Source organism: Streptococcus australis (assembly GCF_047463015.1).
In the GTDB taxonomy this organism is placed as follows: Bacteria; Bacillota; Bacilli; order Lactobacillales; family Streptococcaceae; genus Streptococcus; species Streptococcus australis_F.
In genome coordinates this window covers 1-57,671 of sequence record NZ_JASHER010000002.1, presented here as the reverse complement: position 1 = coordinate 57,671, position 57,671 = coordinate 1, and the positions used below count along the sequence as shown (strand labels likewise).

Below are 57,671 nucleotides of genomic sequence, written 5' to 3'. Positions count from 1 at the left end.
ATCGAAACCATGTTATTTGATTGTTCTGGTCTTGGTAATAGTTATGAATATATTCAAGGTCCTGTTTATATACCACCTATGACAAATAGTTATATCGTTACAAATATCCGCAATATAGCAGAAGAGTGCGACCTAGATGACTATAATTCCGCATTTGATCTTGCAAAAAAAGAAATCAAAAGCTTGAAGAAAAAAATGTTTCTTACAGAAAGTGACTTTAACTTTATTAAAAATAACCTTCTGACAGAAGATCTTTTCGTAATAGAGGAATATCTTAAAAAATACAGTGAATTTGCCCCTTAATTCTAAAACAGATATCTGGCATTCACAATCAACAGCCGTTAATTGCGATTAACCTTGAAATGCAAATAAGGATTAAGAGAAGGGTTCTTTGCGCTCATTCTTTTGTGAAATGAGGTGAAACATAATGGAAATTAAATCTTACAAAAAGAAAAATGCGACACTGCCTATAAGTTTAGGGTCTATGTCGGCAAAGAAAATGAAAAAGACAAGTGAGATTCTCGCAGAGCTTAGTGCGATGAACCCTACTACTACTTATATCTTTGAAAATGAATTTGGAAAACCAATACCGGGAACACTACCACGTAAATGGCTACAACAAATTGTCAAAGATTCGGATATGCGTCCGATTAGGATCCATGGATTCCGCCACACACATGCCAGTCTATGTTTCGAAGCTGGTATGACGCTCAAACAGGTCCAGTACAGACTTGGGCACTCGGACCTAAAGACAACCATGGACATCTATACTCACATCACTAGAGAGGCTAAGGATGACATTGGTGAGAAATTCGCAAACTATATTGATTTTTAAATAAATAACATAAAAACAGACCCTTTGGACAAAAAAGGGTCTGTTTTTGGGTCTGCCAGTTTCAAAAAGGTTCAAAAAGGAATAGGAAGTATAAAACAAAAAACGTTGTATTTACAACGTTTTAGAAAGTTTTAGAAAACTTTAGAAAGTATATATGGAGCCGGTGGGAGTCGAACCCACGTCCAAACATCTGCTAACATATTTGTCTACAACCATAGGTTATGTATTGGTTTAACAGCTCCTCGACACATAACTCAAGCCTAGGAACTGCGAGTCTATCAATCTCTTATCAAACTGCTAGACAAAGTTTGATCGTATCTCGCTAAAATCAAGACCTGTCATCAGACACGAGCAATCCGAATCGGGTCACGCCTGCTGGTTTTTAGGCAGCTAGAGCGTAAGAAGTGTTATTTTTTGCAGTTATATTTAACTGAGCGTTTACGTCGCCACACGAGTCGCAAAATATGCCTCATAATGCCTGTCGAATCCGTAACGACCCCAAAATGATATACTCAAGTGTATCATTTTTTGTATAAAATGGCAAAAGAAAAAGAGGGATCTCTTCCCTCTTTCACTTTTATTGCAAGTTTAGTTTGAATTTTGTTACATAATGTACCGTGAAATACATCGCTACAATTTTCACCACTTCATAGATATAGGCAGGAATAAAGTTAACAACTAAGATATCACTAAGAGTATCAGAAGACATAGTTGCAGTTCTTGAAAGTTCTGAAATAGATATAGAAGGGAACAATCTTCCAATGATACTTAGTACAACCCAAAGGATAAATCCAAAGACGAAGGCCATCACGATACGACTGTTAATGAAGAGCTGACCCAGTGAGATGGCACAGTAGAGCATTAAAATACCTGAAATAGTCGCTAACACTTGAAATAGCAAGCTTTGCCAAATAAGAGATGACCCAATATGTTCGAACAATGGACCAAGTAAATCAAAAATATTCTGTTGTTGAGCGAGGCCAATCACTCCTAAGAAAATAAGCAAAGAAAGAATCAAGCTAATAAAACAGAAGATACTCCAAATCAAAGCAGATGTTACTTTTACAAGTAAAACAGTATGAGATCCAGTTGGCAAGGTCCAGGTCAAATAACCTTCACGACCAAAAATATTGTTGTAAAAACGACGAATAATAATGATATAGTTGGTCAAGGTCAAGCCAATGTAGCCCGCAAAAATGACCAAAACAACAATACTCCCAATAGTTAAGGCTGTGTTTTCTGTGAAAGTTGATGCCCCAGTTATAACACTAGAAGCTAATAAACCAGCAAAAATGGAGAGAATAGCAAGCACACCCGAAATAATGAGATACCACTTATAGGTTGCTTTTAATTCATATTTCATTAATTTCCCAAACATAAGAACCTCCTAATACATTCTAAATTGTTCACGGAAGATCTCATCAATCGATTTACCGTATTGGTTGCGAAGAACAGTTGTGTTTTCATGCAACAGAATACGACCTTGATTGATAAAGAGCGCTTCATCCAAGACTTGTTCAACGTCCGCAATCAAGTGGGTTGAAATCAATACAGATGAGTTTGGACGACGATTTTGAATGATGGTTCTAAGAATGTAATCACGCGCAGCAGGGTCCACCCCACCAATAGGTTCATCAAGAATGTACAAATCCGCTTCACGGCTCATGACCAAAATTAATTGAACTTTTTCTTTATTCCCTTTAGAGAGTTGTTTCAATTTTTGCTCTGGATGTAAATGTAAATCATTTAGCAATTGATAAGCACGTTGCGGATTGAAATCATTATAGAAGTCTTGGAAGAAACGGATTGTTTCTGAAATCTTCATATTTTCATCCAAATAAGTTGTATCTGGCAAATAAGAAACGACTTGTTTGGTTTTTGCAGACGGTACTTGGCCATGGATGTAGACATTACCTGAAGTAGGTTGCAAGAGCCCATTCACTAATTTAATAATGGTGGTTTTCCCACTTCCGTTTGGTCCTAACAAACCAATGATACGACCCGGTTGAATATTGACACTCACATCATATAAGGCAATATGTTTACCATACACTTTTTGAACATGGTCTAGGTAGACCAAAGGGTACTGATTCATAATCTTCTCCTTAATTTAATAATGATTCTATTATAACCTTACTAAGAAGTGATTGCAAGATATAATCAGAAAAGAAAATCGAATGTTCGTACTATTTGATAACCAAATCATCTGTCCAAAAAAAGGAGAAACATCCGTTCCTCCTTTAAAGCAATCTTATTTGATTCCTAAAGCAATCCGCGCATAGCGGCTCATCTTTTCAACCGTCCAAGCTGGGTACCAGACCAATTTTACATCGACCTTAGTCACTTCTTCCATTCCTGTTAAGGCATCATAAATCTGATCCGTCAGCAAGTCTGCCAATGGACAACCCATGGTGGTTAGGGTCATATCGATTTCTGTTTCACCAGTTTCACCATCAAACCGAATTTCGTAGACCAAACCAAGATTGACAATATCAATACCTAATTCCGGATCGATGACTTGCTCTAGGTTTTCAAGAATACGGTTTTTAATTTGTTCGATTTCTTCTGTCGTATAACTCATTCTTTACTCCTTCTTCGTTGGGTTCATCCCTATGAAGAATTTCTTTTTTTACGGAAACCCAAATATTAAGAAAACTCTATAAAAGACTGCCCGAACCTTCCTCGCTCCCGAATCTCTCGGCTCGGGTTAAAAAAGTCCCCCGGACCTGGGTCGCTTTTTTATTTCTAGGCGACCGTTAAAAAGACCCCCCGGACCTGGCCACTCTCTTGTTTTTGGGTGACCGTAAAAAATGTCCACTGGACATTCCTCGCTTCCGAGTTTCTCGGCTCGGGTTAAAAAGGTCCCCCGGACCTTTTTAATCCTCTATAAAATCACGCAATGGTTTGCTTCTGCTTGGGTGGCGCAGTTTGCGGAGGGCTTTGGCTTCGATCTGACGGATCCGTTCACGGGTCACGTTAAAGACTTTCCCAACATCTTCCAAGGTCCGCATTTTACCATCATCCAAACCAAAACGTAAACGAAGGACATTTTCTTCCCGGTCGGTAAGAGTATCAAGGACTTCATCCAATTGTTCGCGTAGTACCACACGAGTGGTGTAATCTACTGGATTTTCAATCACTTCGTCTTCGATAAAATCTCCCAAATGGCTATCGTCCTCTTCCCCAATTGGTGTTTCAAGAGAAACAGGTTCTTGGGCAATCTTCAAGATTTCGCGCACCTTATCAGGTGTCATATCCATGCGTTCCGCAATTTGTTCTGGTGTAGGATCTTGTCCCAATTCTTGCAAGAGGTTGCGTTGTTCACGAACCAACTTGTTAATAGTTTCTACCATGTGGACAGGAATACGAATGGTACGAGCCTGGTCTGCAATGGCACGGGTGATAGCCTGACGAATCCACCAAGTCGCATAAGTAGAGAACTTGAATCCTTTGGTATAGTCAAACTTATCAACGGCCTTCATCAAGCCCATGTTTCCTTCTTGGATCAAATCCAAGAATTGCATCCCACGACCAACATAGCGCTTCGCAATAGAAACAACCAAACGAAGGTTGGCTTCTGCCAAACGTTGCTTAGCTTCCAAATCTCCTTGTTCCACCAAAATGGCCAATTCTTGTTCTTCTTCATTGGTCAAAAGAGGAACGACCCCAATTTCCTTCAAGTACATCCGTACTGGGTCATTGACCTTAGCAGAGTTGCTTCCAAGCAATTCCTCATCCGTCAACTCTGGTTCTTCTTCTTCGTTGTTCAGGACACGCGCACTTGGATTTCCTTCTTTATCCGTGATTGAAATCCCAGCATCTTGAATCCGTTGCAACAAATCATCAATTCCATCGGCATCCAAAGCAAAAGGAATGACCAATTGATCATTGATTTCATCATCTGTTGCAGTACCACTTTTCTTATGACTACGAATAAACTCTGCAATTTGGACATCTAAAGTTGTGATATCTTTTTGTTCTTTCGCCATTCCTACTCCATTCTTCTTTTTTGAGCGATTAGTCGCTCGAGTTCCAATAAAGCCTGATCCGCATCTCCACTGTGAGAGGCTTCTCGGACTTTTTTCCCTATTTGTTGACTTTCTTTACGGAGAAGCTCACGATTTCTCGTTTCTTCCACTTCTTCCAGCTCATTCTCCGCTATTTCATCCGGTAAATTTTCTTCTAACATCAGATACCAGGCTCGTTGGACTTCCTCTGTCTGCTCGGACAAATCCTGCGATGTCACTTCTCCATTTTGGCAAAGAAGTTGGTACAAGGTTTGCAAGGCAGGGGTATCAAATGAAAAATCTGTCCGAAGACGATATTCATTCAAAACATAAGGAAAAGCGTTCATCCGATGGAGAAGATGATTCTCAGCCCGAACCAGGCGAGGCAACTGCTTCTGTACAACAGTTGGACTAGCAACTGGAGCTTGTGTCTGGATTGGACCTTGATCTTGACGCTGACTACGCATCTGAAGACGACTAGCATTAACCGTTTGTTCCACCTGCAAATAATCAAAATCAACCAAGAGGTCGGCTAATTTATAAATGTAGGTGTTTTGTGCCGTTACAGATGGCGTCTGAGCAATTAAAGGAGCCATTTTCTCAACAAATTCAATCTGCGCCTGCAAATTTTCAATATTGTCTGGCTTCCAATAATCCATGAGAAATTCTACGCGGCTAAGACGTGTTTTTTCCAATAAGTCTGCTAAAGCTTGCGGTGAATTCTTTTTGAGATACTCATCAGGGTCCATCTGGTCAGGAATCTGGACAACCTCTACTTCCTGTTTTTCCAGAACCTCTAAAGCTTTTGCTGTCGCTAGCCTTCCCGCTTTATCTCCATCATAGGCCAAGATAACCTTTTTGGTAAATTTGCTGAGATGGGCTACATGTTCACGGGTCAGTGCTGTCCCCATGGAAGCAACCGCATTCTCAATCCCAGCCCGGTAGGCTGCAATGACATCCATGAATCCTTCCATCAGGTAAAGTTCATGGTTCTTCTTAGCGACCTGCTTGGCCTTATCCAAATGGTACAACTCATAACTCTTGTTAAAAAGGAGCGTACTACGGCTGTTCTTATATTTCCCCTGAGGCTTGGTCCCTTCGGCTTGGTCACGCCAAAGTCGACCAGAAAAAGCAATGACTCGGCCAGTATCGTCCGATAAGGGAAACATAATACGATCTTGAAAAGCATCATACATAGTTCCCATATCACTAATATGAAACAGTCCCGACTCGGCCATAATGTTTTCTGAAAACTTTCCGGAAACACTCTGATACAGATAATTCCCTTCTGCTGGTGCTAGGCCTATTTGAAAATGCCGAAGCATCTCATCATCAAGCCCTCGATCATAAAGGTATTGCCGAGCCTCTTCACCCATCTTTGTCGTCATCAGGATGGCATGATAGAACTTGGCAGCCTCTTGATGGATTTCATAGAAGGGCTGTTTCTCATCTGCTTGTTGGGGCCTAGACTGACTTGGAGGAAGAGTCTGGACACGAATGCCCACCTGATCTCCGACAATTTGAACAGCTTCCATGAAGGAGACACCACGATAGTCTTCGATAAACTTAAAAACATCGCCTGATTTGCCACAACCAAAACAATGATAGAACTGTTTATCCTCGACGACATTAAAAGAAGGCGTCTTTTCACCATGAAAAGGGCAGAGACCTAAAAAGTTTCGTCCTGCCTTTGTCAATTGAACAACTTCTCCGATTACATCTACAATATTCACACTGTTTTTTATTTCTGAAATCAGTTGTTTGTCAACCATAAACAGTGCCTCCATTTTACCATAGAATATCATTAACTATTTTAAACTAATTTTTGTCAATTGTAAATCATCCGCATTGATTTTCACCCGATTTTTCCACATTTTTCCTGAGTTTTGAAAGCCTCCATTTTTCTTAAATCAACTTTTTAAAAAAATTTGAGCATATTTATTGAATACGAAAAAAATTTTAGTTATACTATGCTCTGTAAAATTTATTATGAAAGGACATATTTAGGATATGTTAAAAGATTTGAAAGCTTTTCTCCTTCGTGGGAATATTGTTGACCTTGCTGTCGCAGTCGTTATCGGAGCTGCATTTGGAGCTATCGTAACATCATTTGTTAACGATATCATCACTCCACTTATTTTGAACCCAGCTATGAAAGCTGCTGGTGTTGAAAAGATTGCACAATTGTCATGGAACGGTGTTGCTTACGGTAGCTTCTTGAGCGCTGTTATCAACTTCCTTGTTGTTGGTACTGTTCTTTTCTTCGTAGTAAAAGCTGCTGAGAAAGCTCAAAACCTTGGTAAAAAAGAGGAAGCTGCTGAAGAAGAAGCTGCTCCTACTCAAGAAGAGTTGCTTGCTGAAATCCGCGACTTGCTTGCAAACAAATAATCAGATAAAAAGATCCGATCTTCTAGCTAGAAGGTCGGGTTTTTTATCTTCAATTTTTCTAGAGAAACAAAAAACAGACCGAAGTCTGTTCTTGTATTCAATTAGAATTTTTTACGTTTACGAGCTGCTTCTGATTTACGTTTACGTTTTACAGAAGGTTTTTCATAGAATTCACGTTTGCGTGTTTCTTGAAGAGTACCAGCTTTAGTAACCGCGCGTTTGAAACGACGAAGAGCATCGTCAAGAGATTCATTCTTACGTACTACTGTTTTTGACATGTTTTTCACTCCCTTCAAGTTCAAGATCTATTCTATTCTACACGGAATTCTGTAGATTGTCAAGAAAAAGTTAAAGGAATTCATCTCTCACCATCATCTTAGCTTCAAAACTGTGCTAGAATTTCAGATTTTGGAAAATCCTTTCATTCATAACGATCATAAAGCTTTGACACTACTTGTTCGAATGCTTCTACTTCCTCCCAATAATTCGTTGGGAGATTGCTAATTTTACTTAGATCATTCTCGTCAAAATGATAGACCAGATGACGCAAAATTTGAGTTTCTATCCAGCGCAAATCTCTTAGTTGCTCGATACTAACTGACTCCAATCCTACTAGATACTGACAAAGAGCAGCAAGTGACTCCGAATGAAACACTTTCTTCTCATGCAAATAATATAGAAAACTAAAATGATCAGCTCTTCGATTGTCTTCTATTAAATTCCTTTCTTTCATCCCTACTCCTTTATAAAAACTGCTACTCAACAAAAGATAAAAACACTTTCCGTAATGTCTACGAAAAGTGTTCTGGTCTTACATATAAAGGAAGCTAAAGAGGGCAATGGCAACAATTGCAGCCAAGATTGGTGCTACAACTGGTACCCAAGCGTACCACCATTTTGAATCTCCCTTGTGTTCACCTAAGACAGATTTTGGAAGGAAGGCGTGAACCAAACGTGGACCAAGGTCACGTGCAGGGTTCAAACCAGGTCCTGTAGGACCACCAAGTGATGTCACCAAAGCCATAACGAGGAATCCAAGTGCCAAGTGAGCAACTCCTAGACCAGGAGCATGTGCTTGTGACAAAGCCAATTTTGCAGCTGTTGAAGAAGCATCGAAAATCCCTCCCTGCTCAGTCGCAGCTCTTTGAGCTAGAGAAGCAACCTCAGCACCGAAGAAGTGTTTTGTCAAGGCAAGTGCACCAAAGAAAAGGACGAATGATCCTGCAAACTCATTGACGAAACCATTGATGGTTGCTGCTTTACGTGATTCAGGAGTTCCTTTATCCAAGCTAGAAATCGTTGAGAAAGTTCCCAAGATATTGTTTGGATTTTCAGTTTGAAGGTAATATGGACGGTGAGTCGCAACGACAACCAATTGTCCAAACATGGCTCCAAGAACTTGAGCAACGATGTAGTATAAAACATTTTCCCAAGGGAAGAGGCCACTAACTGCAAGTCCAATCGTAAAAGCAGGGTTGATATGGTTTCCTGATACATTACCAAACATCAAGGCTGGCATCATAACACCTATTCCATAGCCAATTGCAATCACGAGCCATCCACTTTGATGCCCTTTGGTACCCTTCAATTCAACGTTTGCAACGGCACCATTTCCTAAAATAATCAATAAAGCTGTTGCAATAAATTCGGTCGCAACTTTAACCCAAAAATCAAATTGCATTTTTGAATAATCTCCTTATAAAAAAATAATAATAATTTATTCTATCAGAATATCGAACACTTGTAAATAAACCGAACATTATTTTTAAAAAATATATCTTAATCCCTTGATTCATCCTTTTTAATTCTTGTATTATCCTCCACTTTCTATTTAACTCCGAATTATGATACAATAGGATTAGTTACACATCACAAAGGAGATACCATGTCTGAAATCTATGACATTACCATTATCGGCGGTGGCCCTGTAGGGCTCTTTGCTGCCTTCTATGGCCATCTGCGTCAAGTAAAAGTGAAATTAATCGATTCCCTCCCTCAACTAGGTGGTCAACCTGCTATTCTCTATCCTGAAAAGACAATTTTGGATGTCCCTGGTTTTACCAACCTAACAGGGGAAGAATTGTCCAAACGGTTGATCGATCAATTAAACACATTCGAAACTGAAATTTGTTTGAATGAAACTGTTTTGGATATTCATAAAAACGAGGATCACTTCCTAATTGAAACCAATAAAGACCAACATTTCAGTCGTGCTGTCATTATTGCTATGGGCGGTGGTGCCTTCAAACCACGTCCATTAGAAGTGGATGGGGCTGAAGAATTTGAGAACGTCCACTACCATGTTTCGAATATTCAACAATATGCTGGCAAACAAGTTGCTATTCTAGGTGGAGGAGATTCAGCAGTCGATTGGGCCCTGGCCTTTGAAAAAATCGCCCCGACAACTCTGGTCCATCGTCGTGATAATTTCCGAGCTCTCGAACATAGCGTTGAGGAATTAAAGGCTTCTTCTGTCTCTATTCAAACTCCTTATGTTCCTAGTCGCTTAATCGGAGAAAATGGCCGTGCCAGCCACCTGGAAATCACCAAGGTCAAATCAGATGAAACCCAATTACTCCCTATCGATGAACTCTTTGTCAACTACGGCTTCAAATCGTCAGTCGGCAAATTAAAAGAATGGGGCTTGGATCTCCAACGTCATAAAATCCTCGTGAATCGCAAACAGGAGACCAGTCGTGAAGGAATCTATGCTTGTGGCGATTGTTGCTTCTATGATGGGAAAATTGATTTAATTGCAACTGGATTGGGCGAAGCTCCTACAGCAGTGAATAACGCCATTAATTACATTTATCCAGATAAGAAAGTTCAACCAGTCCACTCGACTAGCTTATAAGAAAAATCCTTTGAATCTTTTGATTCAAAGGATTTTTTTCTGCTTACAAATTATCCAATTCTTCTGCAATCTTATTGATTTTCCGCAAGCGATGATTGACGCCACTTTTGGTCAAGGGCGTTTTCAAGGTATCCGCAATTTGCTGGATGGAATAGTCGGGATTCTGAATTCGAACATAAGCAACTTCCTGAAGCTCGACAGGAAGACCACCTAATCCAATAGTATCCATGATTTTGACGATATTGTTGATGGTCTTCATACTAGCTGTGACCGTACGCGCGATATTGGCCATTTCAGCATTATTGGCTCGATTGAGATCATTGCGCGCTTCTCGCATGACCTTGACAGACTCAAATTCTTCCAAAGCCTGCTTGGCTTCTACCAAGATGAGGAAATCAATAATATCCTCTGCCCTCTGCAAATAGGTGACGACTCCTTTTTTGCGTTCGATGGTCTTGGCATCTAACAAAAAGTGTTGCATCAGGTTGGCCAAGTCCTGAGCATGATCAGAATAAACAGAGCTAATTTCTAATTGATAGCGACCAGACTCCGGATCCTTGATGGTCCCACTTGCTAAGAAAGCACCTCTCAGATAAGCTCGACTTGCTTCATCTTCTTCTAAAATTCTTGGGTCAATCCCTGTCTCAATACCAAAGAAAGAATCTGCTAAGTGCAGGTCTGCAAGAATCTCTTCGACTTTTTCATCAATAGAAACAGTATAGACGCGATTCTTTTTTAAATTGGTTTTTTGGTGGTGACGAATGTCCGATTTGACCTGATAAAATTCTACAATCAATTCGTAGATATGGCGGGCAATCTTAGCATTCTCCGTGGTCAGAGACAAACTTAAGCCCCCCATACTTAGACCCAAACTACCTGACATCTTAATTAGAGCAGATAACTCACTTTTCTCAAAGCGGTGAAGGGTCAAGAGCTCTTCTTTTACTTTAATGGTAAAACTCATTTAATCACCTGTACAATTTGCATCAGTTCATCCACAACAGCTTCTCCATCATGGAAGGCGCCGCCGTTTTCCAAGCGAAGGAAATTGCTTGAAATAACTCGGGGAACCTGCGATTTTAGACCTGCGAAATCATGTTCTACTTGAACCAGGTATTCATCAAAGCGATTCGTGTCCATATATTCTTGAGGGACTTTTTCAATGTTGACTAAAACAGTATCAATAAACGGCTTCTTCAAGTGTTTATGAAGGACGGAAACATGGTCACTATCGGTAAAGTGTTCTGTCTCCCCACGTTGGGTCATGATATTGCAGACATAAGCGACCTCTGCTTTTGTCTCAAGCAAGGCATGTCCAATTTCTTCAATCACTAGATTGGGAAGAATCGATGTAAAGAGAGAACCTGGTCCTAAAATCACCATATCACTTTCTAAAATCGCATCTACTACTTTTCGACTCGCTTTCGGCGTCTCATCATTATAGGTATTGGTGACATAGACATAATCAATCATGCCCTCATGATGGGCGATTTCACTCTCCCCAGCGACCTCTGACCCATCCATAAATACGGCATGAAGGGTCAACGGTGTATCGCTGGAAGGATAGATTTTTCCTGTCGTATGGAAAAATTTCGTAAGCAATTGCATGGCATTATAGGTCGAGCCCTGCATTTCAGAAATCCCAGCAATAATCAAATTCCCTAGAGGATGACCAGCTAGTGGCCCATCGTCTTCCGCAAAACGATATTGAAAGACTTTTTCATAAAAACGAGGCATGTCAGACATGGCTACTAGAACATTTCGCAAGTCGCCTGGCGGTGTCAATTGATGAATATTTTTTCGAAGTTCTCCAGAGCTACCACCATCATCCGCCACTGTCACAATAGCCGTAATTTCAACATCCTTTTTCCGTAGGCTATTCAAGATGACAGAAATCCCTGTACCGCCTCCGATGACGGTCATTTTTGGTTTTCTCATGAACGATTCACCGTTTCTTTCCGTCGGTCTTTGTCGCGATGACTCATATTAACTGTCCAATCTTTAGCTAAATCACGTCCGAGCCGTACCGCAAAGGCGACTGAACGGTGTTGACCTCCTGTACATCCCATAGCAATAGTCAAGACAGACTTCCCTTCTCGTTTGTATGCCGGCAAGATGGGAGCAATCAACTCGTAAAGATGACGATAAAACTCCTCTGATTCTTTGTGATCCATGACATAGTTATAGACATCATCATCTAGCCCTGTTTGATTCCGTAGCTCTGGTTGGTAGTAAGGATTAGGTAGGAAACGAACATCAAAGACCAAGTCCGCATCTAAAGGCAGACCATACTTAAAGCCAAAGGACATGACTTCAATCCGAAACTCAGGCTGGCTATCTTGTCTGGAAAATTGTTCAGCAATCACTTTACGAAGATTACGGGGAGTTAATTCCGTCGTATCAATGACATTTTGACTCATGTTTTTAAGCGGAGCCAAAAGTTCACGTTCTAGAGTAATCCCATCCAAGACGCGCCCATCAGCAGCCAATGGATGACTACGACGGGTTTCTTTGTAGCGAGCAACCAATTCACTATCGGTCGCATCCAAAAAGAGAATTTTAAAATCAATTCCTTCGTGATTCTCTAATTCGTCCAAAATGGAGCGAATTTCTGCAAAGAAAGACCGACTACGCATATCCACGACGAGAGCCAACTTGTTATTGTCCATCGAGAGTTGAATCAGCTCTATAAATTTTGGCAAGAGAGCTGGAGGCATATTATCAATGGTGAAATAGCCCATATCTTCAAAGGACTGAATGGCTACGGTCTTCCCTGCTCCACTCATTCCTGTTACAATGACCAGTTGAATTGTTTTTTCTGTATCTGTCATCCTAATCACCTTTTCCTTACAAAAAAGGAGGAGGGCATCATCTTTCCAGTTGGTCAGTCGATGGCTCTCACTCCAACATTCCTTTTACCCGAATGCATTCCTTCTATTGAGACTATACTTCTGCAATCACTTCGATTTCGATTTTGACATCGCGTGGCAAGCGAGCCACTTCTACTGCAGAACGTGCTGGAAATTCACTTGAAAATGCTGTCTTATAAACCTCATTAAAAGGTACAAAATCATTCATATCACTTAAGAAACAGGTTGTTTTCACCACGTGATCAAAGTCCGTTCCAGCTTCTTCAAGGATAGCAGCAATATTTTTCAAGACTTGTTGGGTTTGTTCTTGAATGGTTTCACCAACAATTTCACCTGTTTCTGGTGAAAGGGGAACTTGCCCACTTGCAAATAAGAGATTGCCCACTATTTTTCCTTGAACATAAGGACCAATTGCTGCTGGTGCTTTATCTGTGTGAATTGTTTTTGCCATTTTCTTCTCCTCATTCCTAATTTTCACTGGAGGCTGCTAGCTTTTCCCGTTCTAAGCGTAACTTACGATTGGGATTCAACTTATTAAAGAGTTCTTCCAATTTTTCTGCATTCCAAACGTCTGCAGCAGAGACAAAATTTCCGTCTTTATCACGAAAGGATATAGGTTTATCTCCCATCTTCTTCTCCTCTTTATCTCTAACTAGTCAACAAATTCAAATTCGAATTTACCGATTCGAACGATATCGCCGTCTTTAGCACCACGTGCTCGAAGAGCTTCATCGACACCCATTCCACGCAATTGACGCGCAAATTTCATGACAGACTCATCCCGATCAAAATTGGTCATATTGAAGAGTTTTTCTAACTTATCACCAGACAAGATCCAAGAAGCATCATCATCTCGATTGATTTCGAAGGCTGGTTGATCCTCATCAAAGCCATAGTAGACTTCTTCTTGCGCCATATCTTCTTCTGAATACAAGAGGAATTCTGGTGTTTTATCTAACAAGTCTGCTGTTGCTTCCAACAAATTGTCCAAGCCTTGATGGGCCAAACTAGAGATTGGGAAGATTTGTGGCAATTCATCAAATTCGTCGTAATTGGCAGCCAATTTTTTCTTGAACTCTTTCAAGTTTTCTTGGCTCTCTGGCATATCCATTTTATTAGCGACAATAATCTGTGGTCGCTCCATCAAGCGAAGATTATAGGTTTCAAGCTCCTTGTTGATTTGAACGTAATCTTCATAAGGATCGCGTCCTTCACTCGCTGACATATCGATGACATGCAAGATAACACGGGTACGCTCGATGTGGCGAAGGAATTGGGTACCCAGACCGACACCTTGGCTAGCCCCTTCGATCAATCCAGGAAGGTCTGCAACTGCAAAGGACTCACCTGATGGTGTCCGAACCATGCCCAAATTCGGAACAATGGTTGTAAAATGATAAGCTCCAATTTTTGGCTTAGCAGAAGTAATCACACTGAGAAGAGTTGATTTCCCTACTGATGGGAAGCCAACCAAACCAACGTCTGCTAAGACCTTGAGTTCTAATTCGAGTTCGCGTTCCTGACCTGGTTCCCCATTTTCTGAAATCTCAGGCGCTGGATTCTTAGGAGTTGCAAAACGGATATTTCCGCGTCCTCCACGTCCGCCATGGGCTACAATATACTCTTGCCCATTTTCAACCAAGTCGGTAATGACCTTACCAGTCTCCGCATCTCGGACAGTTGTCCCTTGTGGTACTCGCACATAGAGGTCTTCTGCTCCCCGTCCGTGCATCCCTTTGGTCATCCCCTTCTCACCATTTTGAGCTTTAAAATGCCGGTTATAGCGGAAGTCCATCAGCGTGCGCAAGCCTTCGTCTACAACGAAGATGACATTGCCTCCGCGTCCTCCATCACCTCCCCAAGGTCCGCCATTGGGAACATACTTTTCACGACGAAAGGCCACCATGCCATCACCGCCATTTCCAGCCTTGACCTTGATTTTGGCTGTATCTAAAAACATACTCATAATTTAACGTTTTCCTTTTATTACCAAGTGCTGCTTGGAATCCTCTTAGTAGGATAGTGCACCAAATGCTGCAGCAAAAATTGCTCCAACCGTTACAATTAACATAATCACAATGACTAGCATAGTCAATTTTTCAAAAAATGTTTTTTTGCGTTTTCCGTTATCTCCAAAAGCCACGTTTTTTACCTCTATTACAATAAATTCATTAGCCCTATTTTACCACGAAAAAGGGCATTTTTCAAACATCCACCTCTAGACGTAAGGGTAGCTTTGGATAAAATAAATTTTTCAACCTCCACACTGGTTCAAATCCATTTTTTATCCATCAAATAAAAAAGACTGGAAAATTCCAGCCTTTTAAAAGCGAGTATTATTTTGTTAACTTCTTAGACCGTAACACAGTAAAGCCAACTGCACATCCCAAAATACCAACCAGGATAATCACAGGCGTCATCTTTTCACCTGTACTTGGAAGAACTTTTTTCTTACCAGGTTTTGGTGCTTCTTCTTCTTTAACAGAAGTTGATGATGAGTTTGATGATCTTGGATCTGGTTGTGATTTGGATGGCTCTGGATCTGGACTTGGTTTTGGATCCGGTTGCGGTTTAGATGGCTCTGGATCTGGACTTGGTTTTGGATCTGGTTGCGGTCTAGATGGCTCTGGATCTGGACTTGGTTTTGGATCCGGTTGCGGTTTAGATGGTTCCGGATCTGGTGTCGGTGGCGTTTGTTCTTTCTCACCCAATCCTTCTCCAGAACCTGTTTCCAATCTCACTTCTCGTGTTAAGCTACGTGGCTCTGGGAAATTGGTTGCTGTCCATGTCAAGCTGTTATGAACGAGATCGCCAACTTTTGTACCAGGAGCTACTTTAGTAGAGTATTCGATGTACATTGGCCAATTGTAGTTATTACCAAAGTCAATAGTAAATCCTGTGATCTGACCAGCTTCATTCTTGTCGAAGACAGCTTTTTTACTGAAATTGTCTAAAACTGGCAGACTTAAAATATGGGCTTCATTTCTAATGCCACCTTCTACTGGACTAAAGCGAACCGCACGGAAACTACCTTCTACCAGTGTCAAACCATCTCCAAATTGATCCTTAATGACCATGCCACGAAGGATATCTTGACGAGCATTTAAGATAATCCGCCATTTTACAATCGTTGGATCCTTTTGATCTTGGTAGCCATATTTCATTTCATAGTCACCAGCTTGACCATCCGTTTTTTCGTAGTTTAACGAAAAATCTGTATTACCAATTTTAAAGGTCAGTGGGGATGTTTTTGTAACAACCTCTGGATCCACTTTCACATCAAAACGCAAAGCTACGCGTTTATTGAGTGGGTGGGAAGCAAAGTAATCGTTAAATGTGACCGTTACTGTCTTGTTTGCTGTATTGACAACAGCTTTCCCGACTGTCTGACCATTTGTTTGACCTTCTTCCACCACATCAAATTCGAGAGCTGTATAGAAGGTTAATTCTTTCGGCAAAGCCAAGGTCAGGGTGTCACCTGCTTGAATGGCTTGTGTATCTGGAAAGGCTACATTGATGGTAGCAGACAATTTCTCGTTTGTTAAGACTGTGGTTCCACTGGTTACTGCTTGGTTATCCTTGGTCAGACTAGCTGTTTGCGTATAAGACAGGACTTCTGACGCTTGAATGGTTTGAACAAAAGCATTTGAAAAGAGGACTGTAGCAACAAGGGCTAGGGACCACATGATTCGACGTAAATATTTCATATTGACCTCCTCAACTCTCGCTTGGAGAGTTCACTTCTTTATTTAATCTTTAAGACCAATTTCATCTTTGACTACAGCAGCAATTGTATCCACATAGTAATCCACTTCTTCATCAGTCGGAGCTTCTGCCATGACACGAAGAAGAGGTTCGGTACCACTTGGACGCACTAAGATGCGACCATTTCCAGCCATTTCAGCTTCCATCTTTTCAATAATCGCACGAATAGCAGGCACTTCCATAGCCTTGTCTTTCATGCTGTTTTCAACACGAATATTGACCAATTTTTGAGGATAGATGGTAACTTCTGATGCAAGGTCTGATAATGTACGACCAGTTTCTTGCATAATCTTGGTCAATTGAACGGCACTCATCTGACCATCTCCAGTGGTATTGTAGTCCATGACAATCACATGACCAGACTGTTCACCACCTAGATTGTAACCAGACTTCCGCATCTCTTCAACTACATAGCGGTCTCCGACAGCAGTCACAACCTTGTTAATCCCCTTGGCATCCAAAGCCTTATGGAAGCCTAAATTAGACATGACGGTCGTTACGATGGTGTTATCTTTTAAGAGGCCCTTCTCAGAAAGGTAGGTCCCAATGATGTACATGATCTTATCACCATCAACTAGGTCCCCATTTTCATCAACTGCAATCAAACGGTCACTATCACCATCAAAAGCCAAACCAATAGCCGCACCAGATTCTCGGACAGCCTCTTGCAAAGCCTCAGGATGGGTCGAGCCTACTTGGTCATTGATATTGAGACCATTTGGGCTTTCTCCAATAACTGTCAAACGTGCTCCTAGGTCAGCAAAGACTTGACGGGCGCTTGTAGATGCAGAACCATTCGCAGCATCTAGAGCCACGTGCATTCCTTCAAGCTGGGTTCCAGTTGAAACTAAGTATTCTTGATACTTACGAAGTCCTTCAGGATAGTCCATCACAGTTCCAAGACCTTCTGCACTAGGACGAGGAAGAGTATCAGACTCCGCATCCAATAAAGCTTCAATCTCTAATTCACGGTCATCATCCAGTTTATAGCCATCATTCCCGAAGAATTTAATCCCGTTGTCTAAAGCTGGGTTGTGGCTGGCAGAAATCATGACCCCAGCACTTGCCCCTTCAGAACGAACCAAATAAGCTACACCTGGTGTCGCAATCACACCGAGTTTGTATACTTTAATCCCTACAGATAAGAGACCCGCAACAAGCGCACTTTCCAACATTTCACCAGAAATACGAGTGTCTCGTCCTACGAAAACAAGTGGCGTTTCTTTTTCATGTTGACTGAGGACATACCCTCCGTATCGACCGAGCTTAAAGGCCAACTCTGGTGTCAATTCGACGTTTGCTTCTCCACGGACTCCGTCCGTTCCAAAATATTTACCCATTATGATAATCCTTTCGATGAATCTTTATTAATTGCTATTATTTGATGAGGAACTGGATGACGACGAGCTAGAACCTGTCTGTTTCAACTCAACCTTCATGTATAGTTCTGATGGAGAGATGATGACTGGTAAATCATTTCCCTCGCTATCGACTGCCTTCAAGGAGACGGTTGCCGTGTAGGTATTGTTCAAAAGATCTCCTTCAGGGAAGATGGCTTCCACATGATCAATTTTGGCTAAAGTATCCTGGTCGCTAGTGACAGAGACTTTATCTTCAGAAAAAGTAACATGTGAGAGACTCCAACCTGGGGCAATTTGTTTGTCTGGTATCGTGACGGAAACATCAAACTTTTTCGTCTTTTTCTTACCAATTTTTGCAGTGACCTTTTGTGGCTCGATGGTAGCAGTCAAACCGGAAGGTAAGTTTTCCACCTTTAAGGCGATTTCATGCTGACCCTCTTTCAAATTGCTCAGATCGGCTACCACTTTAAATTTACGAGTACTAGCCTGCATTTCTGATGCTAAGGCGACACGATTGGACCCTTTCAGAAAGACGGTCACTTCTGAGCTAATCCCACTGACAAAATATTTACTATCGTTGTATTTTACATCAATCGGAATATTGGTAAGAGTATTGGTATAAGTTTCAGAGCTCACTTGGCGTGCACTAGTGTTATTCTGGAAATTAACAGAGGTGGCAATGATGAATAAGAGACTTGAGAAAAAGACGGATGTCACAATGTAGGCAATTTTTCTTTTTGGAATCATTTAATACGTCCTCCAAAAATTCTTGATTTCAAATCTTTTTTCCCTTGATCTTCTGGAATAATGAAGGAACGCAACTCTTGTTCGAATTCTTCAATACTGAGGTCGTGTCTAAAGCTCCCATTTCTCGTAATGGAGATACCACCCGTTTCTTCCGAAACAACAAAGGTGAAGGCATCACTTACCTCAGACAAGCCGATTGCAGCCCGGTGTCGCGTACCGAACTCTTTTGAAATTCCCGTGCTTTCTGTTAAGGGGAGATAAGCACAAGATACAGCAATTTTATCATTGGTGACAATCACTGCCCCATCGTGAAGCGGGGTGTTGGGGATGAAAATATTAATCAGCAGTTCACCCGAAACATCTGCATCGAGGGGAATCCCCGTAGAAATATATTCTTGAAGGGTTCTACTCCCTTGAATCGCAACCAAGGCACCAATCTTCCGAGGACTCATATACTCAACGGCTTTTACATAAGATTGAACCAATTTTTCTTCTGGACTAATCTGGTTGGTTGAGAAAAATTCAGTTGCTCGACCTAATCGTTCTAATCCCGTCCGAATTTCTGGAGAGAAAATCACTACCGCAGCAATGACCCCGTAGGTGATGATTTGGTTAATCAACCAAGAAATGGTCGTCAGACCAATCATATTGGCAACTAACTCAAATAAGAAAAAGGCCAAGACACCACGGACTAAAATCATAATTTTAGTGCCGACAATGGCTTTTATAAAATAATACAATAACCAGGCTACCAGGGCAATGTCAATAAGGTTGATAATCACACTCCAGGGAGTGGGAAATAAACTGGCCCAATACTGGGGATTTGACAATTGTTGGATGTTCACAATCTCATACCTACCACTTCTCTTCTAGGCTTTTCGCACAGCTAACCATTGTGGATGCTTACTAGCAAAAGTAAGGATTCTAGCAAAGGATAGCGCGTTCAAACTACTCTACATCATTATATCATGTTTCAACAGATTTTTCTGTAACCTTCTATTGGTTTTTGTGATAAAATATGAATTATGAAGATTAAGACTAGTATGGGGCTTATTGCCGGAAAAATGAGTAGTCACCTCTTGCGCATGCTTGGACGTGGCTCTACCCTTCCTGGAAAAATCGCCCTTCAAATTGATAAAGACATTTTACAACACCTGGCCCAGAACTACGAAATTGTGGTTGTCACTGGTACGAATGGGAAAACACTGACAACAGCTCTCACTGTTGGAATTCTTCAGGAGGCTTTCGGACCTATCGTGACCAATCCTAGTGGAGCCAATATGATTTCAGGGATTACGACTACTTTCTTGAACGCAAAGGGTTCTTCTGGTCGTCCAATCGCTGTTCTTGAAATCGATGAAGCCAGCCTGTCTCGAATTTGTGACTACATCACTCCGACCTTGTTTGTAATCACCAATATTTTCCGGGATCAAATGGACCGCTATGGGGAAATTTACACAACTTATCGGATGATTTTGGATGGGATTAAAAAAGCGCCACAGGCGACTGTTCTGATGAATGGGGATAGTCCTCTTTTCCATACCCTTCCCCTACCAAATACCGTTCAATATTTTGGCTTTGATACAGAAAAAACTGCTCCCAAGTTGGCCCATTACAATACGGAAGGAATTGTCTGTCCAGAATGTCATGGCATTTTGACCTACCAGTTGAATACCTATGCGAATCTAGGGGATTACCTCTGTGAAAACTGTGGCTTCCACCGTCCTCCTTTGACAGTCGCTGTCGATGAATTGACCGAGTTAACCAATACTTCTTCTCACTTCAAGATTAACGGCACAAATTACCACATCAATATCGGGGGCCTCTATAATATTTATAATGCCCTTGCTGCAGTTGCTGTTGCCCATTATTTTGAAGTAAGTCCAGACGTCATTAAGCGTGGTTTCGACAAGAGTAAGGCTGTCTTTGGTCGTCAAGAAACTTTTAAGATTGGGGACAAGGAATGTACCTTGGTCCTGATCAAAAATCCAGTCGGTGCGACGCAGGCTATTGAAATGATCAAGCTAGCACCTTATCCATTCAGCTTGTCCGTACTTCTCAATGCCAACTATGCTGACGGGATAGACACCAGCTGGATCTGGGATGCAGACTTTGAACAAATCACTCAAATGGACATTCCAGAGATCAATGCTGGAGGGGTGCGCCACTCTGAAATTGCTCGGCGACTTCGGGTTACAGGCTATCCTGCTGAAAAGATCACAGAAATAGCTGAATTAAAAGAGGTCTTCCAACGCATCCAGCAACAGGAAACCCCTCACGCCTATATTTTAGCCACCTATACGGCCATGCTAGAATTCCGTGAACTTCTAGCTCAAGAACACCTGATTGGAAAGGAGATGAATTAATGACCTACACTTCACTACAATCCCCTGATCAGGAAACCTACCAATACGAATTGAGAATTGCCCATCTTTATGGGAATCTGATGAATACATATGGCGACAATGGAAATATCCTCATGCTCAAGTACGTTGCGGAGAAGCTTGGTGCTCATGTCACTGTGGATATCGTTTCTCTCAAAGACCGCTTTGATCCAGAAGTCTACGATATTGCCTTTTTCGGTGGAGGTCAAGACTACGAACAGACCATTGTATCAGAAGATCTACCAGATAAAAAAGAAGACCTCGAGCGCTTTATTCATGACGATGGTGTAGTCCTTGCTATCTGTGGTGGCTTTCAGCTTCTAGGTCAGTACTACATTGAAGCTTCTGGTAAACGCATTGAAGGCCTTGGAATTATGGGGCATTACACTCTCAACCAAGAAAACAACCGCTATATTGGCGACATCAAGATCCATAACGAAGAGTTCAATGAAACCTACTATGGTTTTGAAAACCACCAGGGTCGGACCTTCTTGGCAGAGGATGAAAAACCGCTGGGCAAGGTCGTCTATGGAAATGGGAACAACAAGGAAGATGGATGCGAAGGCGTTCATTACAAGAACGTCTTTGGTAGCTACTTCCACGGCCCTATCCTCTCTCGTAACGCCAATTTGGCCTATCGCTTGGTGACAACCGCTCTAAAGAAAAAATATGGACAAGACATCGTCCTACCGACTTACAATGATATCTTAAGCCTTGAAAAAGCAGAAGAATACGCTGATGTGAAAAGTAAGGCTGAATTAGAAGAATAGGGAGACAAAATGAATAAACGAAAACTACAATATGTTGCACTACTGATTTCTGTACTGCTCATTGCGATTATTTCCTTGGCCAATATGCAAACGGTGACCGTGAACTTTTTGCTGGTCCAATTTAAACTCCCTCTCATCATTTTGATTCTGGTTTGTGTCCTTCTAGGTTCGCTGGTGACTTTCTTAGTCAGCCTTCCAAAAAATTTCTCATTAAAACATGAGTTAAAAGCCGCGAAAAAACAACTAGGACAAAAGATGTCAGGTGATAAAGAAGAAAAAATCAAACAAATCGAAAACTAAAAGCACCGATAGGTGCTTTTTTGATGTAGACAAACTGTTTTTCATAAAACAACCAAGGTGATGCTAAAAAAAATATAAGTAGATACTCAATTTGGCTTACTAAAAGTTATACTTAAACTTTCCGCTGTGAGAAAAGTGCCTGAAACACAATTGTTTCAGGCACTCGGGAGTTTTGGAACCTTAGGTCCAAAACTAAGTCATGGAACTTCTTCGAAGTTCGCTGACGTCCGTACTCACCTAAGGAAAGTTTCTAATATAACTTTGTCTTTAATCTGAAATCAATCGATGCTTTTTCATGCTGATTTACCTTCATTTGATTGCAGTTGCTTGGCGACTACTTGTGCTAGGAGTGAAAAGAGGATGACGCCAGCGCCAATCAGGAGAAAGGATTCTACTCGGACGCTTGGCAACCAAGTCATCAAGCCTTTTGCGATGGGCATAAAGAGAATGGCCAGGGTAAAAATGGTGCTTAAGACCCTTCCTAGATAGTCTCCTTCCACCTTGGTTTGTACTTGGGTAAAAAAATGGATATTAAAAATCGTCATAAAGAGTTCACAGACTAAATTTCCAGAAAAGGAAAGAAGAGGAGGAAGAGGCAAGCCCATCATGAATACTCCTACTCCTGTTAAGATCAATAAGAAGAGAAGCATCTCCATGCTTGATTTAAATTTATTAGCGATCAAGGCTCCGATGATGGAGCCGATAGCCCCCAAGGTTAAGATGGTCGCATAAGCCCCCTTGACTCCGTAAAGGCGATTGGAAAAGGGAAGCAAAAACTCAAAAGCTGCAAAGAAAAAATTGACACTGGAAGCCACCACCAAGAGAAAGAAAATTTCTTTCTGTTGCCAGATGTAGTGCACTCCATCCTTGATATCAGAAAAAATATCCTTTGCCGTAAACCCTTTCTTTTTTTGAACCTTGGCTTCTTCTTTCGGAAGGAATGCCACCAGAATAAAGGCGATGAAAAAGGTCAGTGCATCCAGTAAGAGGGTCGCGTGGAGACTGGCAAATTGTAAAACAAGAAAAGAGAAGACAGGTGAACTAACACCGACAACCTGTAAGACCAACTCCAAGTGGGCATTATAGGTCACAATCTCATCTTTTTCCACAACTTCTGTGATAATGGCTTTATTGGCAGTTCTAGAAAAAGCGAAGGCAATGGCCTGGACAATATTTGCAACAATCAGGGCTGCAATCATCCAACGATCGTTCCTGATAAAAGAAATGCCCAAACAAAGAAGGCCACAAACCATGTCGGTCGTCATCAAAATCTTGCGACGGGAAAAACGATCTGAGATCACGCCTCCAAATGGATTAACTAGAATGGAGGTCACAAGTTCAGAAATCTGATAAATCCCCAATACTGTCTTTCCTACCGTCCCCATCGAGGCCAGCCAGACACTGTTCCCATAATCATAGAGCATATTTCCCATTCTATTGATCGCCCCACGAGCAATTAATTGGATTGCATGTCGCTTCATAAAAAAACCTCCTTCATTTTCTGAAACTATTGTATCAGTTCATGAAAGAGGTTTTTATTTTGTCCCTTATTTGGGAAAATTAGTGTTTTACAAATTTATCAAAGGATCCCTACTGTTCTTTTGATTGAAGTTGCTTATCTACTAGCTGAGCCAAGAGTGAAAAGAGAATAACTCCAGCTCCAATCAGGAGAAAGGATTCTACTCGGACACTTGGCAACCAAGTCATCAAACCTTTGGCGATGGGCATAAAGAGAACAGCCAAAGTATAAATCGTACTCAAGACTCTCCCCAGATAATCATCTTCCACCTTGGTTTGCACTTGAGTAAAAACGTGGATGTCGAAAATGGTCACAAAAAATTCACAGACCAGATTTCCCGAAAAGGAAAGATAAGTCGGAAGAGGCAAGCCCATCATGAACACTCCTACACCTGCCATGATCAGTAAAAACAGGAGAATTTTCATACTTGATGCAATTTTATTGGCAACAAGTGCTCCTAGAATAGATCCAATAGCTCCCAATGTTAAGATGGTCGCATAAGCCCCCTTGACCCCGTAGAGTCGATTAGAAAAGGGAAGTAAAAACTCAAAAGCCGCAAAAAAGAAATTAACACCGGAAGCCACCAAGAGGAGAAAGAAAATGTCTTTCTGATGCCAGATATAGTCTAACCCATCCTTGATATCAGAAAAAATATCTTTCCTAGTAAGCCGATGCTTCTCTTGAAATTGGGGTTCTTCTTTCGGAAGGAATGCCACTAGGACAAAGGCAATGAAAAAGGTCAGCGCATCTAGTAAGAGGGTCGCATGGAGACTGGCAAATTGTAGAACTAGGAAAGAAAACACAGGTGAACTGACACTAACAACCTGTAAGACCAACTCCAAGTGCGCATTATAGGTTACAATCTCTTCTTTCTCTACCACCTCTGTGATAATGGCTTTATTGGCAGGTCGAGAAAAACCAAAGGCAATGGCCTGAACAATATTGGCAACAATCAGGGCCGCAATCATCCAACGATCACTTCTGATAAAAGAAATCGCCAAACAAAGGAGTCCACAAACCAAGTCGGTCGTCATCAAAATCTTGCGACGAGAAAAACGGTCTGAAATCACTCCTCCAAAAGGATTGACGAGAATCCCTGTCACTAACTCAGAAATCTGATAGATTCCTAATACCGTCTTTCCTATAGTACCCATCGAGGCCAGCCAGACACTATTCCCATAATCATAGAGCATATTTCCAATTTTGTTAATCGCTCCACGACTAATTAATTGGACCGCATGTCGGTTCATAAAATCTCCTTTATCTCTTGCTTATTTAGGAACATTCATCTATTACAAATTTATCAAAGTGTTCTTGATAGTAAGCTACCTGCTCTGGCAGTCCTAGCACATCAAAAATATGCATAGCCTCTTGCATTTGCTGACTCCCTTCTTCTGTTTGCCCCTTTTGGTACCGAGCAAATCCCTTGAGGTAATGAAAGACATTGCGCTCGTAGAGTTTAATTCCCTTGCCGATAATCTTTTCCACATAGGCTTCAAAATAACTAGCATTTTCAAAAGAACGGTGTTCTAAACAATGCTGGTAACAATTCAGAGCTAGAATCAAGACCAGTTTTCGATGGCGACCAATTTCCTTGTAGAAATCTTCACGCTCCATCACTTCTCTACCAAACCGAGTGACATAATCCACATCATAAAAGCTATAGAGATTGCCAAAAAGGATCAACTCATACATGGTCCATTCTTCCGTTTGAAAGAGATAATCTGCCACCTTGTCCAGATCACTTTGCTTCATCGTGTAGCTGGCATCTCTCTGGCAAATCAAGCCTTGTAACAAAATCCAGTTCAATTCAAAATAAAGGGGATTGGTCGAACTTGTAGCCTTTTCCAGTTGTTCTCTTTGAAGCCTTTGAAAACCAGCAATATCATTTGCATAGTAAAGCGGAATAATCTGAGCCATCAAGTCCACATGCTCATGGTGTTGAAAATTTCTGGCCTTATCCATAAAATTCTCAATCGTCACATGGATATTATCTAATATCTCAAAGAAACGCGAGACAGCTAAATCCGACTCGCCCAATTCAAAGCGGGATAACTGAGACGTCGAGCAGGCTTCTCCTGCAGCTTCTTTCAATGAATAATTTTTACTCATTCGAAATTCACGAAAAACTTTTCCTAAATCTTCCATTTGATTACCACTTAAATTCCTTTAAGTACCTTTCTAACTCTTGCAAGTATCCTTCGTAGAATCCCTGATTTTCTTTAACGGAAAAATCTAATTGTCTTAAGTAAGAAATCAGCCAATCAACCAATAGATCATACTGATGAAGAGGTAGGCGTTTCATCTGCTCTTCAACAAAAGAAATGGCCTCTTCGAAGCGCTGCTCTTCTAGGACTTGCTGAAGATAGTGAGCCCCGTTGATGAGTTTTCCTTCCTCATCCTCATACTGCCCCAAATCTAAATTTTGAATCTGTAGGCGCAAAGTTGTACCAATCATGTCGGCTACACCTTTAACCTGCTTCATAAACCAATCATTTTCAGTCGCCATTATGTTCTCCTTATACAAACTAGAAAACTATACTTACTGGGCTAGCGCTTCCCATTCTAGCATGGCTTCTTCTTGCGCGGCGGTCAGCTGGTCGATTTGCTACTGGCTCTCCATGAGTTCGCCAGCGTCAGTGGCCCGCAGCTTCTTTTAACGAATAATTCTTACTGATTCGAAATTCACGAAAAACTTTTCCAAGATCTTCCATCTATTCCACCTGCTCTGACAGTTCTGCCCACTCTTCCATGACCGCTTCCTGCTGGACAGTTAGTTGGTCCAGCTCGCTTTGCAGTTGAACCAAGTCAGCTGCATCGTTGGTGCTATGCATGGTTTCGGTAATGTCTTGGATTTTCTGGTCCAGCTCTTCCATCTCTGCTTCCAATTGCTCAATGCGACGAGTGATTTTCCGGAGTTCCTTTTGGTTTTGCTTTTGCAGATGATACTCATTGCTGGTGACTTCTTCGGCCGAGGAAACAGGCACAGCTTCTGCTTGTGCTGCCGCAAGGGCCTCTAACTCCGCTTTTTTCTCCAGATAATAATCATAGTCTCCTAGATAAAGAGTTGAGCCCTCTTCTGACAGTTCCAAGACCTGTGTAGCCACCCGATTGATAAAGTAACGGTCGTGGCTGACAAAGAGCAAGGTCCCATCAAAATCAATCAAGGCATTTTCCAGCACTTCCTTGCTGTCGATGTCCAAGTGGTTAGTCGGCTCATCGAGAATCAAGAAGTTGTTATTCTCCATGGACAGCTTGGCAAGAAGCAAGCGCGCCCGCTCTCCACCTGACAGCATGCCGACGGTTTTCTTGACATCATCCCCAGAGAAAAGAAAGGCTCCCAGGCGATTGCGAATTTCCACTTCTGGTGTCAGTTTAAAGTCATTCCAGAGCTCATCCAAGACACTGTTGTGAGGGGTTAGCTTACTCTGAGTCTGGTCATAGTAGCCTACCTCGACATTGGCCCCAAAACGAGCTTCTCCCTTGATAAAAGGAATCTGCCCGACAATAGACTTAATAAGAGTAGATTTCCCGATCCCATTTGGTCCTACAATAGCGACCGCATTCATCTTGCGGATATCCAGATTGATGGGCTCTGACAGGATTTGATCGTCATAGCCGACGGCTGCCTCTTCTACTGTCAGGACGACATTGCCTGATGTCTTATCGGAATGGAAAGTCATATGAGCAGACTTAGTCCCAGCTTCCGGCTTGTCTAGGCGCTCCATTTTTTCCAACTGCTTACGCCGAGACTGGGCCCGTTTGGTGGTCGACGCCCGCACCAAATTGCGATTAACAAAGTCTTCCAGCGCAGCAATTTCTTTTTGCTGCTTCTCGTAGTTCTTGGCTTCAGTCAGCAGTTTTTGCTCTTTTTGCTCCACAAAGCTGGAGTAATTACCGACATAGCGGTCCAAGGAGTGCTTGGTCAGGTCCAAGGTAATGGTAGCAACTTTATCGAGGAAATACCGGTCGTGGCTGACAATGAGAAGGGCCCCACTATAATTGACCAGATAGTTTTCCAACCAGGCGATGGTCTCAATATCCAAGTGGTTGGTCGGCTCGTCCAGTACCAAGAGATTTGGTTTTTCCAAGAGCATCTTGGCCAGAGCGAGACGGGTATTTTGCCCACCAGACAGCTCTTCAATCTTCATCTGCCACATGGACTCATCGAACTTAAAGCCGTTGAGAATGGCGCGGATATCTGCCTCATAGGTAAAGCCACCAGCCTGACGGAATTCTTCTGATAGACGGTCATAATCCTGCATGAGTTTTTCTAAGTCAGCCCCAGTTTTTTCCCCCATCGCAAGCTCCATTTGACGCAAGCTTTTCTCGGTCTTTCTGAGATCGTCAAAGACATGGAGCATCTCATCGTAGATGGTATTAGATGACTCAAAGCGGCTATCCTGGGCTAAATAAGAGAGAGAAAGGTCCCGCTTTTTATTGATTTCCCCAGAAGTCGGCTCTTCTTCTCCCACCAAGATTTTTAAGAGCGTAGACTTGCCGGCTCCGTTCTTTCCGACCAGGGCAATCCGGTCCCGTTCATCCACTTGCAGGCTGATATTATCAAAAAGAACCTCCCCTGCAAAAGAGCGTTCAATTTTGTTGGCTTGTAAAATAATCATAGTTTCATTTTACCTTACTTTTGACAAATTGACAATTGAAGAAAAGGCCAAACGCTAGATGCGCTTGACCTGTCCTAACTTTTTAAATAGCTGAGATATTGGAAGCCATTTGGCTGTACTGATAGGCGAGGAAAAGCCCGATGCCAATCACAAGCAAAAGCAAGCCCCATTTGATGACTCCCTTTACAAAGCGAATCACAAGCAGGATCATCATGGAGCCAATCAGCCAAGTGATGGCCGAATGGGAGAAGAAAGCTTGAACGGCTTCCTTATTGTCTCCGAAAAATTGACGGACTCCCTCAGGAGCATAGTTTTCCCAAGCCTGTTGAATGCCTAATTCATGGGAAATTGCTTGCCCTTTTTGGGATAGCCATAGAAAGATTCCAGAGTTAAATACAAATAGTGCCACTTGTTCTGGAAAAGTTCGAATAACATACAGTATGCGTTTAATCATTCTTACTCCTTGTATAGTTGACGAACAGCCTCAATATCCCTTGCTTGAATGCTATAAAAGGAACCGGCTGCCTGCATAACGGACTCTTCCTCAGTATGGTCCAAACCGATCGCATGGCCTAGTTCATGCTCAGCCGTATTCACAATTCGCTGATGGGAATAATTGTACTGCTTATTTAATAGGTAATAGCGATTCAAGCGAACGGTCACCCGTTTGAAACGATTGGTTAAAACATTGGTCTGGGATTCGGCCTCACCCGCTGCAGAAACCGTGCTATCATCCATCTCTGTCAAGAAGATATCAGCCTCTTCTTCACTAGTGACAAGCTGGAAAGTGAAGGCTCCTGTCTGGTTCCAAGACTCAAGAGATTCCTCATAGGCACGGGTAAAAGTATCATCCATTTCAGGATCTAGATAAACTTTTGCAGTTGCCTGATCCCACCTTGCTCCTGTAGAGGTATGGCCATCTGTTGCTAAGTCTTCTTGAGCAGATGGACTTCCCTGGCCCAGTAGAGGACCGTCTCGATGAAAGTATGCATCTACCTGGATGACAACCGTTTGGGCTGCGCGACTGACCCCATCTATTCCGCTACCGGTTTTGCCACTAAAGAATAAAGTAGCAACCAGCAAAGCAAAACTAAGGGCGATAGTCCAAAACAAGCCCCAAACAAGACTCCAAATAACCCGTATTAGAAAACGAATCATGGCTATAATGGTTCTCACAAGTTCCTCCTTTCCTTAGGAAGACCTTTGTTTAGGTCTAGAAGAGGTTATTTTACCTCAGTTTTCTTAAAATAAGCTAAAGGGTGACGTCATGAAAGGAAAAAGATCCAGTTGACTGCATAGCCACCGGATCCTTCTTATCCTGCTTCTTCTTTTCCGTTTAGCTTAACGATGCACTGTTACTTTTCCCGTACGATAATCCAAACTAATTCCACTCTGAACATTTGGAACAAAGACGTTAAACTCTAGACTACCATCACTAGATTTTGCTTCAATTTGACTGCCGACTGGTACCAAATCATCATCCGATGCATAGTGGAGAGTCACTCGATAACGAACCCGCTTATTATTGTCTAAGGCCTTCCGAACAATGGTCTCATAATAATTTTGTCCTGTCGAAAAACTATCACGAGCTTGATTCGCCCAAGCTGTTTGAACCGCTATATTTTTTGGATTGCTCGTTGAGGCATCAAAACCATCAAGCTTACCTATCAAGGCATAGCCGAGAAGGTGTCCCCGATCAACCGCATGGTCGTATTCCCCAGCTAAATTGGTTACTTGGTGCCAGCCAGCTGGCGTCCAATCTACATCTGTCTGCTCTCTCTTTTGGTATTGACGAGTCGCCTTGGTCATCAAAGCGTTGGCAACTGTGGGAATTTCTCGTCCTTTTACAGTCTTTGTCTTCGTATCTGCATAAGGGAGACTAGCAACATCTGCATCCAGATTGGTTTTGTTCTGGTTAATAATGAAAGCGCCCGCTTCGTTCCATTGAATGTTCTTTCCTAGTTTTGTACGAACACCATCCGTCAGAACACTCTCAGCTAGTTCCTTACTCGGTGTTGCTTGTTGACTCGAAGTGACAACCGTTTGAACTTGAGAGTGACTAGCGATTGGCTGGGGTTGACTAAAATAATACCCGCCGATCGAGAGAGCTGCAGCCACCACCAAGCCTAGTAAGGTTTGTCCCGATTTTTTCATTTTAAGTGGTTTCTTTTGATTGTTTGCCACAATGGTTTCCTCTATTTCTACTGAATTGGAAAGAGCCTGGGATAACGATCTCAAGCTCCTCTTTTGATAAATAGTTACTTACCTGTAAATTTCTGAAGGATTTCTTTCCATGTATCTGACGAGAGAATAGACCAAGGATCCTTCCCATTACCAATGATACCATATCCAATGACCAAGCCAAGAGCGAAGACAATCGCTAAAATAGTAAGAACCAATAGGACGATTCCCAATTGTTTTCCAATTGCTTTTAATTTAGTTTTCATCATCATCTTCCTTCACACGACGTACATTTGCTCCAAGAGCCACCAATTTCTCATGGAATTTAAAATATCCACGGTCAAGGTGTGTTAACTTGCTAACTTTGGTTTCTCCCTCAGCTACAAGCCCCATTAAAATCAAGGTCGCACTAGCACGCAAGTCTGTCGACATCACTTCAGCCCCTTGTAAGCTAGCTCCACCTTGGATGCGGGCTGTATCTCTCATAATGTCTGAATGTAAGCCCATCCGACGCATCTCTTCCAAGTGTTGGAAGCGATTTTCGAAGACTGTTTCAATCATAGTCGATTCACCAGAGGCCATGGCCATCAAAGCAGTGAATTGGGCTTGCATATCTGTAGGAAAGCCTGGATAAGGCAAGGTTTTTACCGTCACTGGTTTCAATTTAGAGACATCTGAGCGAATGCGAATACCATTTTCTTCTTCCGTTACTTCAACACCCATTTCTTGCATCTTAGAAAGAAGAGGACGGTTGTGTTCCCAGATAGCATCCTCGATTAAAACGTCTCCACCTGTCATGGCTGCACCAACCATGAAAGTGCCTGCCTCAATTCGGTCTTGAACGACATTATGAACCGCTCCATGCAGGCGATCCACCCCAACAATCGTCAAGGTTTCTGTCCCAGCTCCACGCACCTTAGCGCCCATCTTATTCAAAAGAGAGGCCAAATCCACAATCTCAGGTTCGCGGGCTGCATTTTCGATAACCGTAGTTCCATCTGCCAAAGTTGCTGCCATCATGATATTTTGGGTGGCACCTACAGATGGGAAATCCATATAGATATGCGCTCCATGAAGACGATCTGCTTTTGCTTCAATATAGCCCGCAGTTTGAGTGATCTTCGCCCCCATAGCTTCCAAGCCCTTCAAGTGCAAATCGATTGGACGACTACCAATGGTACATCCACCCGGCATGGAAACTTTGGCATGACCATTCCGAGCCAAGACAGGACCTAATACGACGATCGAAGCCCGCATCTTGCTGACATATTTGTAAGGCGCTTCTTCTGTTAATGGTTGAGTTGCATCAACGACTACTGTATTGGTCTCTTCATCAAACGTCACTTGAGTGTTCAAGCCACGAACGACATTATTCATGGTAAAGACATCAGATAAAACAGGAACATTGGTCAAAGTCGTTGTTCCTTCACTGGCCAAAACAGTTGCTGCTAAAAGGGGAAGGACGGCATTCTTTGCTCCTTCAATCTTCACAGTTCCAACTAGGCGATTTTGACCACCGTTTACAATAATTTTATCCATACTCGTTATTACTCCATTTCATTCAGTCACGACTACTATCATACCATAAATTCATCAAAAAAGAAGCTAAAAGTTCCCGTTAAACAACTGCCGACTGAATTCATAGATACTGATAAAGAAGCTACTCGTCAAATACCCTAAACTAATGCTGATCAATAGAATAAGAAGACGAATTTTCAAGGCTGTATCAGCACTTACCTTTAAAAAACGCTCCCACTGAACCACCGTTGAAAGAAGGTGGTAGGCAAAAGAAATAAATAATAGGTGACTGCAAAAAGTAAAAATCATTTGAATCATACCTCTATTATACCACAAGAAAAAGTTTCCCTTTATATTCTTTAGATTCAAAAAAAGAGAGTGGGACAGAAATCGGTTATTCGTTAGAATTCGATTTCGTCATCCCACCTCCGCACAGTTGACTAGGGCTGTAAAAGCTGATGAAATCAGCGTAGTAGAGCTCACTCAACCACTGTGTCTTGCGCGACAATCCAAAGACAATTGAGAGGCTAGGACTTTTGTCCCAGCCTCTTTAACTTTTTATAATCGATTTCCGACGTTAATCCGGTTAATAGCTCGTTGAAGGGCAATTTTTGCACGACGCTCCATATCAACAGAATGTTGATCTTTGGCTTCTTCAAGGGCCTTTTCCGCACGCAATTTTGCACGCTCAGCCCGGCTAATATCAATGTCTCGGGCGCGTTCAGCTGAATCCGCTACAATGGTAATGACATTATCCGCTACTTCGATAATCCCACCATTGACTGCAATCCAATCAATATGTTTGTCATCGTCGACACGACGAACCTTGACTTGGTCTACAGCCAAAACCGCAATGGTATTGATATGATGAGGTAAAATCCCTAATTCACCATCAATTGTCTTGACAGATACAAATGCGGCATGATGATCATAAACCAGTCCATCCGGTGTAACGATTTGGACGTTCATTTGACTCATCTTTCACCTCTTCTTAGAATCCCATTTTTTCAGCTTTGGCGATCACATCTTCGATCGAACCGACACCACGGAAAGCATCCTCTGGCAAGTGGTCATGCTTCCCATCCAAAATTTCCTTAAAGCCACGAACAGTTTCTGCAACTGGTACATAAGAACCTGGTTGACCAGTAAATTGTTCCGCCACGTTAAAGTTTTGAGACAAGAAGAATTGGACACGACGGGCACGAGCCACCAAGGTCTTTTCATCATCAGACAATTCATCCATCCCCAAGATAGCAATGATATCTTGCAATTCGTGGTAACGTTGAAGGACGCGTTTGACCTCAGAAGCCACTGCATAGTGCTCTTCTCCAACGATATCTGGGGAAAGGGCACGCGAGCTTGATGCCAATGGGTCCACGGCAGGGTAAATCCCTAATTGAACCAATTTACGCTCCAAGTTGGTCGTAGAGTCCAAATGGGCGAAAGCTGTTGCTGGAGCAGGGTCTGTATAGTCATCGGCTGGCACGTAGATGGCCTGGATTGATGTAACAGAACCTTTCTTGGTTGAGGTAATCCGTTCTTGCAATTGACCCATTTCAGTTGCCAAGGTCGGTTGGTAACCAACGGCAGAAGGCATCCGTCCCAAAAGGGCTGATACTTCTGATCCGGCTTGGGTGAAACGGAAGATATTATCGATAAACAAGAGAACGTCTTGACCTTCCACATCACGGAAGTATTCCGCAATGGTCAAACCAGTCAAGGCTACACGCATCCGTGCTCCTGGTGGTTCGTTCATTTGTCCAAAGACCATGGCTGTTTTTTCGATAACGCCAGATTCCTTCATTTCCCAGTACAAGTCATTCCCCTCACGGGTCCGTTCACCAACCCCGGTAAAGACGGAGATCCCACCGTGCTCTTGGGCAATGTTGTGGATCAATTCTTGAATTAAGACGGTCTTCCCAACTCCGGCACCACCGAAGAGGCCGACCTTCCCACCTTTCAGGTAAGGGGCCAAGAGGTCAATGACCTTGATCCCTGTTTCAAGAATTTCTTCTGAAGTAGAAAGCTCATCAAAGGATGGAGCTTTTTTATGAATGGATTCACGAGGAGCATCTTCTGGAAATGCTTCTTCCAAGTCAATGGTATCTCCCAAGACGTTGAAAACACGTCCAAGAGTTTCTTTTCCGACAGGCACAGAGATTGGACGACCAGTGTCCAATACTTCCATCCCACGAGTCAAGCCATCTGTTGATTCCATGGCAATGGTGCGAACGACACCATCCCCAAGTTCAAGAGCTACTTCAAGAACGACTTTTGATTTTTGTTGGTCATTTTTATAGACTACAAGCGCATTATTAATCTCAGGGAGTTTATCGCCCGCAGCAAAAGCTACGTCAACGACAGGACCTACAACCTGAGAAATTTTGCCTAAACTCATGTCATTCTCCTATTCTATTAAGTTTCTAAGCTTGGTCATACATATAAGCAAGCTTATTTTTGTATTGTTAAAATGTGCATCGAATCAACTACTCAAGCGCACTCGCTCCTGCAACAATTTCCGTAATTTCTTGCGTAATGGTTGCCTGACGAGCTCGGTTGTATTGAATGGTCAATTCATCAATTACCTTCTTGGCATTGTCTGTTGCTGTTTGCATGGCCATCATACCGGCAGCATTTTCAGCTGTTTTGGCATCAACGATGGCTCCATAAATCATACTTTCAGCAAACTGTGGAAGCAATTGATCCAAAATCGCATCTCGGTCTGATTCCAACTCCAGATTCAAGATATAATCTTCATCTGCTTCGTTGGGGTCCAAGTCAATGATCGGAAGCATTTGCTCAACCCGCAATTGACTGGTCAAACTATTGACGTGGTGGTTATAACAGACATACAATTCATCAAACAATTCATTTTGATACATTTGGACTGTCTTGTTAATGATCTTCCGCACTTCATCAAAGCTTGGTTGATCAGCTAGGCCACGTAGTTCATAAACCGGCTGGATGCCTCTTGCTCTAAAGAAATCTGCCCCAATACTTCCAATACAGATGACTTCGAAATCCTCACCCGTTGGATGGTATTCTTCCTTCAATTCCATGACAGACTTGAGAATAGAGGCGTTGTAGCCACCCACTAGTCCACGGTCAGAAGTGATGACAATATAAGCAGACTTTTTGACAGGCCGACTCTTTAAAAATGGATGGTACTTAGACTTATCATTCTCAGCCTCATGTCCATGTAAGAGGTCGGTCAATAGCTTACGAACCTTAGATGCGTAAATTTGGAAGTCCTTGGCAGCTTGCTCAGACTTCCCAAGTTTGGCAGCAGATACCATCTGCATAGCATTTGTAATTTGACTGGTATTCTTTGTCGATGCAATTTTATTTTTGATATCATTTAAAGAAACTGCCATCTGCCACTCCTATTTCTATTTGAAACTTGATTGGTTGACAAAGTCAGTAATCACTGCATCCATTGTTTCTTCACTTGGAAGATCTTTGGTCGTCCGAATGGTTTCAAAGATTTCTGGATGATGCACTTCTACAAAGGCAAACAATTCCTCTTCAAAGCGAAGGATATCATCAACAGGTACACTATCCAAGAATCCATGTGTCAAAGCATACAAGATGACTACCTGTTTTTCGACAGTTAATGGTTCATGGACTGGTTGCTTCAAGACTTCTACTGTCCGGCGACCACGGTTCAACTTAGCTTGAGTAGCGGCATCCAAGTCACTACCAAACTTGGTGAAGGCTTCCAACTCACGGTAAGAAGCTAGGTCAATACGGAGAGTCCCCGCAACCTTCTTCATAGCCTTGATTTGGGCTGATCCACCAACCCGTGACACAGATGATCCTGCGTCAATGGCTGGACGAATTCCTGAGTTAAAGAGGCTATCTTGCAAGAAGATTTGGCCATCTGTGATCGAAATTACGTTAGTCGCGATATAAGCAGAAATATCCCCTGCTTGTGTCTCAATGATTGGAAGCGCAGTAATGGAACCACCACCCAATTCATCCGATACTTTCGCAGAACGTTCCAATAAACGGCTGTGAAGGTAGAAAACATCCCCTGGGAAGGCTTCCCGTCCTGGCGGACGACGAAGAAGAAGAGACAATTCACGGTATGCAACGGCTTGTTTAGACAAATCATCATAGACGATTAAAACGTGTTTGCCATTGTACATGAACTCTTCGGCCATAGCAACCCCTGCATAAGGTGCAAGGAACAAGAGTGGAGATGGTTGTGAGGCTGATGCCGTCACCACAATGGTGTAATCCATGGCTCCATACTTACGAAGTGTTTCTACTTGTGTCCGAACCGTTGATTCTTTTTGTCCAATTGCTACATAGATACAGATCATATCTTGATCCTTTTGGTTCAAGATAGTATCGATGGCAATTGAGGTTTTTCCTGTTTGACGGTCTCCGATGATCAATTCCCGTTGGCCTCGTCCAATCGGAACAAGGGCATCAATGGCTTTCAAGCCCGTTTGAAGAGGCTCTGATACAGATTTCCGTTGCATAACACCAGGAGCTGGTGTTTCAACTGGACGGAAGGTATCAGTTACGATTTCTCCCAAGCCATCCACTGGCTGACCAAGAGGATTGACAACCCGACCAATCAAGGCGTCCCCAGCAGGGACTTCCATGATTTTACCAGTCCGACGAATCGAGTCTCCTTCACGAATGTCTGTGAAGTCTCCAAGGATGATAATCCCGACATCTGTCGTTTCCAAGTTTTGCGCCATTCCGTATGAGCCGTTTTCAAAGATCAACAACTCCCCACTCATTGCATTTTCAAGGCCATGAGCACGCGCAATCCCGTCACCAATATAGGTAACGACTCCGGTCTCTGTGACGTCAAAATTTGGCTGGAAATTTTCAATTTGTTGCTTAATTAAAGCGCTGATTTCTTGTGCGTTAATCGCCAAAATTCACACCACTTTCTATTTCAAATTTGCTTTTATGACTTGCAATTGACGTTTGAGACTGGTATCAAGCGTCTTGTGATTTGCTGAAACCACAAAACCACCAATCAGAACTGGATCCAGTTCTTCTTTAAGCGAACGAACTTGGATACCAAATTTCTTTTCAATAATAGGGATCAACTTTTCTTTTTGAGCCTGATCCAGTCCGGCAACCGAAGAAACGGTTACTTCGAAACAGTTGCTCAGCTGTTGAATTTGATCCATACTAACTCTGACAATGTCATAAAATAAGGCTTCACGATGATTGAGAATAACCACTTCAATCAAATGGTCTAGTAATGCTGAATCCGAGTTTTGAAAGAGTCGAAGACTCTTCGCTTTCTCTTCATCCTCTACACCGATATGAGCTAAAAATGCAGCAAGGCCTGTTTCTTCAAAAACAGCCTTAATTTGACTTAATTTTTCATAAACGTCATCTTGCTGATTCTTTTCAAATACCAATTGAACAAAAGGCTGGGAATATTTCTCAATTACCATTAATTGCTTTTTGTCCATTAGGCATCTCCTAATTCATTTAGGTAGCGATCGATCAGTTGGCGATGGCCTTCAGAGTCCAACTGTTGGCTTAGCAATTTACCTGCCAAGTTGACGGTTAGGTCTGCGACATCTCCCTTGATACTGTTCATCGCTTCTTCTTTATTTTGCGAAATTTCTAATTGCGCTTTTTCTTTCAAGCGAAGGGCTTCTTGGTTAGCTTCACTGAGAATATGAGCCTTATTTTTTTCGGCTGTTTCCTTAGCTGTTTCAAGAATTGTCGTTGCTTCTTGACGACTACCTGCCAACTCCGCTTCGCGTTTTGCAGCTAGTTCCTCAGCCTTTTTACGGGCTGCCTCTGCTTCGTCAATATCGTTGGTAATTTTTTCAGCACGCGCATCCAAAATACTAGTAATATTACCCCAAGCATATTTCTTTACTAAAAAGATTAATAAGAGGAAGGAACCAGCGATCAGTATAAAGTCACCAATAATGGTACCAATTGTTAAATCCATCTTCTACTCCTCTACTTACTCTTCCTCACCGTTTATTTTTTTACCTATGTACATGGATGACAACATGGTAAATACATAGGCTTGGATACATGAAATGAAAATTGAAAAGGCTGTCCATAACATGTTTGCGATAAAGGCAAAAGGATACCAATACAAAGCATTTTGTGACAAGGTCAATAGCAATCCAGCTAAGACCTCACCGGCAAAAATATTTCCGTAGATCCGAATCGCCAAGGAAGCAAAATTGGTGAACTCTTCTAAAATGTTCATCGGAGTCATAAAGCCAGGTGTAACAAATGCTCTCAAATATTCTTTAACGCCTCTACGACGAACTCCTTCTACATGGGCGATCAAAGTGATCAATAATGAGAGGGATAAATCGTATCCAAGGTTAGCTGTTGGGGAAGTCCACAAGTTATAACCGTTTGTTGTTTGTACTTTTGCCATTAAGCCAATATTATTGGCCACCAAGATAAACAGAAATAGAGAAAACAGAAACAAGGAATAATCCTTAATGTATGATTCTCCAATGTTTGGTTTGGTAAAACCAATCACAAAGTCATAAATCATCTCAAGAGCATTTTGTTTGCCCTTTGGACGGATGGTCATTTCACGACTTGCCCAATAGACAAAGGCAAAAACCATCAAAACAGTTACAAGAGACATGGCAAGCAGGGTCAAATCAAAGGATATTGGTCCAATATTAACGGTTGGATTCAAACTTTCTTCCATGGTTTGACACCTCCATTTCTAAATAGAGTTGTCTATTTAATGACAAATGCCATCGCTAGGGTTACAAAGAAGGTACCTTCTACAAAGGCAACACCAAGAATCAAGAGACTACGCAATTGACCAATAATTTCTGGTTGACGTGATGCAGATTTGAACAGATTGCTCATCATCAAACCTTCCGCAAGTGACACACCAAAACAGGCTAAACAAAGACCTAAAAATGTTAAATTCATGATGAATTCTCCTTAAATATATTTTACTCCTCTAGTTTACTCCTAAAAGATATAATAGTCAAATGTTTGCCTAGAAAGAAAACGTTTTATAGCAATTCTGTTACTACTTTCAAAATTCCTCTTGCCACTAGTTTTCAAAAGACCCTAATCGTTTTTAGACGCTTTGTCTATTTTTGCTTTCAATAAAAATTTATACTATTTTTTCAGCAGGAGACCCATTTTTATAAAAAATAGAAAAACTCACCTGCTAAGCAGATGAGCATTTTCTTCCTATTTAAAAATAGAGGTTTTGAAACTGTCCGTTTCTTGCAGCAATTTCTTAAAGACTTTTTCTTTCAGTGAAACAGTATTGCCAAATTTGACAGAGCCGTTACTTAGGGTTGCTTTATCTTTATCAACTGCTTCAGCAAATGCACGTTTCAAGTCTTCATAGCTATTGTAGGTTTTACCATCGATGTCAATAGATTGAATTCCTTTTTTGGCACTTGTCACAACTTGATTGAAGTAAGCTTTCTTCCAATCTTCAAGGTTGTTAAATCTTCCTTCAGAAATTTTCTGAATAACGAAATCATCTCCTAGAGTGGCAAGTCCAGCTTGTTTGGATTCTTGTTTATACTTGTTTGAAGCATATCCTAGGAAGCCTTTTTCATAGCCATAATAGCCCCAAATTCTAAAGGTATTGTGTTTGAAGGACATAGCTCCTGGAGCCCCTTCACTGGTGTTGCCACCATAGATACCCGTCATCATTGGCACAGTCACATAGGCTGAACCAAAGTCTGATGGATTATAGACTCCATTTCCAGGACCACGGTTGGTCATGAAGTTGTTGGTAATGAGGTCATCTACTGTATGCAAAGCAATGGCTTTTTCCTCATCACTCAAAGGACGGACCTTATCGAATTGATTCTTGGTGTTAGCTCCTCGGTATTGTTTATCAACCTTCTTGAACCAAGCATTGTTCAAGTCTTGACTGCCTTTATTGAGGACAGCTTCTCCTTCTAGATAATCCAGAAGCATGAGCGTATCATTATAACCCTTCATGTAACGATCAATTTCGTCACGTGAGGTGAGGTCATTTGGATTGGTATTGTACCATTGGTTGCCATCGTTTGGACGTTCATAGGCCATGTTGAGACCTAAGGCTTTGTATTCCCCATTTGGATTGGATACAGATGGGGTTTGGAGCATTCCTTGGGCAAAGGCTTCAATATCTGTTCCTTCGCGGTGTCTCCAACCACCTAAGTAAACCATACGGTCATTGACGTGCGTCGTTTCGTGCGTAAAGGCAGAAACCCCAAAATCACTGATCATATCCGTTACCATGAAGAAGACGGAATCATCTTTATAAGGATTTCCGTAAATTCGAGCTACAGCCCCCATCCGCCAATCTGTCGCATGGTAACGATCGGTAGGCCCGTACAATTCACGGATTGGAGCAACATCTTTGCCACTATCTGTATGTCCATAACGATCTGTACTAATGCCTTTATAGTTTTGGTTATCAAGGACAGGGGTCGGCACCATATTATTGCTTTTCAAGAGCTGATTGCGAACCTTATCCGTTGCTAGACGAGACCAGAAATCTAGGTAATTTTGTTGCCCTTTAGCGACCTTATCAATTTCCGCCTTGAAGGCATTTCGTTCCGCTTCAGTGTTCTTACCGTATTTCTCGAAGGAACTGTAGGCCATGGTATTGTAGGTTGAAATCAAGAACATATGGGCATCTTTTAAGTTCAAGAGTGGTAAAATCATCTTGCCATGCACATCGTTATTTAAGCCTTCGTAAGCTCTGTGTTTCTTATCCGCAAACTCAGGAGTCGTTGTTTTTGGCTCCACAATATAGACATTGTCTTTGGTTGCTTTGATGAACCAATCATTCAGGTCTTTGTCTTCTGTGAATAGACGCATATTATAGTCTAAGAAACTATTTAACTCGCCTATACCGATAACTCCTCCGATAGCTTCGCGATAAGCTTCTAAAGTTCTATCGCCTTTAATATTACTTTCTTTAGAACCAATCTGAATCAAGAAGTCTAATACATCAACATTCTTCCCATAGAAGTCTGGTTTAAACAACATGAGTTGCTTGAGATTGACATCATCGAATTTCACCCCGTAATAACGGTTGAGGTAAGAAAGACCAAGGAGAACTGCTGCCTTGTTGTCGTCAATTTTCTTGATCAAAGCCCGTTTTGCAGCCTCATCCGTGTTTAATTGATGGTCCTCATTTTCAACCAACTGTTTCACAAAGTGAGTCAAATGATCCTTCACCTCTTTGAAGGTTTCTTCCAGATAGAGGTTCTTAATAGCATTGACTTTATTTGGACCAGTTCTACCAAGGTGTGTGTAGATGGGATCAGATTGTAATTCTACAGGACTTAATGTTTCAACAATAGCACTAATGAGCTCAGTCCGGTCTTTGTCAACCATATTTGGCGTGTAGACCACTTCACCAAGTTCTGCTACACTGTACTCTTTCACTTGTTTGACTTTAGAATCTTTCGGTGAAATGCTAAAGATATCTTTTGTCTTATCAGAGTAATGGATCAGAATGTGGTCGGCATCAGCCAATTCTGTGACAAAATCATTGCCCTTCATGGCCGTCACAGATAAGACTTCCTTGGTCAAGAGAGGACTACCCGCAGCCAATTTGTTTCCTTGATCGACAATCCACTCTTTGTTATAGAAAGGCTGTAATTTTGCTATATTGCGGTAAGCAAGTTCGCGAGAGGCGTCGTAGCCATCAATTGCCTTGTATTGATCGTCTTTGTTAAGAAGGTTATTGAGCTTGTCTTCAATTGGTTTGTCGCTGGTAAATGTATTAGCAGTAATCCCCATTGCTTCAATTTTCTGCTCAGCTTCTGCAAGGGAAATGCTTGGAATTTTACGGGAGTTGTTAAAGGATTTCTTACCTTCACTCACGTCCTCCACACTGAAATTCCGTTTGGTTCTTGAATAAGTGAAGTAATCATCTGCATCGATATCCGAGTGTCCGAAGACCATCTCACCTGTTTTGACTTTCATCATGGTGATGTTGTCTTCAATGGCACCCAAGGCCCAGTTGGTCCCCAGTAATCCACCAGATTGAACCGCTTCTTTCAGCTCGATAGAACCTTTAGCAACTGAATTTCTGAGAACTCCTTCTTTACCTACTGTGTGGTTATTTCCACCGTTTTGAGAAGAATAAACTAAACCTGCAGCTTTTGCTTTATTACCAGTAATTTCAGCATCAACGTATGCTTTCTCAACAACACCCTTCCAGTTTTCACCAAGAATACCTGCTAAGTACCAACCTTTGTTTCCAGCAGCATGAAGTTTTCCGATAAAGGCAACATTACTTACCTTCCCACTGCCATCAATTTTATTGATAATACCAGCTACATCGTTGCCCCCAACAACATTCCCTGTTACTTTAACATTTTCGACAGTCGCATTATTCTTGATAACATTTGCAATTGGTGCTACTCGATCTACCGTAGGTAGGTCGATAGCGACGTTTTCAAGCAGAAGATTCTTAACCGAACCACCTTCGATGTTCCCAAATAATGGTCTCGTAATGTTATGAATAGCAAATTTATTACCTTCTGTACTTTCCAAAATCCCCCTGAAGGCATTGGTCACATAGGATTTTCCTGTTGCTGGCACATTCGCAGCATTCATATTGCTACCAAGCTTAAAGGTACCAGTCGGATTGGCTTGCATAGCTTTTACAAGTTCGTTGAAATCGTAGTAGACGTCTCCTTCATGAGCTTTTGGCTTCGCAATGTAATGGACATAGTCCTCACTGAACTGCTTATCTGCTGTTCGTTGGATGAGATCAGGTGCTTTAGCAGTCACCTTGTATAATGATTTACCATCAATTGTGACTTCTTCAATTTTATCAACGGCCAGTTTTGTGACCTTATTATCATGGGTGGTAACCTTTAAGTAATAAGGTTTCACATCTGAAGGTGTTTCTGACAAGAGGCTACGATCGGTCTCAAGGCCTTGGTCATCCACGCTAATCAGACTGGTTTCCTTGATGTTTTTGACTTCGACTTTTTTAAGGTCAAGTCTTAGTGGTTCTTCCTTGAGAACCTCTTCTTCATCCCCATTTCCACGATCATAGACCATGGTCGTAGCAAGCGTATAATCCTTGTAGTAGTCTAAATCCAGTAAGGCAGCTGCTAAATCAGTCTCTGAAAGGGCAAAAGTTTTCACAACTTGATCACCCTTCTTCAATACAGCCTGGATAGACTTGATGGTCACCCCCTCTGGCTTGTCTAACTGATAGGTAGCTTTGGCACTACGCTTCAATTCTTCCTTATCGACCTGAGTCAAGGTCAAGGTTGGCTTAGCTAGTTCTTTGGTTCCTTTTTTAATAATCTGATCTTGGGCTTGTTCAACTACTTCTTCCGAAACCGTTGGAGCATCCGTAGTTTTGACACCTTTAATGGTCTTATAGAGCTTGGTGATTTTCTTCTTCCCATTTTTTCCTGCTTGAGAAACCCTTTCGCTTCCTTTTAGCAGGGTGGCATCTTGTTCGGTTACCGTCTTAAATGGAATTTCCTCAAAAGCGACTTCCTCTGCTTGCCCTTCAATCTCCTTGGTCCCACGACTAATTTTTTCTGTCACAGGTGCTTTTACCGTTTCAGTTGTTGTGCTGAGAGGCTCACCAATCTTCTCGCCATTGACCGTTTTATAGACACGGCGAACTTCCTGACTACCTGCCTCTCCTTTTTGAAGGATACTTTCTTCATCAGTATAGCGATTTGCATCTGATACATATTCGGTTTCATACGGAAGGACCTCTGTTTCTGTTTCTGTAACCGTTCCTTCCATTATTTGGTAAGCTGGATTCTCAGGCTGAATCGGAGCTTCGCCCACATGACCTTCTTCCTGTGTTCCCTTGGCTTCAACGACACCGGTATAAGCTGGGTTCTCTGGTTGTACAGAAGCTTCACCAACATGGCCTTCTTCTTGGTTCCCTTTGGCTTCCACCACTCCTGTATAGGCGGGATTCTCTGGCTGTACAGGAGCTTCGCCCACATGACCTTCTTCTTGCGTCCCCTTGGCTTCAACAACACCGGTATAAGCTGGGTTCTCTGGCTGTACAGGAGCTTCCCCTGCATGACCTTCTTCCTGTGTTCCTTTAGCAGTTACAACTGGAACAGGTTGAGGACTTGGTTGAATCTCCTCCTTTGTTCCAATAGCAATTATTTGTGGAACTGCTTCTTTTGTTACAGTTCTTTCAAGTACTTTGCGAACTTCCTGACCATTTACCGTACTCACTTCTATTAAAACAGTTTGTTCCCCATTTTGCCCAGCTCTTAGAACTGTCGTTTGACCTTTGGCCAAAGTAGGATCTATTTGTTCTACAGTTTCAAATGGAATAATTTCTGTTGATACTTCAACTCTTGGCTTCTCCACTAGAGGGAAAGTAGGGCCTTCATTTGGTGTAACCTGAGTTAGAGTCTCCTCTTTCGTTGCGGGTTGATAGAGACCGGAGATGGCCGGCTTTTCTTTACCTTTCACGACAGGTGCTTGCCCATCCAATTTAGGAGTAGCTGAATATCGAAGATAGCCGACATAGTCATAACCTTCAATCGGAATAACACCATTGGCTAATTCTTTACTGCTTGCAATGGAAAGAGTGTGATTGTAGCTTCGTAATTCAATATTTTGCAAGGCCGCAGCATCGATAGACAAGAGCAGACTTTGCCCCATGGAACCAATTAATAAAAGTCCCATTACTTTTTTACGATGTTTCTTGGAAAGCAAAAGAACTGCAAAGGAGGCAGTCGCCAGACTAAGACCTGCAATTGCTAATTCGGTCGTGCCTGTTTGTGGCAGCAGCCCTTGGCTAGCTGTTTTCTTCCTATACACCAGATAAAAGGTATCTTCATTTTGATACTCTTCAGGAATAGCATGAATCACCTGGGCTTGTTCTTCGGGTGTTAACTCATTTTCCGTAACATAGCCTAAATGAACTGTTGCTTCTCGAGTCAGTTGATCTGCTTGTACGGATGGTGCACCTAACAAGCTGGTTGCAAAGAAAAAGGCTCCAATAGCAACCGGTCCTACTCCGACGGATAATTTTCGAATCGAATACTTCGTAATCTTTTCAACAGCTTTTCTTGTTTGTTTCATCCTATAACTTCCTACATAGTAATATTAGTACGTCATAAGAAGCTATATTTATTTTTGGAGTAGATACTCCCTTTCTCTAACCTAGCTTCCTGTGATTTTTTACCTTTACCTATCTTATCTTTTTTCAGTGATTTTAGCAACATATCTTACTCAGATTTCTTCCTTTTTTTGATTACCTATATTTTAGTAGTAAATTTTTTCTTACTCAAGCAAAAAACGCCTAAATAGGCGTTTTTTATTGATCTTATAATGATTGATAGAGATCAGCATAGTGTTGACTAGCTGTATCCCATGAGAAGTCACGGCTCATGGCTTGTCTTTGGAGACCAAGCCAAGCATCCTTATCATGAGTATAGACTGTCAATGCTTGATCTACAGCCCAGTTTAGCCAGTAACCAGAAAGGTTGTTAAAGCTAAAGCCAGTACCACTACCATCAAGCACATTATAGGCTTGTACTGTATCTCGAAGTCCTCCTACCTCGTGAACCAATGGTAGCGTGCCATAGCGCATGGCCATCATTTGAGATAGTCCACATGGTTCAAAACGACTTGGCATCAAGAAGACATCAGAAGCAGCATAAATTTCCTGCGCCAACTGGACATCAAACATAATATTGGCAGAGAGTTTATCTGGATAAGCTTGAGCAAACCAAGAAAAGGCATGTTCAAAACCAGGATCTCCCGTTCCCAAAAGAACGATTTGAATATCCTTTTGTAAGAGGTTATGTAATTCTTCAACCACCACATCAAACCCTTTTTGTCGGGTCAAACGAGAAACGATTCCAAACAAGGGAACATCATCGCGAACCGGAAGTCCGACACGTTCCTGAAGAGCTCGCTTACTTGCTGCTTTTCCTGATAAATCATCTTTATTGAAATGATAGGTCAAGAGCGGGTCTGTTTCAGGATTGTAGAGGTCTGTATCGATTCCATTCACAATCCCCGTTAATTTACCAGATTCCATGCGTAAGATTTGATCGAGTCCACAACCATATTCAGCTGTTCTGATTTCATAACTATAACTTGGTGAAACCGTCGTCACACGATCAGCATAGAGGATCCCAGCCTTCATCCAGTTTAAGCAATCTTTCCACCGAAGAGTACCATCCTCATAACGCTCAAATCCAACTCCAAACAAATCCCATAACATCCCTGGGTCAAACTGCCCTTGGAACTCCAGATTATGGATGGTCAAGACAGACTTAATACCATTGTAAGCTTGAATCCAACGGTATTTTTCCTTAAGAAGGAAAGGAATCATGGCTGTATGGTAGTCATGAGCGTGGACGATATCTGGAATGAAATCTACACGTTCCATCATCTCAAGCGCTGCCAATTGGAAGAAGGCAAAACGCTCCCCATCATCAAAATCTCCATAGACGTGTCCTCTAAAGAAGTACTTTTGATTATCAATGAAGTAAAAGGTAACACCATCTCTAAAAATACGTTTTACCCCAACATACTCACTTCTCCAACCTACCTTTGTAGTAAAGTGTAGCACATCTTCAATCTGATCGCCAAATTTCGCCTCCACCATATCGTAATAAGGAAGGACGACACGGACATCATGTCCCTTTTTAGCCAAGGATTTAGGAAGTGCCCCAATCACATCTCCTAGGCCCCCTGTTTTTGAAAAGGGAGCTCCTTCAGCGGCAACAAACAATAATTTCATTATCCAATATCCTCTGTAATCACAGCACCTTTTTTAATCACAAGAGGTGCTTCTTTGGTTCCACGAATGGTTACACCAGTCTCAACTACGACGCCCTTGTCAAGAATCGCATGCTCTACGACAGCTCCCTCATGGACAACGACTCCCGGGAATAAGAGACTGCTACGAATTTCTGCCCCCTTGTGGAGATGAACACGACGAGAAATGACAGAATCATGTACCAAAGCTTCGACAATGCTTCCTGATGCAAATTGCGAATTCTTAATTTGCGAACCAGGAGCATAGTAAGTTGGCTCTTCATTTTTCACCTTGGTATAAACTTTTTGATTTGGTGAGAAGAGAGACATGAATTTATTGGTTTCCAACATATCAAGATTAGCGCGGTAGTAGGATTCAACAGAATGAATATTGGCAATATAGCCAGTGTATTCGAATGCGAATGCTCCGTATTCAACCGCCAAATCACGTAGGATATAACGCAATTTTTCTGGATGTTCCTTGTGAACCTCTTGTTCCAATTTTTCAATCAACCATGGTGTATCAACGATAAAGATATCCGTTGACATATTATAGAGAGCATCTGGATCTGTTCCATCAAACAACTTTTGTCCACGTACATGATCTGTCTCATCGATTTCTAAAACCGCATTTACTTCAGAGATGTCACGATGATGCATCTTTTTGTAGACCACTGTGATTGGTCTGTCAACGGTATTGTGCAAGTGGAAGACTTGGTTCAAATCAATGTTTACTAAGATATCACAGTTAAGAGCGACTGTCTGGTTCGAACCAGAGCGTTTCAAATAGGTCAATAGTTGCTCATAATATTCCTTGCCAACGTTTGAACTTTCTACTGGAGTGTTGTAGATACCGAGATAGTAGTGGCTCAAAAGAGTTGACAAGCCCCACTCACGACCAGAGCGGATATGGTCAAAGACAGAACTGATATTTTCTTGTTGGAAAATACCAAATACACTACGGATTCCTGCATTAGCGAGGCTAGAAAGCGGGAAGTCAATCAAACGATATTTCCCATCAAATGGCAGACTGGCAACAGGACGATGATCTGTCAATGACGACATATCATGGAAGCCCACTGTGTTTCCTAAAATAGCTGAATACTTATCAATCTTCATCTGTTGCTACCCCCACTTTTTCGTTATATCCAACGACTTGTACTTCTTCCGTTCCATCGATGACAACACCTTCTGAAACAACTGCTCCTTCACCGATAATCGCACGTTTAATCACAGCACCTTGTCCGATAATGGCACCACTCATGATAACAGAATCTTCAACGACTGCACCTTTACGAACTTGTGCTTCCGTAGACAAGATAGAACGTTTTACGGTTCCGTCTACCAAGCACCCATCCACTACCAAGGAATCTTCAATATTAGCATGTTCGCCAAAGAAGTTTGGTGGTGAAATCAAGTTACGAGAATAGATCTTCCAGTGACGGTCGCGGCTATCCAAGGCATTGTTTGGATCAATGTATTCCATATTCGCTTCCCAGAGAGATTCAATAGTCCCCACGTCTTTCCAATAGCCCTTGAATTCATAAGCATAGACGCTTTCTCCAGATTCAAGGTAAGTTGGAATAACGTTTTTACCAAAGTCAGACATATCGATGTCACTCTTCTCTGCAGCCACTAGCATATTGCGAAGGCGAGCCCAGTCAAAAATATAGATTCCCATGGAAGCTTTTGTCGATTTTGGCTCTGCAGGTTTTTCTTCAAACTCTACAATACGATTGTTGGCATCCGTATTCATAATTCCAAAACGGCTAGCTTCTTTTAAAGGTACATCCAATACAGCTACTGTAAGACTAGCATTGTGATCTTTATGAGACTGAAGCATTTCATCGTAGTCCATCTTGTAGATATGGTCTCCAGAAAGAATCAATACGTACTCTGGATTGATGCTATCGATGTAGTCGATATTTTGGAAAATCGCATGACTTGTTCCTTCAAACCAACGATTTCCTTCACTTGCAGAATAAGGTTGAAGGATAGAAACCCCAGTATTAATACCATCAAGACCCCAACTTGAACCATTTCCGATATGATTGTTTAAGGCAAGCGGTTGATACTGAGTAATCACGCCAACATTGTGGATACCTGAGTTGGCACAGTTGGATAAGGCAAAGTCAATAATACGATAACGTCCCCCAAATTGCACTGCAGGTTTGGCAATGCTTTGAGTGAGTTTTCCAAGGCGAGTTCCTTGCCCACCAGCAAGGATCAGAGCTAGCATTTCATTCTTCATTGATTACTCCTTTTTGGATTGACGAGACCTTCTTCCCAGTTCTGAGGAGAGGCACTGTGGCCTCTTCTACAGAGTTAGGAATGGGATCATAGACTGCGATCAGTTGATCACCAACAACTATTTTTTTGTTTTAGACACATTGGAACGAAGTTTACGTTTCACTTTCCATACACTAGCTCCAAGAGCCGGTAAGGTGAAGGTCAAGGTTTGTGGATAATCTTTCCATAATCCCTCTTGAGTCTTCACTTCCTGGTTGTGCTCTTTCCAGACACCTCCCCATTTCTCTAATTCTGTATTCCAAATTTCTTCATAGACTCCAGCAACAGGGACGCCGACTGTAAAGTCCTTGCGCTCTACTGGGGCCATATTAAAGATACATAGCAGATGATTCCCTTTTTTATCCTTACGAGTAAAGGTCAAGACACTTTGATCTCGGTTATCTGCATCAATAATCTCAATACCATCATAGCTATCATCAATTTCCCAGAGCATCTTGTTATCTTTGTAGAATTGATTGAGCTGGGAAGTAAACTCTTGCATCTTGCGGTTCATGTCATCTTCCAGATTGGACCATTCTAGCTGTTCTTCAGACTTCCATTCTAAGAATTGGCCGAACTCTGAACCCATGAAGAGCAATTTCTTACCTGGGTGACAAATCTGATAGGTCAAGAGATTTCTCAAGCCGGCGAACTGATTGTAGCGATCTCCCCACATCTTATGCATGAGACTCTTCTTGCCATGCACCACTTCATCGTGAGAAAACGGCAACAAGAAATTCTCAGAGAAAGCATACATAAAGCTAAAGGTCACCAAATTGAAATCAAATTTCCGGTAAATAGGATCTTCCTCGTAGAAGCGAAGGATATCATTCATCCATCCCATATTCCACTTGTAGTCAAAACCTAAGCCACCGTATTCTTCTGGACCAGTAATCTTAGTTCCAGATGAACTTTCTTCAGCAACCATGATCACATCAGGATGCTCAAGTTTAATCACCGCATTCATTCGTTTAAGGAAATGAATCCCCTCATAATTGAGATTTCCACCATCGATATTTGGTGTCCATGGACCACTATCGTAATCTAAGTAGAGCATGTTGCTGACCGCATCGACCCGGATTCCATCCAAATGATAAAACTCAATCCAGAATTTTACACTAGAAATAAGGAAGGATTGGACCTGGTTTTTCCCTAGGTCAAAGTTCATTGCTCCCCAACCATAGTTGTGAGCCCGATGATGGTCCTGATATTCAAAGGTTGGTGTCCCATCATAATAGGCCAAGGCATCATCATTGATCGTAAAGTGTCCGGGCACCCAGTCCACAATCACCCCAATGTTATTCAAGTGACAGGCCTCAACGAAATCCTGAAACTCTTCCGGTGTTCCGTAAGTATGTTCCAAGGCAAAGTAACCCATCAATTGATAGCCCCAACTTAGTCCGAGCGGGTGAGCCATCACCGGCATGAACTCCACATGGGTATAGTTCATTTTCACCAAGTAAGGAATCAAATCTTCCTTCAACTGAGCAAAGGAATAAGGACTTCCATCTTCATTCCGTTTCCAGGATCCAGCATGAACCTCATAGATATTAACTGGTCGAGATCGAAAACCAAGTTTTCTCCGTCTCGCCATCCACAGTCCATCTTTCCATTTCCGCTCTGGAATATCAGTAATAACCGCTCCTGTACCTGGACGTTTTTCCATGCGTACCGCTAAAGGATCCACCTTCATCAAGCGGTGGCCATTTTGTCTTGTAACATGGTACTTATAAATATCTCCCACTTGAGGTGCTGTTGTAAAAACTTCCCAAACACCAGCTTCATTTCTCACCATAGGAATTTCATTTTCTTCCCATTGGGTGAAATCACCTACTAAGTGTACTGCCTGTGCATTTGGAGCCCATACGCGGAAACAATACCCCTCCACACCATCTACTTGCTCTTTATGAGCCCCTAGATAATGTTGAAGATGAAAGTTCTCCCCAGTTCCAAATGTATACAATGCTTGTTTCGTATCCATTCACTCACCTCTCTCGCTTTTATGTAAGCGCTTCCTATTAGTATTATTCTACTATAAATAGTTGAAATATTCAAGATTATTTCTTGAATAATGCGATGAAAATATATGAAAATAATTCAAAACTTCCAAGTTTTCCCTGAAATTTCCTAAAATCAATTCACAATTGTTCAGCTTTCAAACTATCTTTCTAACATTATACTATAAAAATCATTGTAATTAAACCTATTTCCGAAAATTTTTAGAAAATTTAGATTTTTTGTTTTGATATAGGGATATCTACTCTATTTTTATTCAGCTACTTCCTTTATAAGACAAATAAAGTAGCAAAATAAAAAAGCTACCACCTCTTCCAAGGTGATAACTTTGTTATCAGATTCTTAAAATCAATTAATCTACGTTCACGTATTCTTTAGAAAGTTCAAGAACTTCTTCCATTGTTGAACATTCAGTAAGAGCACGGTTAGCGTATTCTTGCATCTTAGTTGTATCCAATTTCTTCATCAAGCTACGTGTACGAAGGACTGATGTAGCTGACATTGAGAACTCATCCAAGCCCATTCCGACAAGGAGTGGAACAGCTGTTTGGTCACCGGCCATTTCACCACACATACCAGCCCATTTACCTTCAGCGTGAGCTGCCTTGATAACGTTGTTAATCAAGCGAAGGATTGATGGGTTATATGGTTGGTAAAGGTATGATACTTGTTCGTTCATACGGTCAGCAGCCATTGTGTATTGGATCAAGTCGTTTGTACCAATTGAGAAGAAGTCAACTTCTTTGGCAAATTGGTCAGCCAACATTGCTGCTGCTGGGATTTCAATCATGATACCTACTTCGATGTCGTCAGCAACGGCAACACCTTCAGCAACCAATTTCGCTTTTTCTTCTTCAAGAATACCTTTAGCGGTACGGAACTCCGTCAACAAAGCAACCATTGGGAACATGATCCGCAATTTACCGTGAACAGATGCACGAAGCAAGGCACGTAATTGAGTACGGAACATTTGGTTACCAGTTTCAGAGATGGAGATACGCAAAGCACGGTAACCCAAGAATGGGTTCATTTCTTTAGGAAGATCGAAGTAAGGAAGTTCTTTATCCCCGCCGATATCCATCGTACGAACGACAACAGGTTTACCGTTCATACCTTCAAGAACCGCTTTGTATGCTTCGTATTGATCATCTTCAGTTGGGAAGTCTTGAGAGTCCATGTACAAGAATTCAGTACGATAGAGTCCAACTGCTTCTGCACCATTCTCATTCACACCTTCAACGTCTTTAGGTGTACCGATGTTAGCAGCCAACTCGAAGTGTTTCCCATCTGCAGTAACAGTTTTCGCATCTTTCAAAAGAGCCCATTCAGCTTTTTGTTTCGCGTAAGCTTCACCAGCTGATTTGAATTCTGCGATTTGTTCTTCACTTGGGTTGATAACAACTTCACCAGTGATTCCAGATACGGCCAAAACATCACCATCTTTTACAAGATCTGTAATGTTGTTTGTACCAAGAACAGCTGCGATTTCAAGTGTACGCGCCATGATCGCTGAGTGACTTGTACGGCCACCAATGTTTGTAACAAAAGCTTTAACGAACTGTTTGTTCAATTGAGCTGTATCTGATGGGGTCAAGTCATGCGCAACCACAATTGCTTCTTCATTGATGGTCGCAGGGTTTGGCAATTTTTTACCAAGCAAGTTTGCAAGAACACGTTTGGTAACGTCGCGAATATCTGCTGCACGTTCTTGCATGTATGGGTTATCTTCCATTCCTTCAAAGATGGTGATAAACATGTCTGTAACTTCTTTTAAACCAGCCTCAGCATTCACCTTCTTCGTGCGAATTGTTTCCTTGATCTGACCAACCATTTCAGGGTCAGAAAGAACCATCATGTGAGCATCAAATACTTGTGCTGCTTCCTCACCAAGGCTCGCTACTGCATTCTCCCGAATAAGAGAAAGCTCGTTTTGTGAAGCTTCAAGAGCTGCATCCAAACGAGCTTCTTCTGCATTTGTATCTTCAACTGAGATTGTTTCAAATGACAAGTCGGGTTGAACAAGTAGATATGCCTTAGCAACGGCAACACCATCAGATGCTGCAATTCCTTTAAGCATTTCTGTCATGTTTATGCCAATCCTTCTTTTTCCATTGTTTCAGCGATTGCTGCAAGAGCATCATCAGCGTCAGCTCCTTCAGCTGAGATTACAACGTCAGCTCCTTGACCAACACCAAGGCTCATAACACCCATGATTGATTTCAAGTTAACTGATTTACCTTTGTATTCAAGAGTAATATCTGAAGCAAATTTGCTAGCAGTTTGAACCAACAAAGTTGCTGGACGTGCGTGGATACCTGTTTCTGCCACGATGTGGAAATCTTTAGAAGCCATAGTTTGACTCTCCTTTTAAAATTAGTTTTGAGTTATCTGTGATAACCCTTACAATTTGCTATTATATCATCTTCTTCATTATTTTTCAAGATTTTTATCACACACTTACTGAAAATACTTACAGGAAGCACTCAATTTTTCTCTTCTTTTGATCTTCTTTTTTTACTTTCTTCTATTAAATAAATAGAATTGCTTTCACGGACACAGTATATAGAATTTTAGGAAAAAGATAGGAATTCCTTTGACTTAAAAAACCTATATTTTATCACGTTTTCCTCAATTTTCACTAATTCTTACAATACTACATATTGTGGTATCTTCCGGTATAGTTAATTTATGTGCACAATATTTAGTTAAAACTCTTGACAAGGAAAAACCTTTTGTTTATACTAGATACAGATTTATGAATTTAGAGGAGTTAGATCACATTATGGTGACAATTTATTCAAAAAATAATTGCGTTCAATGTAAAATGACCAAACGTTTTTTAGATACCAATCACGTTGAATACCGTGAAATTAATCTAGATGAGCAACCTGAGTTTGTAGACCATGTGAAGAACCTTGGTTTCAATGCTGCGCCAGTTATCCAAACGGCAGATGAAGTCTTCTCTGGCTTCCAACCAGCTAAGCTCAAGAAATTATCTTAACATTATCAAACAGGATTTGATTGGTCTAGGGAATGGATGACTGTAGTCCTTGACTACTGTGTTCCCTGGCCCTTTTACTTGTACAGGGGAGCTTGCCTCCCCTTTGTTTTTGAATTAGAAAAAGGAACATTATGGGATTAAAATCACTTGAAGACGTAACCTACTTCCGTCTTAATAATGAAATCAACCGTCCAGTAAACGGTCAAATCATGCTTCATAAAGACAAAGAAGCCTTGGATGCTTTCTTTAAAGAAAATGTTGCGCCAAATACTATGGCCTTTGATTCAATAACGGATAAAATCAACTACCTTATTGAACACAACTATATCGAAACAGCTTTTATCAAGAAATATCGTCCAGAATTCTTGGAAGAACTTTATCAATTTATCAAAGACCAAAACTTCCAATTCAAGTCCTTCATGGCTGCCTATAAATTCTATAACCAGTATGCGCTTAAAACAAATGATGGAGAATACTATCTCGAAAGCATGGAAGACCGCGTCTTCTTCAATGCTCTCTATTTTGCAGATGGAAATGAAGACATTGCCAAAGACATCGCAAACGAAATCATCCACCAACGCTACCAACCAGCTACTCCTTCTTTCTTAAATGCTGGACGTGCCCGCCGTGGAGAATTGGTTTCCTGTTTCTTGATCCAAGTAACAGATGATATGAATGCGATTGGACGCTCTATCAACTCTGCCCTTCAACTTTCACGTATCGGTGGTGGGGTTGGAATCTCCCTCAGCAACCTTCGTGAAGCTGGAGCACCGATCAAAGGCTATGAAGGAGCTGCTTCTGGGGTCGTTCCTGTTATGAAACTCTTTGAAGATAGCTTCTCTTACTCTAACCAACTTGGTCAACGTCAAGGGGCGGGGGTTGTTTACCTCAACGTCTTCCACCCAGACATCATCGCCTTCCTTTCAACTAAGAAAGAAAATGCCGATGAAAAAGTTCGTGTTAAGACTCTCTCACTTGGTGTCGTCGTACCAGACAAGTTCTATGAGTTGGCTCGTAAGAATGAAGAAATGTATCTCTTCAGCCCATATTCTGTAGAGCGTGAATACGGAGTGCCATTCAACTATATCGACATCACTGAAAAATACGATGAGTTGGTTGCTAATCCAAACATCCGTAAGACAAAAATTAAAGCCCGTGATTTGGAAACAGAAATTTCTAAATTGCAACAAGAATCTGGTTACCCATATGTAGTCAATATTGATACTGCTAACCGCGCCAACCCAGTTGATGGCAAAATCATCATGAGTAACTTGTGTTCAGAGATCCTCCAGGTTCAAGAACCAAGCTTGATCAACGATGCTCAAGAATTCATTAAAATGGGGACCGACGTCTCATGTAACCTTGGTTCAACCAACGTTGTCAACATGATGACCTCACCTGACTTTGGTCGTTCTATTCGTGCCATGGTTCGTGCTTTGACCTTTGTGACAGATAGTTCTCACATCGTCGCTGTTCCTACGATCGACCATGGAAATAGCCTAGCGCATACCTTTGGCCTCGGTGCGATGGGACTTCATAGCTATCTTGCGCAACAATTGATCGAGTACGGATCACCTGAGTCTGTTGAGTTCACTAGCATCTACTTCATGCTTATGAACTACTGGACCCTCGTGGAATCAAACAACATCGCGCGTGAACGGGGTGTTACCTTCCACAACTTTGAAAAATCAGACTATGCCAACGGTAGCTACTTTGATAAGTACACAAGTGGAAAATTTGTTCCAAAATCAGAGCGTGTCAAAGAACTCTTTAAAGACATCTTCATCCCTAGTGCAGAAGATTGGGCTGAACTTCGTGATAAAGTGAAAGCAGATGGTCTTTACCACCAAAACCGTTTGGCTGTCGCACCAAATGGTTCTATCAGCTACATCAATGACGTGTCTGCTTCTATCCACCCAATTACACAACGGATTGAAGAACGTCAAGAGAAGAAAATCGGGAAGATCTACTACCCTGCAGCAGGATTATCAACAGATACCATTCCTTACTACACTTCTGCTTACGATATGGATATGCGGAAAGTCATCGATGTCTATGCTGCCGCAACTGAGCACGTAGACCAAGGGCTCTCACTGACTCTCTTTATGCGCAGTGACATTCCAAAAGGTCTTTACGAATGGAAAACTGAAAACAAACAAACCACTCGTGACTTGTCTATCCTTCGTAACTATGCCTTTAATAAGGGAATCAAGTCTATCTACTACGTCCGTACCTTTACAGATGATGGTGGAGAAGTTGGCGCGAACCAATGTGAAAGCTGTGTCATCTAAGACACTCTGATCCACTGCTACCAAAAGTCGGTCCGCCGACTTTTTGTGCGGGATGCTAACAATTGTGTTAGAATAACAATGATTGTATGATCGAATGAATTAGAAAAAGAAAGAGATTTCAAATGGAAACTTACTACAAAGCCATTAACTGGAATGCCATCGAAGATGTCATCGATAAATCTACTTGGGAAAAGCTAACCGAACAATTCTGGTTGGATACACGGATTCCTTTGTCAAACGACTTGGACGACTGGAGAAAGTTATCTCTCAAAGAAAAAGACTTGGTAGGTAAAGTCTTTGGTGGATTGACACTCTTGGATACTATGCAGTCCGAAACTGGTGTGCAAGCCCTTCGTGCAGATATCCGTACTCCCCACGAAGAAGCTGTCTTTAACAACATCCAATTTATGGAATCTGTCCATGCTAAGTCTTACTCTTCTATCTTCTCTACCTTGAATACCAAGTCAGAAATCGAAGAGATTTTCGAATGGACCAATACCAATCCTTTCCTTCAGAAGAAGGCAGAAATCATCAATGAGATCTACCTCAATGGAACTCCCCTTGAAAAGAAAGTAGCCAGCGTCTTCCTTGAAACCTTCCTCTTCTACTCTGGTTTCTTCACACCGCTCTACTATCTTGGAAACAACAAGTTGGCCAACGTGGCTGAAATCATCAAGTTGATCATTCGGGACGAATCTGTTCACGGAACCTATATCGGCTATAAGTTCCAACTTGGATTTAACGAATTACCAGAAGACGAACAAGAAAAACTAAAAGAATGGATGTATGACCTACTCTACACCCTCTATGAGAATGAAGAAGGCTATACAGAGAGCCTCTATGACGGTGTGGGCTGGACAGAGGAAGTCAAGACTTTCCTTCGCTACAATGCGAACAAAGCCCTTATGAACTTGGGACAAGATCCGCTCTTCCCTGATTCAGCAGATGATGTCAACCCAATCGTTATGAACGGGATCTCAACCGGTACATCCAACCACGACTTCTTCTCTCAAGTCGGAAATGGTTACCTCCTCGGTGAAGTAGAAGCTATGCAGGATGACGATTATAACTACGGATTATAAGAAGAAAAACCTTTCCAGATGGCACTGCACCCCAATAATGGGACAAGAGAAAAAACCTCTTATGCGACCAGTTTTCTGTACTCTACAGGAGACTGGTCATTTAATCTCTGTTGAATTCTAGTTTCATTATAAAATATGATGTAATTT

Annotated in this window: 55 protein-coding genes, 1 other RNA gene and 1 pseudogene (1 of these 57 running past the window's edge); 10 read left to right on the top strand and 47 right to left on the bottom strand. The window is 41.8% G+C overall.

The features are described from left to right. Together QM873_RS02085 and QM873_RS02080 are read left to right on the top strand one after the other, a co-directional pair. A protein-coding gene (locus QM873_RS02085; RefSeq protein WP_270288770.1) for an SAP domain-containing protein crosses the window boundary here: on the top strand, window positions 1-303 show its 3' end. 654 nt of this gene lie to the left of the window's left edge; only the last 303 of its 957 coding nucleotides appear in the window; its start codon lies off the left edge, out of view; its stop codon occupies window positions 301-303. Between the two features lie 124 nt (window positions 304-427). After that, window positions 428-835 (top strand): annotated as a pseudogene (locus QM873_RS02080) (tyrosine-type recombinase/integrase); the annotation flags it as partial. Window positions 836-987: 152 nt separating this feature from the next. Here QM873_RS02080 and ssrA read toward each other — a convergent pair. The 6 genes from ssrA to dnaG form a co-directional block, all read right to left on the bottom strand. Then, window positions 988-1,335, bottom strand: a transfer-messenger RNA (tmRNA) gene (ssrA, locus tag QM873_RS02075). 77 nt (window positions 1,336-1,412) lie between these two features. Further along, complete coding sequence (locus tag QM873_RS02070; protein ID WP_120702119.1) at window positions 1,413-2,213, bottom strand: ABC transporter ATP-binding protein; 801 nt, start codon at window positions 2,211-2,213, stop codon at window positions 1,413-1,415. 9 nt (window positions 2,214-2,222) lie between these two features. Further along, complete coding sequence (locus QM873_RS02065) at window positions 2,223-2,930, bottom strand: ABC transporter ATP-binding protein (RefSeq protein ID WP_270288772.1); 708 nt, start codon at window positions 2,928-2,930, stop codon at window positions 2,223-2,225. Window positions 2,931-3,086: 156 nt separating this feature from the next. Then, window positions 3,087-3,416 carry a metal-sulfur cluster assembly factor gene (locus QM873_RS02060; protein WP_006596590.1) on the bottom strand — a complete coding sequence of 110 codons (330 nt, stop codon included), beginning with the start codon at window positions 3,414-3,416 and terminating at the stop codon, window positions 3,087-3,089. Between the two features lie 295 nt (window positions 3,417-3,711). Next, window positions 3,712-4,824 (bottom strand): RNA polymerase sigma factor RpoD, encoded by a 1,113-nt coding sequence (gene rpoD, locus QM873_RS02055; protein WP_023022794.1) that lies wholly within the window; start codon window positions 4,822-4,824, stop codon window positions 3,712-3,714. A gap of 2 nt (window positions 4,825-4,826) precedes the next feature. Next, on the bottom strand, window positions 4,827-6,614 hold the full coding sequence (dnaG, locus tag QM873_RS02050) for a DNA primase (protein WP_270288773.1): 1,788 nt from the start codon (window positions 6,612-6,614) through the stop codon (window positions 4,827-4,829). A gap of 238 nt (window positions 6,615-6,852) precedes the next feature. Between dnaG and mscL the strand changes: the two genes are divergently transcribed. After that, a complete protein-coding gene (gene mscL, locus QM873_RS02045) occupies window positions 6,853-7,230 on the top strand; it encodes a large conductance mechanosensitive channel protein MscL (RefSeq protein WP_048689389.1) in 378 nt (125 codons plus the stop codon). A 101-nt stretch (window positions 7,231-7,331) separates the two neighbouring features. Here the strand turns inward: mscL and rpsU are convergent, their stop codons facing one another. The 3 genes from rpsU to gla all read right to left on the bottom strand — a co-directional run bounded on the left by rpsU (window position 7,332) and on the right by gla (window position 8,911). After that, on the bottom strand, window positions 7,332-7,508 hold the full coding sequence (gene rpsU, locus QM873_RS02040; protein ID WP_000048054.1) for a 30S ribosomal protein S21: 177 nt from the start codon (window positions 7,506-7,508) through the stop codon (window positions 7,332-7,334). A 143-nt stretch (window positions 7,509-7,651) separates the two neighbouring features. Further along, window positions 7,652-7,963, bottom strand: coding sequence for a hypothetical protein (locus tag QM873_RS02035; protein WP_270288774.1), 312 nt, complete (start codon window positions 7,961-7,963; stop codon window positions 7,652-7,654). 78 nt (window positions 7,964-8,041) lie between these two features. Continuing rightward, entirely contained in the window at window positions 8,042-8,911 is an 870-nt protein-coding gene (gene gla, locus QM873_RS02030; protein WP_123159324.1) for an aquaglyceroporin Gla, read from the bottom strand. Window positions 8,912-9,115: 204 nt separating this feature from the next. Between gla and QM873_RS02025 the strand changes: the two genes are divergently transcribed. Further along, complete coding sequence (locus tag QM873_RS02025; protein ID WP_270288775.1) at window positions 9,116-10,084, top strand: NAD(P)/FAD-dependent oxidoreductase; 969 nt, start codon at window positions 9,116-9,118, stop codon at window positions 10,082-10,084. Between the two features lie 43 nt (window positions 10,085-10,127). Here QM873_RS02025 and whiA read toward each other — a convergent pair whose 3' ends face one another. The 11 genes from whiA to cdaA all read right to left on the bottom strand — a co-directional run bounded on the left by whiA (window position 10,128) and on the right by cdaA (window position 19,672). Beyond that, on the bottom strand, window positions 10,128-11,048 hold the full coding sequence (whiA, locus tag QM873_RS02020) for a DNA-binding protein WhiA (protein WP_270288776.1): 921 nt from the start codon (window positions 11,046-11,048) through the stop codon (window positions 10,128-10,130). Next, the gene (locus QM873_RS02015; RefSeq protein ID WP_270288777.1) at window positions 11,045-12,022 is read right to left on the bottom strand and encodes a YvcK family protein; all 978 of its coding nucleotides are present in this window, start codon (window positions 12,020-12,022) and stop codon (window positions 11,045-11,047) included. The genes whiA and QM873_RS02015 overlap by 4 nt, the downstream gene beginning before the upstream one ends. Next, entirely contained in the window at window positions 12,019-12,915 is an 897-nt protein-coding gene (gene rapZ, locus QM873_RS02010; RefSeq protein WP_123159327.1) for an RNase adapter RapZ, read from the bottom strand. Before rapZ ends, QM873_RS02015 begins: the two co-directional genes overlap by 4 nt. A 112-nt stretch (window positions 12,916-13,027) precedes the next feature. Next, window positions 13,028-13,405 carry a RidA family protein gene (locus tag QM873_RS02005; RefSeq protein ID WP_117744069.1) on the bottom strand — a complete coding sequence of 126 codons (378 nt, stop codon included), beginning with the start codon at window positions 13,403-13,405 and terminating at the stop codon, window positions 13,028-13,030. Window positions 13,406-13,421: 16 nt separating this feature from the next. Then, window positions 13,422-13,583 carry a hypothetical protein gene (locus tag QM873_RS02000; protein ID WP_023022771.1) on the bottom strand — a complete coding sequence of 54 codons (162 nt, stop codon included), beginning with the start codon at window positions 13,581-13,583 and terminating at the stop codon, window positions 13,422-13,424. Window positions 13,584-13,606: 23 nt separating this feature from the next. Then, window positions 13,607-14,920, bottom strand: coding sequence for a GTPase ObgE (gene obgE / locus QM873_RS01995; protein WP_120702126.1), 1,314 nt, complete (start codon window positions 14,918-14,920; stop codon window positions 13,607-13,609). Window positions 14,921-14,965: 45 nt separating this feature from the next. Next, window positions 14,966-15,097 (bottom strand): DUF4044 domain-containing protein, encoded by a 132-nt coding sequence (locus QM873_RS01990; protein ID WP_023022768.1) that lies wholly within the window; start codon window positions 15,095-15,097, stop codon window positions 14,966-14,968. A 193-nt stretch (window positions 15,098-15,290) separates the two neighbouring features. Beyond that, a complete protein-coding gene (locus QM873_RS01985) occupies window positions 15,291-16,661 on the bottom strand; it encodes an Ig-like domain-containing protein (RefSeq protein ID WP_414278711.1) in 1,371 nt (456 codons plus the stop codon). 42 nt (window positions 16,662-16,703) lie between these two features. After that, window positions 16,704-18,059: a phosphoglucosamine mutase gene (gene glmM / locus QM873_RS01980; protein ID WP_195324123.1), complete on the bottom strand. Its 1,356-nt coding sequence runs from the start codon at window positions 18,057-18,059 to the stop codon at window positions 16,704-16,706. A gap of 27 nt (window positions 18,060-18,086) precedes the next feature. Further along, entirely contained in the window at window positions 18,087-18,827 is a 741-nt protein-coding gene (locus QM873_RS01975; protein ID WP_414278710.1) for a CdaR family protein, read from the bottom strand. Continuing rightward, entirely contained in the window at window positions 18,824-19,672 is an 849-nt protein-coding gene (gene cdaA, locus QM873_RS01970; RefSeq protein ID WP_270307917.1) for a diadenylate cyclase CdaA, read from the bottom strand. The genes QM873_RS01975 and cdaA overlap by 4 nt, the downstream gene beginning before the upstream one ends. Window positions 19,673-19,852: 180 nt before the next feature. Here cdaA and murT point away from each other — a divergent pair, with 180 nt between their 5' ends. From murT to QM873_RS01955, 3 genes are read left to right on the top strand one after another with little or no spacing between them, the layout of a single operon-like run. Next, on the top strand, window positions 19,853-21,193 hold the full coding sequence (murT, locus tag QM873_RS01965; RefSeq protein ID WP_023026640.1) for a lipid II isoglutaminyl synthase subunit MurT: 1,341 nt from the start codon (window positions 19,853-19,855) through the stop codon (window positions 21,191-21,193). After that, window positions 21,193-21,981 (top strand): lipid II isoglutaminyl synthase subunit GatD, encoded by a 789-nt coding sequence (gene gatD, locus QM873_RS01960; protein ID WP_414278709.1) that lies wholly within the window; start codon window positions 21,193-21,195, stop codon window positions 21,979-21,981. The genes murT and gatD overlap by 1 nt, the downstream gene beginning before the upstream one ends. A gap of 9 nt (window positions 21,982-21,990) precedes the next feature. Beyond that, entirely contained in the window at window positions 21,991-22,281 is a 291-nt protein-coding gene (locus QM873_RS01955; RefSeq protein ID WP_270307914.1) for a LapA family protein, read from the top strand. 293 nt (window positions 22,282-22,574) lie between these two features. On the opposite strand, the gene QM873_RS01950 is transcribed toward QM873_RS01955, so the two are convergent. The 26 genes from QM873_RS01950 to QM873_RS01825 form a co-directional block, all read right to left on the bottom strand. Beyond that, window positions 22,575-23,762 (bottom strand): MFS transporter, encoded by a 1,188-nt coding sequence (locus tag QM873_RS01950; protein WP_414278708.1) that lies wholly within the window; start codon window positions 23,760-23,762, stop codon window positions 22,575-22,577. 109 nt (window positions 23,763-23,871) lie between these two features. Next, entirely contained in the window at window positions 23,872-25,050 is a 1,179-nt protein-coding gene (locus tag QM873_RS01945) for an MFS transporter (RefSeq protein WP_414278707.1), read from the bottom strand. 25 nt (window positions 25,051-25,075) lie between these two features. Further along, window positions 25,076-25,948, bottom strand: coding sequence for an XRE/MutR family transcriptional regulator (locus QM873_RS01940; protein ID WP_342991772.1), 873 nt, complete (start codon window positions 25,946-25,948; stop codon window positions 25,076-25,078). 4 nt (window positions 25,949-25,952) lie between these two features. Continuing rightward, window positions 25,953-26,309 (bottom strand): hypothetical protein, encoded by a 357-nt coding sequence (locus tag QM873_RS01935; protein WP_195487062.1) that lies wholly within the window; start codon window positions 26,307-26,309, stop codon window positions 25,953-25,955. A 205-nt stretch (window positions 26,310-26,514) separates the two neighbouring features. Continuing rightward, entirely contained in the window at window positions 26,515-28,422 is a 1,908-nt protein-coding gene (locus tag QM873_RS01930) for an ABC-F family ATP-binding cassette domain-containing protein (protein ID WP_342991773.1), read from the bottom strand. Window positions 28,423-28,504: 82 nt separating this feature from the next. Continuing rightward, window positions 28,505-28,876 carry a hypothetical protein gene (locus QM873_RS01925; protein ID WP_306474513.1) on the bottom strand — a complete coding sequence of 124 codons (372 nt, stop codon included), beginning with the start codon at window positions 28,874-28,876 and terminating at the stop codon, window positions 28,505-28,507. Window positions 28,877-28,878: 2 nt separating this feature from the next. Then, window positions 28,879-29,598 (bottom strand): matrixin family metalloprotease, encoded by a 720-nt coding sequence (locus tag QM873_RS01920; protein ID WP_342991774.1) that lies wholly within the window; start codon window positions 29,596-29,598, stop codon window positions 28,879-28,881. Window positions 29,599-29,763: 165 nt separating this feature from the next. Further along, the gene (locus QM873_RS01915) at window positions 29,764-30,576 is read right to left on the bottom strand and encodes a DNA/RNA non-specific endonuclease (RefSeq protein WP_203224890.1); all 813 of its coding nucleotides are present in this window, start codon (window positions 30,574-30,576) and stop codon (window positions 29,764-29,766) included. Window positions 30,577-30,680: 104 nt separating this feature from the next. Continuing rightward, window positions 30,681-30,869, bottom strand: a complete 189-nt coding sequence (locus QM873_RS01910; RefSeq protein WP_195214069.1) for a DNA-directed RNA polymerase subunit beta — start codon at window positions 30,867-30,869, stop codon at window positions 30,681-30,683. Further along, entirely contained in the window at window positions 30,859-32,142 is a 1,284-nt protein-coding gene (gene murA / locus QM873_RS01905) for a UDP-N-acetylglucosamine 1-carboxyvinyltransferase (RefSeq protein ID WP_342991775.1), read from the bottom strand. Before murA ends, QM873_RS01910 begins: the two co-directional genes overlap by 11 nt. Window positions 32,143-32,208: 66 nt before the next feature. Next, window positions 32,209-32,439 carry a DUF1146 family protein gene (locus QM873_RS01900; protein ID WP_023022750.1) on the bottom strand — a complete coding sequence of 77 codons (231 nt, stop codon included), beginning with the start codon at window positions 32,437-32,439 and terminating at the stop codon, window positions 32,209-32,211. 240 nt (window positions 32,440-32,679) lie between these two features. Next, on the bottom strand, window positions 32,680-33,099 hold the full coding sequence (locus QM873_RS01895; RefSeq protein ID WP_120702141.1) for a F0F1 ATP synthase subunit epsilon: 420 nt from the start codon (window positions 33,097-33,099) through the stop codon (window positions 32,680-32,682). A gap of 13 nt (window positions 33,100-33,112) precedes the next feature. Continuing rightward, window positions 33,113-34,519, bottom strand: a complete 1,407-nt coding sequence (gene atpD / locus QM873_RS01890; RefSeq protein WP_031573407.1) for a F0F1 ATP synthase subunit beta — start codon at window positions 34,517-34,519, stop codon at window positions 33,113-33,115. Between the two features lie 88 nt (window positions 34,520-34,607). Further along, window positions 34,608-35,495, bottom strand: a complete 888-nt coding sequence (locus tag QM873_RS01885) for a F0F1 ATP synthase subunit gamma (protein ID WP_031573410.1) — start codon at window positions 35,493-35,495, stop codon at window positions 34,608-34,610. 15 nt (window positions 35,496-35,510) lie between these two features. Further along, window positions 35,511-37,016, bottom strand: coding sequence for a F0F1 ATP synthase subunit alpha (gene atpA, locus QM873_RS01880; protein WP_023022746.1), 1,506 nt, complete (start codon window positions 37,014-37,016; stop codon window positions 35,511-35,513). A gap of 15 nt (window positions 37,017-37,031) precedes the next feature. After that, the gene (locus QM873_RS01875; protein WP_414278706.1) at window positions 37,032-37,568 is read right to left on the bottom strand and encodes a F0F1 ATP synthase subunit delta; all 537 of its coding nucleotides are present in this window, start codon (window positions 37,566-37,568) and stop codon (window positions 37,032-37,034) included. Beyond that, window positions 37,568-38,062 carry a F0F1 ATP synthase subunit B gene (atpF, locus tag QM873_RS01870; protein WP_023026624.1) on the bottom strand — a complete coding sequence of 165 codons (495 nt, stop codon included), beginning with the start codon at window positions 38,060-38,062 and terminating at the stop codon, window positions 37,568-37,570. The genes QM873_RS01875 and atpF overlap by 1 nt, the downstream gene beginning before the upstream one ends. A gap of 15 nt (window positions 38,063-38,077) precedes the next feature. Then, the gene (gene atpB, locus QM873_RS01865) at window positions 38,078-38,794 is read right to left on the bottom strand and encodes a F0F1 ATP synthase subunit A (RefSeq protein WP_023026623.1); all 717 of its coding nucleotides are present in this window, start codon (window positions 38,792-38,794) and stop codon (window positions 38,078-38,080) included. 32 nt (window positions 38,795-38,826) lie between these two features. Further along, a complete protein-coding gene (locus tag QM873_RS01860) occupies window positions 38,827-39,027 on the bottom strand; it encodes a F0F1 ATP synthase subunit C (protein ID WP_023022742.1) in 201 nt (66 codons plus the stop codon). Window positions 39,028-39,297: 270 nt separating this feature from the next. Next, window positions 39,298-45,156 (bottom strand): ZmpA/ZmpB/ZmpC family metallo-endopeptidase, encoded by a 5,859-nt coding sequence (locus QM873_RS01855; RefSeq protein WP_414278705.1) that lies wholly within the window; start codon window positions 45,154-45,156, stop codon window positions 39,298-39,300. Between the two features lie 244 nt (window positions 45,157-45,400). Continuing rightward, window positions 45,401-46,828 carry a glycogen synthase GlgA gene (gene glgA, locus QM873_RS01850; protein WP_342991777.1) on the bottom strand — a complete coding sequence of 476 codons (1,428 nt, stop codon included), beginning with the start codon at window positions 46,826-46,828 and terminating at the stop codon, window positions 45,401-45,403. Continuing rightward, the gene (glgD, locus tag QM873_RS01845) at window positions 46,828-47,964 is read right to left on the bottom strand and encodes a glucose-1-phosphate adenylyltransferase subunit GlgD (RefSeq protein WP_117744047.1); all 1,137 of its coding nucleotides are present in this window, start codon (window positions 47,962-47,964) and stop codon (window positions 46,828-46,830) included. The genes glgA and glgD overlap by 1 nt, the downstream gene beginning before the upstream one ends. After that, entirely contained in the window at window positions 47,954-49,096 is a 1,143-nt protein-coding gene (locus QM873_RS01840) for a glucose-1-phosphate adenylyltransferase (protein WP_023022737.1), read from the bottom strand. Before QM873_RS01840 ends, glgD begins: the two co-directional genes overlap by 11 nt. Window positions 49,097-49,213: 117 nt before the next feature. After that, window positions 49,214-51,115 carry a 1,4-alpha-glucan branching protein GlgB gene (glgB, locus tag QM873_RS01835; protein WP_414278704.1) on the bottom strand — a complete coding sequence of 634 codons (1,902 nt, stop codon included), beginning with the start codon at window positions 51,113-51,115 and terminating at the stop codon, window positions 49,214-49,216. Between the two features lie 387 nt (window positions 51,116-51,502). Then, window positions 51,503-53,236 (bottom strand): phosphoenolpyruvate--protein phosphotransferase, encoded by a 1,734-nt coding sequence (ptsP, locus tag QM873_RS01830; protein ID WP_120702149.1) that lies wholly within the window; start codon window positions 53,234-53,236, stop codon window positions 51,503-51,505. Between the two features lie 2 nt (window positions 53,237-53,238). Beyond that, complete coding sequence (locus QM873_RS01825) at window positions 53,239-53,502, bottom strand: phosphocarrier protein HPr (protein ID WP_006596636.1); 264 nt, start codon at window positions 53,500-53,502, stop codon at window positions 53,239-53,241. 430 nt (window positions 53,503-53,932) lie between these two features. On the opposite strand from QM873_RS01825, the gene nrdH reads away from it, so the two are divergent. The 3 genes from nrdH to nrdF all read left to right on the top strand — a co-directional run bounded on the left by nrdH (window position 53,933) and on the right by nrdF (window position 57,524). After that, a complete protein-coding gene (gene nrdH / locus QM873_RS01820; RefSeq protein WP_006596951.1) occupies window positions 53,933-54,151 on the top strand; it encodes a glutaredoxin-like protein NrdH in 219 nt (72 codons plus the stop codon). Window positions 54,152-54,282: 131 nt separating this feature from the next. Further along, the gene (gene nrdE, locus QM873_RS01815) at window positions 54,283-56,442 is read left to right on the top strand and encodes a class 1b ribonucleoside-diphosphate reductase subunit alpha (RefSeq protein ID WP_414278703.1); all 2,160 of its coding nucleotides are present in this window, start codon (window positions 54,283-54,285) and stop codon (window positions 56,440-56,442) included. Between the two features lie 122 nt (window positions 56,443-56,564). Continuing rightward, window positions 56,565-57,524 (top strand): class 1b ribonucleoside-diphosphate reductase subunit beta, encoded by a 960-nt coding sequence (gene nrdF, locus QM873_RS01810; RefSeq protein WP_049486340.1) that lies wholly within the window; start codon window positions 56,565-56,567, stop codon window positions 57,522-57,524. Between the two features lie 59 nt (window positions 57,525-57,583). On the opposite strand, the gene QM873_RS01805 is transcribed toward nrdF, so the two are convergent. Beyond that, window positions 57,584-57,661, bottom strand: a complete 78-nt coding sequence (locus tag QM873_RS01805; protein ID WP_414278829.1) for an IS3 family transposase — start codon at window positions 57,659-57,661, stop codon at window positions 57,584-57,586. Window positions 57,662-57,671: the final 10 nt, after the last annotated feature.

Excerpts from the sequence above, each read along its gene's own strand:
- QM873_RS01940 (WP_342991772.1), bottom strand. The coding sequence starts at position 25,948 with ATGGAAGATTTAGGAAAAGTTTTTCGTGAATTTCGAATGAGTAAAAAT.
- QM873_RS02025 (WP_270288775.1), top strand. The coding sequence starts at position 9,116 with ATGTCTGAAATCTATGACATTACCATTATCGGCGGTGGCCCTGTAGGG.
- QM873_RS01910 (WP_195214069.1), bottom strand. The coding sequence starts at position 30,869 with ATGAAAACTAAATTAAAAGCAATTGGAAAACAATTGGGAATCGTCCTA.
- QM873_RS01825 (WP_006596636.1), bottom strand. The coding sequence starts at position 53,502 with ATGGCTTCTAAAGATTTCCACATCGTGGCAGAAACAGGTATCCACGCA.
- rpoD (WP_023022794.1), bottom strand. The coding sequence starts at position 4,824 with ATGGCGAAAGAACAAAAAGATATCACAACTTTAGATGTCCAAATTGCA.
- QM873_RS01900 (WP_023022750.1), bottom strand. The coding sequence starts at position 32,439 with ATGATTCAAATGATTTTTACTTTTTGCAGTCACCTATTATTTATTTCT.
- atpD (WP_031573407.1), bottom strand. The coding sequence starts at position 34,519 with ATGAGTTTAGGCAAAATTTCTCAGGTTGTAGGTCCTGTCGTTGACGTA.
- ptsP (WP_120702149.1), bottom strand. The coding sequence starts at position 53,236 with ATGACAGAAATGCTTAAAGGAATTGCAGCATCTGATGGTGTTGCCGTT.
- gla (WP_123159324.1), bottom strand. The coding sequence starts at position 8,911 with ATGCAATTTGATTTTTGGGTTAAAGTTGCGACCGAATTTATTGCAACA.
- glgB (WP_414278704.1), bottom strand. The coding sequence starts at position 51,115 with ATGGATACGAAACAAGCATTGTATACATTTGGAACTGGGGAGAACTTT.
- atpF (WP_023026624.1), bottom strand. The coding sequence starts at position 38,062 with ATGGATTTAACAATTGGTACCATTATTGGTGACTTTATACTGATCGCT.
- QM873_RS01875 (WP_414278706.1), bottom strand. The coding sequence starts at position 37,568 with ATGGACAAAAAGCAATTAATGGTAATTGAGAAATATTCCCAGCCTTTT.
- QM873_RS01985 (WP_414278711.1), bottom strand. The coding sequence starts at position 16,661 with ATGAAATATTTACGTCGAATCATGTGGTCCCTAGCCCTTGTTGCTACA.
- nrdH (WP_006596951.1), top strand. The coding sequence starts at position 53,933 with ATGGTGACAATTTATTCAAAAAATAATTGCGTTCAATGTAAAATGACC.
- atpB (WP_023026623.1), bottom strand. The coding sequence starts at position 38,794 with ATGGAAGAAAGTTTGAATCCAACCGTTAATATTGGACCAATATCCTTT.
- murT (WP_023026640.1), top strand. The coding sequence starts at position 19,853 with ATGAAGATTAAGACTAGTATGGGGCTTATTGCCGGAAAAATGAGTAGT.
- QM873_RS02070 (WP_120702119.1), bottom strand. The coding sequence starts at position 2,213 with ATGTTTGGGAAATTAATGAAATATGAATTAAAAGCAACCTATAAGTGG.
- QM873_RS01915 (WP_203224890.1), bottom strand. The coding sequence starts at position 30,576 with ATGAAAAAATCGGGACAAACCTTACTAGGCTTGGTGGTGGCTGCAGCT.
- QM873_RS01860 (WP_023022742.1), bottom strand. The coding sequence starts at position 39,027 with ATGAATTTAACATTTTTAGGTCTTTGTTTAGCCTGTTTTGGTGTGTCA.
- glgA (WP_342991777.1), bottom strand. The coding sequence starts at position 46,828 with ATGAAATTATTGTTTGTTGCCGCTGAAGGAGCTCCCTTTTCAAAAACA.
- obgE (WP_120702126.1), bottom strand. The coding sequence starts at position 14,920 with ATGAGTATGTTTTTAGATACAGCCAAAATCAAGGTCAAGGCTGGAAAT.
- nrdE (WP_414278703.1), top strand. The coding sequence starts at position 54,283 with ATGGGATTAAAATCACTTGAAGACGTAACCTACTTCCGTCTTAATAAT.
- glgD (WP_117744047.1), bottom strand. The coding sequence starts at position 47,964 with ATGAAGATTGATAAGTATTCAGCTATTTTAGGAAACACAGTGGGCTTC.
- whiA (WP_270288776.1), bottom strand. The coding sequence starts at position 11,048 with ATGAGTTTTACCATTAAAGTAAAAGAAGAGCTCTTGACCCTTCACCGC.
- glmM (WP_195324123.1), bottom strand. The coding sequence starts at position 18,059 with ATGGGTAAATATTTTGGAACGGACGGAGTCCGTGGAGAAGCAAACGTC.
- dnaG (WP_270288773.1), bottom strand. The coding sequence starts at position 6,614 with ATGGTTGACAAACAACTGATTTCAGAAATAAAAAACAGTGTGAATATT.
- murA (WP_342991775.1), bottom strand. The coding sequence starts at position 32,142 with ATGGATAAAATTATTGTAAACGGTGGTCAAAATCGCCTAGTTGGAACT.
- QM873_RS02035 (WP_270288774.1), bottom strand. The coding sequence starts at position 7,963 with ATGAAAGAAAGGAATTTAATAGAAGACAATCGAAGAGCTGATCATTTT.
- QM873_RS01945 (WP_414278707.1), bottom strand. The coding sequence starts at position 25,050 with ATGAACCGACATGCGGTCCAATTAATTAGTCGTGGAGCGATTAACAAA.
- QM873_RS02000 (WP_023022771.1), bottom strand. The coding sequence starts at position 13,583 with ATGGGAGATAAACCTATATCCTTTCGTGATAAAGACGGAAATTTTGTC.
- QM873_RS01950 (WP_414278708.1), bottom strand. The coding sequence starts at position 23,762 with ATGAAGCGACATGCAATCCAATTAATTGCTCGTGGGGCGATCAATAGA.
- QM873_RS01895 (WP_120702141.1), bottom strand. The coding sequence starts at position 33,099 with ATGAGTCAAATGAACGTCCAAATCGTTACACCGGATGGACTGGTTTAT.
- QM873_RS02060 (WP_006596590.1), bottom strand. The coding sequence starts at position 3,416 with ATGAGTTATACGACAGAAGAAATCGAACAAATTAAAAACCGTATTCTT.
- QM873_RS01925 (WP_306474513.1), bottom strand. The coding sequence starts at position 28,876 with ATGATTAAACGCATACTGTATGTTATTCGAACTTTTCCAGAACAAGTG.
- QM873_RS01840 (WP_023022737.1), bottom strand. The coding sequence starts at position 49,096 with ATGAAGAATGAAATGCTAGCTCTGATCCTTGCTGGTGGGCAAGGAACT.
- QM873_RS01935 (WP_195487062.1), bottom strand. The coding sequence starts at position 26,309 with ATGGCGACTGAAAATGATTGGTTTATGAAGCAGGTTAAAGGTGTAGCC.
- QM873_RS01885 (WP_031573410.1), bottom strand. The coding sequence starts at position 35,495 with ATGGCAGTTTCTTTAAATGATATCAAAAATAAAATTGCATCGACAAAG.
- QM873_RS01955 (WP_270307914.1), top strand. The coding sequence starts at position 21,991 with ATGAATAAACGAAAACTACAATATGTTGCACTACTGATTTCTGTACTG.
- rapZ (WP_123159327.1), bottom strand. The coding sequence starts at position 12,915 with ATGACAGATACAGAAAAAACAATTCAACTGGTCATTGTAACAGGAATG.
- QM873_RS01975 (WP_414278710.1), bottom strand. The coding sequence starts at position 18,827 with ATGATTCCAAAAAGAAAAATTGCCTACATTGTGACATCCGTCTTTTTC.
- QM873_RS02015 (WP_270288777.1), bottom strand. The coding sequence starts at position 12,022 with ATGAGAAAACCAAAAATGACCGTCATCGGAGGCGGTACAGGGATTTCT.
- QM873_RS01930 (WP_342991773.1), bottom strand. The coding sequence starts at position 28,422 with ATGATTATTTTACAAGCCAACAAAATTGAACGCTCTTTTGCAGGGGAG.
- QM873_RS01855 (WP_414278705.1), bottom strand. The coding sequence starts at position 45,156 with ATGAAACAAACAAGAAAAGCTGTTGAAAAGATTACGAAGTATTCGATT.
- mscL (WP_048689389.1), top strand. The coding sequence starts at position 6,853 with ATGTTAAAAGATTTGAAAGCTTTTCTCCTTCGTGGGAATATTGTTGAC.
- gatD (WP_414278709.1), top strand. The coding sequence starts at position 21,193 with ATGACCTACACTTCACTACAATCCCCTGATCAGGAAACCTACCAATAC.
- QM873_RS02005 (WP_117744069.1), bottom strand. The coding sequence starts at position 13,405 with ATGGCAAAAACAATTCACACAGATAAAGCACCAGCAGCAATTGGTCCT.
- nrdF (WP_049486340.1), top strand. The coding sequence starts at position 56,565 with ATGGAAACTTACTACAAAGCCATTAACTGGAATGCCATCGAAGATGTC.
- QM873_RS02065 (WP_270288772.1), bottom strand. The coding sequence starts at position 2,930 with ATGAATCAGTACCCTTTGGTCTACCTAGACCATGTTCAAAAAGTGTAT.
- rpsU (WP_000048054.1), bottom strand. The coding sequence starts at position 7,508 with ATGTCAAAAACAGTAGTACGTAAGAATGAATCTCTTGACGATGCTCTT.